Source organism: Pseudomonadota bacterium (assembly GCA_026388315.1).
In the GTDB taxonomy this organism is placed as follows: domain Bacteria; phylum Desulfobacterota; class Syntrophorhabdia; order Syntrophorhabdales; family Syntrophorhabdaceae; genus MWEV01.
Map to the genome: position 1 here is coordinate 1 of JAPLKA010000100.1, position 57,671 is coordinate 57,671.

Genomic DNA, 57,671 nt, shown 5'->3' on the forward strand with positions numbered 1-57,671 from the left:
CCTTGCCTATGCGATATCAGTGCACAAATCGCAGGGCAGTGAATACCCTGTTGTCATCATCCCTGTGCTAACCCAGCATTATATGCTTTTGCAGCGGAACCTTATCTATACGGGCATCACGCGGGGCAAGAAGCTCGTTATTCTCATCGGTACCAAAAAAGCCCTTTCAATCGCGATCAATAACAACAAACCACAGAAAAGATATACCATGCTCAGGGAAAGACTGATGAACAAGTGCAGTGATGAGTTATGAGTTGATAGGCGATCTATATTGTTTTATTCCAATATGCGATCAAGATGATCCTTATATAGAAGGGGAAACTGTTTATTGCAGCGAACATCGAGGACGGGTTGGGTACCCTGCTGATGAGATGAAGTGTGCCTGCGGCCAGGCCGCGGTTAGGCCAATCTGATTTGTCCGAAGCCCAGTGGCAAGTTAGAAGATTGAACGGAATCGAATCACTGCAAGGGTAATCCGCCCGGAGTGGAAGCTGAAGAAATGGTTTCCCATTAAAATCAATTTAATAGCATATTGGAATTAGTATGCCCTGAAGCCCGGCGTGCTGCTGAATTCTGAAACCAAATTTTCCAGTTTATCCCAGCGATGATAGGCCGCATCCAGCTCCTTTTCAAGGGCTTCCAACCGATCATTGATTGTCCTTAATTTAGCCGCATCGTAGCTTGCATAAAATTCAGAGGAATTCAGGGTTGCCATGAGGCGCTGTTTTTCTGCCTCCAGAGCTTCTATTGTCTGCGGCAGTGCTTCCAACTCGCGAGTCTCTTTAAAGGATAATTTTTGTTTCTCCTTCGGGCGTTCCCCCCTCTTTTCCTTTTGTTCCTTTGGCGCAGTTGACTTCGGGGGCTCAACCGGTACCTTCCGCTGTCTGAGCCAGTCGTCATAGCCGCCCACATATTCCTGTAACAGTCCCTCACCCTCAAAGACAATCGTCGAGGTCACCACATTATTGAGAAACTCACGGTCATGACTGACCATCAGGATCGTCCCGCTGTATTCAAGCAACCGGTCTTCAAGCAGTTCCAGCGTTTCGGCATCAAGGTCGTTGGTGGGCTCATCCAGGACAAGAACATTGGATGGGATGATAAAGAGTTTCGCCAAAAGCAGGCGATTGCGTTCACCACCAGAGAGAGAACTCACAGGCGACATTATCCGCTCAGGCGAAAAGAGAAAGCCCTGAAGGTAACCTACAACATGCCGCGAGGCGCCGCCCACTATGATCGTGTCGTTGCCTCCGCCAATATTTTCCCTGAGGGTCTTATTTTCGTCGAGCTGTGCACGGAGCTGATCAAAGTAGGCAATCCCGATCCCGGTACCCAGACGGACCCTTCCCTGCTGGGGCTTGAGATCACCGAGGAGTATCCTGAGAAGGGTGGTCTTGCCGGAACCGTTAGGTCCGATGATGCCCACCTTGTCGCCGCGGATGATAGTGGTGGAGAAGGCTTCAACAATCTTCTTATCGCCCCAGGCAAAACAGACTTTTTCGGCATCCACAACCATCCGGCCGCTCCGCTCTGCCTCCTGAATCACAAGTCGTGAAACGCCCGTCTGTTCTTGCCTGCGTGCCCGCTCCTGACGCATCTGCATCAGTGCCCGAACCCTGCCCTCGTTGCGGGTACGACGGGCCTTGACCCCTTGTCTGATCCAGCTCTCCTCCATGGCCAATTTCTTGTCAAAATCATGCCGCTGTTTCTCTTCATTTTCCAGCAGGGACTGCCGGCGTTCGAGATAAGTCCTGTAATCGCAGGCGAAGGATACAAGGCGGCCCCGGTCGATTTCAACGATACGTGTCGCCAATCGCTGGAGGAACGCCCGGTCATGGGTGACGAACATGAACGTCTTTTCGTACTTCAGCAGGAAATCCTCAAGCCAGAGGATGGTGCTGACATCAAGATGATTGGTGGGCTCATCCAGCAGCAGGAGGTCCGGATCATTCGCCAGTGCCCTGGCCAGAAAGACCCGGCGTTTCAAGCCCGCAGATAAGAAGCCGAACCCGGCATTCTCGTCCAGTTCAGTCCTTGCGATCACGGTTTCTACTCGCTGGCGAAAATGCCAGGCACCGGATGTCTCTATCTGGTGCTGAACCTGTTCGAGTTTTCTAAGGAGGCCGCCATCGCTGCTCCGGCCTATTTGAAGGGTCAGCTCGTGGTATTTTCTGAGCAGCTCCGCATGTTCCTTACCACCGGAAGCCACAATGTCATAAACAGTTCCCGTCAGATCGTCGGGTACATCCTGTGGTAGCATGGCGATTCTCACGTTGCCGCTATGAACAATCCTACCTGCATCCGGGGTGATTTCGCCTGTCAGCAGTTTCATAAGGGTCGATTTGCCGGAACCGTTCCGTCCCAGCAGGCCGATTCTTTCTCCTGCCTCGATCTGAAGCGTAACGCAATCCAGCAGGCGCGGTTCGCCGAAGCTTAGCGAAACATCATTGATCCATATCAGTCCCATATCATCTCATACCAATTCGCCTTCATTCATATAACTTTGTTGCCTTCGTCGTCATCTCCTCGACGTACTAAAATGTACGCCTCCGTCGCCTCCTCCTCGTCGCCTCGTTCTATCTTTGAATCCGAATTGGTATCATGTGTCATAGTATAGCTGACAAAGCCCGGAATTGCCACTCCCGGACTTTGTCAGCTATACAAGTCATGGGGTTTGGACGCCTGAGTGTTCATGGGTGCATTACGCGATATGACGACATTTTTGTCGAATAGCACAATGTGATTCGACGATTCTGCATCAAAACAGGTGTTCCCGTAAAGAAGGTTTGCTGAATTAATCAACTATTACGATTAGATACATATAATTAGCGTTATGGCACGGGTATTGCTCTTATATTTACATGAACAGAGAGAACAATAAGATGAGTCTTGGAGGTGTAAGATGAAGAAAATCATCGTAATGGTTCTGGTTTTGATGATGGGAAGTATGATTGTGAACCCCTCAGTGGGTTATAGCAATTCTTTTGATCGTGACCGCGGCTACCGCTACGCCCGGCAACCGGTACGCCCCTATAATAATGTCCGTTATGCAAGATCCCATGATAATAACAATGGCCTGCTTATCGCAGGGGCAGCCCTGGGCGCCGTTGTACTCGGTGCCGTTATCGTCAGCGCCATGTCGCAGCCGAGATATGCGACGACTCAACAGGTCGTGTACAGTGCTCCTCCTTCCGGATCGATTGCCTATGCACAGCCGTCGGGATATGGAATGGATACACCTCCCGGTCAATGGGTCACAGTACAGGGACAATGGGTAAACGGCCAGTGGGTTCCGGCCCACAATGCATGGGTGCCCGTTAATCCTTAACGTTAATGGCGGGTTTTTCCGGCCTGTGCCCAGTTTTCATCAGTGAATAGTCGTTAGTGAATAGTGAACAGTGGAAATCCGTGAAGCGTTAAAAAACAAGATACGGGGAACGAGATACGGTGTTATAGTGAATGGTGAATGAAATCCGATATCCGCAATCCGTAAGGTTTAATCCTGCCGAAGGCGGGACAATCGCTACCAAATGTGTCATTGCAAGCCCCCTTTTGCTTTTCCAAGAGGAACGTCAAACAATTTACTCCTTTGCGACGGCGGGTTGGGTGAGACGAAGTCCCGTTTTCATCAATACAATACCATATGCTGTTTTCAAGAATGGTAGAATAAATCAGGCAAATCTCCTGCCCGTTTAAAGGAAGGCCGGCACATGACTTGCCGCCAGGCATGACCCTGACCACCCTGCAGGTTATCCGCCGAACAGGCTTTTTAAGTTAAGCAGAAGCGCTATGTTACCCTCCACCCTGTACTTCCCGGACATAAAGGCGCTCTGCCCATCCATCTCTCCCCTTGATATGGCAAGCCACACATCTGCCGGTGACTTAATGACCACATCAGGTCTTTCATGGGGACCTTCCAGGAAGGTGCACTTCCCGTCAGCTATCCTAAGGTGCGCGGTAAATTCTTCAGACCCCGTAATATCAAACTGGTACACCGCGCTAAGATCTTTACCTGCCTGGCCCTTGAATCCCATGGGCATCATCCTCAGAAGCTCAAGGCAGCTTTTTGCAGATGCCGGACCGGCGACGTGGCCAGGGGAGACTTCGTCAGGCGCCTCTCTCTCTTTATCTTTATCAACTTCTTCCGTGATGATATTTTTGAGCCATTCCTTTCTCAATGCCGGATCGAATGGCGGTACAGTAAAACTTTGTCCTGCATAGGCTTCGAAGCCGTCAAGCAAACCCGCCTCCTGCCAGTGCTGATAATCACCGCGCATAAAGTCTTTTTCTCTCGTTACAAGGTCTCTCATGAAAAGATAGAAAGAGAGCTCTTCTCCGGTAGCCGGGTATTGCCTCTGTTCTTTTATGGCCCTTGCAAGGTCACGACCAAGGTCCGCTGCCCTTGCCTCCACCAGTTCTTTCCCGAGGAATCCGCCAGGACTTGTTGCAATGGCCACAATCGCCCCTGCTGAAAATGCACCATAGACCCTGAGAACCCCTTCCAAATATTTGGCCGTTGTACTGTCGCCAAGCCCGGCAGACACGGTAATCGCCAACCCCGGCTTGTAGCTTTTCCGTGGCTTATGACCGAGACTCAGGGAACGGTCAAAAAAGGTCTTCATCTGTGCGGTGACATGCTTGAAGTAGACCGGTGAAGCCAGGATGATCCCCTGCGCCGTTAACAATTTGTCAACTATCTCAGCATGATCATCCTGGCGCCAGCACCTCGTTTTTTCCAGGCAGACACCGCAGCCGATACAATACTCGATTCTTTTACCGGACAGAAAAACCTCTTCCACTGCGATGCCTTCCTGAGACAGGACCGATGCGATCATCTGGATCATCTGGCTTGTATTGCCTATAGCCCCATGGGGTGAACCATTAATGGCCACTACTTTTAAAGAATCTGTCATATGTTCCTCCTTCCTTGTCGTTTCTTCTGCCCCTATATACGGGGCAGGTTTTTTGATGTTCTCCTTCCCGATCTCATGGACCGGTTCGATGCCCATTTTACGCTGATAATACAGAGGGTATCTCCTGTTGAGCGGGAGGCCTATCCCCAGCATTATCAGTGCCGGCAGCATCACCTGAAAGACAAGACCGGCAAGCAGGCTTGCAGGCATCGAAAACAGCCACGGGACAACCGTAATAAAGGCAGATAAAGCGAATATCCCTGCCCATGCCCAGGTCATATTACGGTTAATAGTTTTGAAGATGTTCGTCTGCCAGACCGCCTGCGGCGTTGACTTCTTTGCAAAATGTTCAGTAAAGTACCGCCTCATAAACAGGGCCGGAAAGGCTGTCAGAATAAAGAGAATGGTATAAAGAAGGCCTGTGGGAAAGGCAGCCGCAATATCGGCCAGGTTTTGTGGAAAAACCCAGAAGACAACTGCATTGACAGTAAAATATACAAAGAATCCTTTGTCGATGGCTGAGAGGCCGTTTTTCTTTCTTCGCAGAAACAGAATAAGGGCCATAAAAATGAGTCCCGAAAGGCTTAAGGGGCGCACAAACGAGAGACGGAAACCTGTCATGTTTCCTGCCGTGATATAGACCGTAAGGATAATGGCCGGGAAAATTTCCAAAAGTTTCTTCATGAGAGCAATACCTCATCCTTTAAATGGCTGGCCAAGGCGACACGCTGCTGGAAGAACCGTTCAAAAACATAGTTGCGGATCATTCTTGCCGCCTGGACCAGATGCCCGGTTAATTCAGCATCCTGAGTCTCGGGCAGATTTCCTGTCAGCCGCTGCCTGAGCCGCATCTCTTTATCGACAACCCCTTTTGCCGTTTCAGCATAAAAAGCAAGATCGGACGCCTTGATTCCGAGGGCAAAACCCCGGGCATACAATGTGCCGACAGCCACATCCTGCTCGTTAAAAATACCCTTCTCAACAGGCAGGATAAGGCCGTTGTGCATAAGGTCTTTTACCTGCTCACGGTTCAGGCCTGTAGACGTGCAAAATGCGGCCTCATCAAGAGAAGCGCTACTACCGCTCCCGAAAATAATCTCATTCAATTCGATGAGGCGATTGACATCCTTTCCCTGATCCCGGGAAGCAAGAATCGTTTTAATCTTGCTCAAAGGAAATGAGTATCTGTTCTGTAAATCCTTGATGAATCTGATACGTTCAATGCATACCGGATCATAATAGGCCATGTTCCGGCCCTTTCTTATCGGCTCGGGAAGCAATTCCCGGGCAACATAATGAAGGATGGCAGACTTAGGGAGACCCGTAGCCTCTGCAAGTTCTCTCATGCGAAGGCCCGGGATAGATCGGTCCCCTTTCGTGTATTTTTTCTTACCCTCTACGGTTGTGATTATCTGTTCTGTATTCTTTTCTCTCAACGTTTCCTTCCTCCGCACGCTATTCTACCGTTATACTGATCGTCATACTCATCTTATCCAGGATGAACCTTGCCTTCTCAAAGTCAGGGGGACCGAAAGTGGCCCTTGCGTTATTTGAAAATCCGTATTTTTCTTTAGGAACACCGAACATGTTTGTTTCCAGCTTGCCACTGTCGTTTTCATCATGAAAGACCTTTACTGCATAAACACCGAAGGGAAGATCGCCGATTACCCATTCTGCTTTTTTGTTTTTTATCGGAGCAGCGGTTAACTGCACGGCCTTACCGGTCTTCTTGTTTTTGAAGTCCTCATTTGAGCTGTAAAGGCCGATCCTTGCGGTGCCCCTGTCGTTACTGAATCCGCCAACCCGAATCGTAAGCATACCGGTCCCGGGCTGTTCCTTCGGGACATCCTGAGCGATTACCAGTCCTGCAAACACCACAGAAATTAAAGTGAACCATACCATTATAATTGTCTTCATATAAAACCCCTTATATATTTTTTACACCCTCTTACGCATGGGTTTCCGGACACGACATGCATTGTGCTGCCATTATAATAAATAATGTATTAAGCGTCAAGTGTTACTTTACACAATATAATATTTTTCAGCTTGATTTTTTGCCATTTTTAAAAAGTAGGAAACTGCTTGATGTTCCTCTGTCGAGATCGTCGGGGTCGGACCAAGCTAAGTTTTATAAGCAGTGTTGAGTTGTCCCTCATCAATCGGGATTAAACCGCATGAGTGTTAAGTTTTGAGTTGAAAAAACCCGATAATATTCACTTGGGTCGGCGGGGCAAAAAGGTATTTCCCTGAAACTGATCTGGCACGATACAGGCAGAAGTTATAACCGAAGGCCCGAAGGCCTATCCAAGGAGATTGCAGCAACATTTGCTGCAATTGTTGAAATCCATGAAAAGTGAATACGGACGCTGTCTCGCACGTTATTGCTCTCAAAACTTCCTAAAAGTGGGACAGAGACATCTTGTATTGCTCCCGCCCCCCCGACATATCGATTCTTTCTTGGCAATCCCTTGCGGCCGGTTGTTAGCCTACATCTTGGGAGCAGGGAGCAAAATAGTTTTTCGGCGTATAAACAGCTTGAGCGACAGGCCGTGGAGATGTGACACTGAATAAGTAACTTGAAAAGTGATAGCCGGTAATGCAATACTTTATGGAAATATAATGAAGTGGTAATGTCAAAAAAGACATGAAAAACTTTTTTTATTTAGCCGCAGACGGACGCAGACAAAAGCTGGACAGTATTTTATATCGGCTGCCGACTTGGCACCCGATATACCCCATGCCCTTCGGGCAGAGTGAAAATTTAACATATTCGCCCGTTAGGGCTGAATATTTGATAGGCGGCAATGTCGCCGGCTATCAAAAAGATTATTCATCAGTATTTGTCCGCTCTCGTCCGCATTTGTCGAGCGCAAGCGGGCGGCAAAAGAATTATAGAGGTTTTGATAAAATAAGGAAGGCATGAAGGAGGCTTTAAAATGATACCGGCAATAACATTGAAGAAGGGGAGATTGTCCCATGTGTTGCGGAAGAATCTCCATAACTATTATAACGGTGCAGGCATAGATTCTAACTATGCAACAATGAAATGGCATAGGCGGAAAGACAATTCTGGTATAGTCATATTCATAGCTAAAAAGGACAATACTGTTGTGGGCTGGATTATTTACAATCCCCGAAAGAGTACGGTGGAAGAGATTCTCATTAAGAAAGAATGGAGAGAAAAAGACATTGAGCACGAAATGGCCGATGCGTTGGTCGCAAAAGAGAACCTTGTTTCGGCAGAGATTCATAAAGACGACAAGGAGAAATACCAGTGGATGATTGAATACGGATTCCGGCCTACACGTTCATTTATGGCGGAAGGATTTCCTGTGGTCAGGATGGATTTGAGCACTTCGGTGCTGCTTCAAAAGCTTCACGGAATGAAGCCGGCCAAAGCCTACCGGAAAATGGAGAAAGTGACCATTGAAAAAATTCCTGAAACTCAGGCTTACGAAGAGATAAAAGAAGGGGTTAAACATCTCATCGATACACTCGGTGGACTCAAAAAATTTGTCAAAACAGGCCAGACGGTTGTTATTAAGCCCAATATTGTAAGCGATCACGGGTTAAAGGACGGTGCCTATAAAGGGGGTATTGTCACGGATATCAGAGTTATCAGGGCGCTGGTGGAGCTCCTTTTGCCTGTAGCGGGGAAAATAATTATCGGAGAAGGGTCTTCAATTAACCGCAGCGAGACTGCAAAAATGTTTCAGCATTACGGGTATGACAGTCTTGTTGATCTTGACCCTGTAAAAGTGAGCCTTGTTGACCTGAATACGGATAAGCAGGTTGAGAAGCCTGTCCCTGGGGGCAAGAGGATGCTTTCGCGAAAAATCCCCTTAACCATCGAAGAGGCGGATGTGATTATCAGCGTCCCCGTTCTCAAGATTCATTTTGCCGCTGTGGCATCCTTGAGCATCAAGCACCTCCAGGGGGCAATCCCTCCCCTTGAAAAGTACATGACACACTTCTTTGGCCTTTGGCAGAATCTTGTGAATATCCACCATCTTATAAAACCAAAACTCATTATCATCGATGGACTCACCGGCCAGGAGGATTTTGGACCTATTTCGGGTACCCCGAAGAAGATGGATCTTCTGATCGGGGGAACGAATCCTGTGGCAATAGATGCTGTTGCCATGCGGGTGATGGGCATTGACCCTGCCACATCCCCACCGGTTTTCCTTGCCTATATGCAGGGAATGGGGCCAATTGAGAGCGATAAGATCAATATTATCGGTCCTTCCATCAATGAGGTGACAAGCCCCTTTAAACAGCCGGAGATTAACGTAAAAAGCGGCAGGGATATTACCATTCACGTTGGTTCTGCCTGTTCCGGATGCACGGGATATCTTCACTTTGTTTTGAATAAATTAAGGAAATCTGACCCGAAGGATGAAAGCAGGATGCTGATTGACCGGCCATTTGACCGTAAAGTAAACATATTCCCCGGCCCTGTGAATCAGTACCCAATTAATCCGGACGAGACGAATATCTTTATGGGCATCTGTCAGCAGCATAACGCAGAAATGGGTACCCACCTGCCGGGGTGTCCTCCCCACGCAGAGGCGATTGTAAACGGGATATTCGGTTTATTTCCCGACATAGAAAGGCCTCAGTATGCAGACAAGAGTGAAGAGGCGAAATTGGGCGAGATGCTCCAGGAAATCCTGGCGATGACATAATTTCAAGCTTAATATCATCCCTCTTTGCGAAAACTGTCCCACTCACCTCTCTCTTTAAGGACTTCCCGGTAAACCTCAAGCGCTTTGTTGACTAAAGGCATACCGCCATAGGGGGCCAATTGGAAAAACACCTCTGCCAGTTTTTTTGGGTCGCACCCCACATTGAGCGCTGCATTCACATGAAGCCTCAATTCATCCGCTGCACCGAGTGCGGCGAGCATGGCGCAGGCTGCCATCTGACGTTCCGGAAGCGTTAAAACAGTGCGGGAATACAGGTTGCCAGTAATGAACATGGAAAGGTCATTGGCAAGATCTCTGTCGAATTCCTTCCACATAAGGTAAGGGGGGTCCATCTTGATGCCCTTTCCAAAAAGTTTCTTTGCAGTCTCCTGTGTTCTTTTTTTTATTTCATCATCCATAGCGTATATCCTCCTCTTTTGAAATGGTAAAATCTTTTAACACGCATATTTTATAGACGTCAATAACAACTGTGTGTGAAATGAATAATAACCGGAAGTCTTGTTTTCTGTTTACAATGCATCTCATTTCTTCGTACAATTAGAAACAGGAGCCGAAAGGGACGTATGTTGAATTTCTGTGATTTAATGTGCAAATATGCTGAGCATCCAAAAGAGACAGCAGTGGACGGGGCAGGGAGTTGCAGGACATTCGTGGCGTTATACTGTAACCTCAAAAAATCCCTTGTTCACAAAAATATGTCCTGTAAAGAGAAGGCATTACGTAAAGAAGAAAAGAAATGATGGAATAAAGGAAAATTACAATGACCATAACAAATTACAAACAAAAATCCCGCTTTGTGTATTGTTATTTGGTCATTGGTTATTTAAAATCTCAGGAGGAACAATGAAAAGAGTGTTAATCTATTTAGTATTTATTGCTGTAATGGTGAGCATGACCGGTTGCGGCTATAACATGATGCAGAGAAACGAGGAGGCTGTAAAAGCAGCATGGGGGGATGTAGAGGCTTCTTATCAGAGAAGGAATGACCTCATACCGAATCTCGTAGAGACAGTGAAGGCCTATGCGAAACATGAAAAAGAAACGTTTGAAGCCGTCACGCAGGCACGGTCAAAGGTTGGAACTATTCAGGTATCAAAGGATATGATTGGTGACCCCAAGGCAATGGCCCAGTTTCAACAGGCTCAGGCATCAATGGGCGGGGCGCTCTCAAGACTTTTGCTTGTGGCAGAACGGTATCCTGACCTCAAAGCGAACCAGAATTTCAGAGACCTTCAGAATCAGCTTGAGGGTACAGAAAACAGGATAAACGTAGCCCGGACAAGGTATAACAAGTCAGTGCAGGAATTCAATACTTCCCTGCGTATATTCCCCAATAGCCTTACTAACAGCCTGTTACTTCATCTGACACCGAAAGAACCTTTTAAGGCCGACCCGGGAGCAGAAAAAGCACCGCAGGTGAAGTTTTAATAATGTGAAAGGTAAAAGGGGAAAGAAAGGCTGGCAAGCGGGCAAGCTGGAGGGTTGGAGGTTTAGAGGGTTAGCCAAACTTCCGATCATCTAATCATCCGACCCCTTGAACCCTTTTAAAGAGGTAAAACATTAATTGTAAAATGAAAAATAAACTGTTTTTTTTGTTCTTGTTTTTTTTATTCACTATTCACTATTCACTATTCACTCTTAATTGTGACGCTCTTGATGTTCCCCCTCTTAAGGGTTATGTAAACGACAACGCCAATATGATGTCCGCTTCAGCGAAGGCAAAAATTGAGTCAGAGTTGATGGCCTTCGAAAAGTCTGATTCAACACAGATCGTTATCCTTACCATCCCTTCGCTTCAGGGCGAATCCTTGGAGGACTACTCCATAAAAGTAGTTGAATCGTGGAAGGTTGGCCAGAAAGGAAAGGACAATGGGGTCCTGTTCCTCGTGGCAAACCAGGAAAAGAAGATGCGGATTGAAGTGGGGCGTGGCCTCGAAGGTAAACTTACCGATTTAACGGCCGGGCGGATCGTCGATCTTGTGATAAAACCAAAGTTTAAAAGAGGTGAATTTGATGCAGGTTTTATCGCAGGCATCCACGCCCTCATTGATGCTACACGGGGGGAATTCAAGGCTGAGCCGAAACGTACTTCACGGGGAAGGGGGAGTTTTTTTCCGGTAATGACCCTTTTGATTTTCGGGGGGATAGCGTTACTGTCAATCGGAAAGGCTTCTCGTGTTTTAGGCGGAGCGGCAGGGGCGTTAGGTTTGCCTGCTGTTGCATATTTTATTATAGGACCCGTTATCGTTACCCTTATCCTTGTTGCCGTTGCCGGTTTGCTTATGGGAATTTTTCTGCCCATGTTGTTCTCCGGGCGAGGGTCCGGTGATGGTGGCGGTTTCTGGTTTGGCGGAGGCGGTTGGGGTTCCGGTGGCGGAGGCGGAGATTCCGGTGGCGGTTTCTTCGATGGAGGCGGTGGCGGTGATTTTGGAGGCGGAGGCTCTTCAGGGGACTGGTAATGAAATATCATACAAAGTCAGAAAAGTTTTTCACCAAAGAAGAAAGAGAGAAAATTAAAAAAGCAACTGTGGACGCAGAATTGCATACAACGGGCGAGATAGCCGTTGTGATGGTCAATCATAGCAGTCAGTATATCGAGGCGGAGGTCATAGGCGGCATTTTTCTCGGCAGCCTTATTTCCCTCGTGCTTACTGTTGTGTTTTTCCATTCATCCATATGGGTTTATATCCCGCTATCTTTCGTTTTATACTTTCCCTCTCATGTGCTATTCAGGAAAGCACCTGTCCTTAAAGTGGCATTCGTGGGAAAAAGGAAGATGGAGAGGGCGGTGAAAGAGCGGGCAATCAGGGCTTTCTATGAAAAAGGTTTGTACAGGACGAAAGACCACACAGGGGTAATCTTTTTTCTCTCCCTCCTTGAAAGAAAGGTTTGGGTGCTTGCCGACAAAGGTATCCACAAAAAGATCACGCAACCTACATTAAACAGGTTTGCCCGCACGGTCTCAAAAGGTGTGCGTGAAGGACGTGCTTGTGATGCACTCTGCGAGGCGATTCAGGAAATAGGTGGACTTCTTGCGAAATATTACCCCGGCACTGCAGGGGATATCGATGAACTCACCGATGAAGTCATATACGATTCAGGTGATTAGGGTTTTGTTTAAATCTTCATTTCCAGGTTGATCATATCGCCCTTATTGAATCCCATTCTGTCAAAGAACTGAAGCAGGTCCCAATCCTTCCAGTCGACAAAGACATATATCGTATCAACCCCAACCTTTTTAAACATTGAAAACATTTCTTTAAACAGAAGTCGTGCAATACCCTTTTTCTGATACTCCTTAATAACGCCGAGTGTATCTATCCACGCCACATTTTCAGGTATGCCATATTCCCAGCCACTTGCAGTGCCCAGAATAAACCCGATGACCTTTCCGTTCACCTCTGCGGCCAAAGACGGTACCCCGGAAGTCTCGGTATGTTCGAGTCTGTTTTCCCAGTATTCCCTCCTTTTTTTACCAAGCAGAACATAATCGATTTCTGCGACCGCATCGAGGTCTTTCATTGTTAATATCCTTAATTTTACCGGTTCCATGAGATCCATATCCCCCGCCTCCGTTTTTGTTTTAGTATATTTTTCTTATTTCAAGTATAGCAGAGGGAAATGTCTTGTCAAGGCGTTGGGAATTTTTTCTTAATATTTTTTGTATACAAATTGTGAGGAGGGTTTATCTTCTCAGCTTCTTATATGTGTTTATTAATGCATTTGTGGATGAATCATGTGATGCTGCTTGTGTATCATCAGCCATCCCGGAGAGTATCTTTTTTGCGAGTTGCTTCCCCAACTCAACACCCCACTGGTCAAAGCTGAAGATGTTCCATATTACACCCTGAACAAAAATTTTATGTTCATACATGGCTATGAGACTTCCTAACGTTCTTGGCGTCACTTTTGTGAATAATAGTGTGTTGGAAGGCCTGTTGCCCTTGAATGTTCTGAAAGGGGCCATCCGTTTTATCTCTTCATCACTTGCTCCTGACTGCCTGAGTTCTTCATACACCTCTTTTTCCGGTTTTCCCTTCATGAGGGCTTCCGTCTGGGCAAAAAAATTTGAGAGCAGTATCATATGATGTTCACCAATAGGGTTATGACTTATGGCAGGGGCAAGGAAATCACATGGGATCAGTTTTGTGCCCTGGTGAATAAGCTGAAAAAAGGCATGCTGTCCGTTTGTCCCGGGTTCACCCCAGATGATAGGGCCTGTCTGACAGGTAACTTGATTCCCTGATCTGTCTACGGATTTACCGTTACTTTCCATATTTCCCTGCTGAAAATATGCCGGGAATCTTTCGAGGTACTGGTCATAAGGGAGGATCGCCTCGGTCCCGGCGCCAAAAAAATTATTATACCAGACACCGATCAGCGCCAGGATCACCGGTATATTTTTCTCAAATGGTGTTTCTCTGAAGTGTTTATCCATGGCGTGGGCGCCTTCAAGAAGCTCAACAAAGTGTTTGAAGCCTATGGTGCATGCGATAGACAACCCTATTGCCGACCAGAGTGAATACCTCCCGCCTACCCAGTCCCAGAACCTGAACATGTTTGCCGGATTTATGCCGAATTTTATTACCTCTTTTTCGTTTGTTGAAATGGCAACAAAATGATGCTTTATACATTCATCCTTTTTTGCCGAGTCGAGGAACCATTTTCGTGCAGTATGCGCATTCGTCATGGTTTCCTGGGTGGTAAATGTCTTTGAAGCTATCATAAAGAGTGTCGTTTCCGGTGATACCTTTTTCAGGGTTTCAGCGATATGTGTTCCGTCAATATTAGAAACAAAGTGCGCCTGTATGTTCTTTTTCCAGTAAGGCTTCAATGCTTCAGCAACCATGTGGGGCCCCATATCCGAGCCGCCGATGCCGATATTCACTATATCGGTGATGGTCTTGCCTGTATAGCCTTTCCACTGTCCTGAGATAACATTTTCTGAAAATTGTTCCATCTGGTTTAATACTGCATTGACTTCCGGCATAACATCCTGCGCATCTACATAAATAGGGGTATTTAAACGGTTTCGCAAGGCCACATGGAGGACCGCCCTCTCTTCCGTCTCGTTGATGATATCTCCTGTAAACATCTTTTCGATGGCATCGCTTACTTTGCACTCAACAGCAAGCTCCATGAGAAGGTTCACAGTTTCTTGATTGATGATATTTTTTGAGTAATCCACTGTTATATCTTCGAAACGAAGAGAAAATTTCTGAAATCTTTCCGGGTCATTTTTGAACATATCCACCATGTGTATCCTTTTCATCACATCATAGTGGGCCTCGAGCCCCTTCCATGCGGTTGTTAGGGTCGGATTTATTTTGTTAAGCATGATATGTTTTCCCCCTGAATGAATGATTTTTTTTCAAAAACAACTATACTGTGTGGCGCTGAAGAATAGGCAGGTATAGTAACCTGTAGCTGATATTCGGGTTTTACAATATCTTCAGGCGATGGCAGTGAGGTGTCCATTGCCCTGTACCATGTATACCCCTGAAACTGTGGCAAGGGCATTTCCATGGTATCATCTGACATGTTCAAAACGATGTGGAGGTCTTCTTCGCTATCTTCCGTTGCGCTGAGGGTAAAAGCGAGGATTCTCGCTTCCGGATCGTTCCAGGGAGGCTCATTGAGTGTTGCCCCATGCCAGACAATATCCGGCAGGCGATCGCCCCTCTTCCCCCCCCCGGTGAGAAACCTTTTTCGCATGAGTGATGGATGCCTTTTACGAAATGCTATCAGTTCCGACACAAAACGCATCATGTCCCGATTCTCTTCCACGAGGGCCCAATCAAACCAGCTCAGTTCGTTGTCCTGGCAATAACAGTTATTGTTACCCTGCTGTGTGCGCAAAACCTCATCTCCGGAAAGCATCATGGGAATTCCCTGACTGAGAAAAAGTATTGCCATAAAATTTTTTACCTGCTGTTTACGGAATGAAAGAATAGCAGGATTATTTATCTTTCCTTCAAAACCGCAGTTCCAGCTCAGATTATCGTTCATACCGTCCAGGTTATTTTCGCCGTTCGCATCATTATGTTTTTCATCATAGCTTACAAGGTCGTATAATGTGAACCCGTCATGACAGGTGATAAAATTGATGCTGTTGGTGGGTAAGCGACCTTCATGTTCATAGAAATCGCTGCTCCCTCCTATGCGGGTGGCAACTTCGCCGATAAGCCCTTTTTCTCCGCGAACAAAACGACGGATTACATCACGATATCTCCCGTTCCATTCCTTCCAGCGAAACCCCGGAAATTTGCCGACCTGATAGAGTCCGGCAGCATCCCATGCTTCTGCAATAATATATGCGCGGACCAATACATCTGACAATTCGATATTCCACGCTGCAGGTGCATGTTCGACAGGCATCCCGCCTTCGCCCCGTATGAGCACGCTGGCAAGGTCAAAACGAAAACCATCTACACGCATTTCCCGAACCCAGTATTCAAGGCAGTCGATGAGGAACCTGCACACAAGGGGGTGGTTGCAGTTCAATGTATTTCCGCAACAGGTATAATCACGGTAGATACTCCGATCATCAGGGTCGAGGTGGTACGCAACGTCGTTGCCAAGGCCTTTGAAATTGATAGTAGGTCCGTCGGCGCCACCTTCGGCTGTGTGATTAAAAACCACATCAAGGATTACGCCGATATCTGCACGGTGTAATGCCTTTACCATATCCCGGAACTCCCGGCGGTGAGTCCCATGTTCCGGGGTTATGCAATAACCCGGATGGGGTGAAAAAAAACTGTGTGTATTGTAGCCCCAGTAATTCTTTAATCCGAGGTTTGCAACATCCTCAGGAACAGCCTGCTCATCAAAGGCCATGACAGGCATAAGCTCAATGTGAGTGATGCCTAAGGCCTTGAGGTAGGGGATCTTTTCTGCAATACCGTTAAAAGTTCCCGGATATGTTGCATGTGATGAAGGGTGTTTGGTGAAACCCCCGACATGCATCTCATAGATGACCATTGTTTGAGAAGGATGATTGACCGGCTTATCTCCTTCCCAGTCATAGTCATCGTCAGGAGGAATCACACATCGCATTGAACACTCAGAGTTATCCCCTGGCTCGCTCGCACGTTTCCTGTTCCATAATGTGTGGGTTACAGCGCGTGCATAGGGATCGAGGAGAATCTTTTTTCCGTCAAAACGGAAACCGGTTGTGCGGGTATCGTCAGGTCCGTCAATACGCCACGCATAGTGGATACCGGCAGGCAGTTTTTCCACAAAGACATGCCAGAAGAAAAACGTTCGGTGAATATCCGGATCAAGCTGAATGACCTCGTAGGGCTCAGGGCTATCGGCATGCTCAAAAAGAAGCAGTTCTGCAGAAGTGGCATAGCCGGTAGCGATGGAAAAATTAACCCCGTCAGGGGTTACCGTAGCCCCATGAGGATACCACCAGCCTGGACGGATTGTATGTTTCATGGACACCTGCCTCAAGGCGTCATGATGTACTTGAATGGCGAAGAAAACTGCTGGGATATAAGTTCCTGGGAGATGGAGGAGATGAGCCATTTAAGGAGGGAAAAAGGCCGTTTGCCGTAAACAAGTACCGGTTTTCCTTTTATGTTCAGGGTATTTTTCATATCATCCACTGTATCGTAGAATGTGCCTATCTGGTCTATGAGTTTTAAGTCCTTTGCCTGCTGGCCCAGATAAATCCTTCCGTCGGACAATTTTTTTGCAGTATCCATCGGTATTTTTCTTTGAGTTGCCACGGTATTAATAAATTGTGTATGAATCGTATTGAGTATTTCCTGGAAGTATTTCCTTTCTTCCACCTTCATCTTTCTGAAAGGCGATCCCACGTCTTTAAAATCGCCTGCCTTCATGGTATTCGGTTGCAGGCCAACCTTCTTCATAAGGTCTTCAATAACCACCTGCTCCATAATTACACCGATGCTGCCGGTAATCGTAGAGGGCATCGCATAAATCTTTTCTCCTGCTGTGGCAATGTAATAACCACCGGAGGCACACACTGTACCCATTGAGATGTACACCTTCTTTTTCGCTCTTAGTTTTTTTACCTCTTCAAATATCTCCTGGCTGGGAGGAACTGACCCGCCAGGAGAGTTTATCCTGAGGATCACCCCTTTAATGGTCTCATCTTCTTTGAATCTTACGATGTCTTCCATAATATCCTTAGAATCTGCGATAACCCCTTCTATCTCAACGACACCGATCTTTTCCCCGAACGCCCTGCCTGAAACCCCTATCGCCAGGGATATAAAGAAACTGAGGATAATAATGATGAATATTACTAAAAATGCTGTTTTTATTTTTGAACGTGCCATGGTTCACTCCTTTTCTTCAACACTATCTTCCCGAATGGTTTCCTTTGAGAAATTGTTGCAACCTTTATCTTGGTCAGTTCGAGCATCCCGAGCACTGTTGCGATTTTTTCAGCGTGCTCTGTTTGTTCTTTTATATTCCACACAAAAAGGCCCGCTGAATCGAGTACGGTTTTCAGCATTGCCAATTTTTCTTCCAGTGTGGGTTTAATCTCCCTTATAACTATGAATTTCTCTTCTCTTGTTTTTATCAATTCAAAGAAGATATTACAGAGATGGAGTAAATCAAAATCTGTATCGCCGTCGATGGATTTTTGCTCCCTGCAAAAGGTATCCCTGTAGAGCAGAGGAAGACCATCGATCTTTTCTGCCATACTGCGTATTTTCTCATATTCTATAATTCTTTCAACAAGTTCTTCCCTCGGATCATATTCATTATCTGTCTCATGTGCGGGAAGAAGCATCTTTGACTTTATGTAAATGAGGAGCGATGCCATATCAATAAAATCTTCAGCAATTCTCAAATTCATTTTCTGAACAAAGTCCACATATTCAAGAAACCTTTCAGTGATGAGAGAAAGCGGTATGTCCCAGATGCTTACCTTGTTTTTCTTAATAAGTGTAATTAGGACGGAGAGAGGTCCTTCATAACACTCGATTTTAACTTCCAGCGAGGGAACCAGAAGACTCATTCCGGCCCCCTGTCCGTTTTTTCGCTTTTGTCAAAATCTCTATAATTATTTTGCCGCCCGCTTGCGCTCGACAAGAGCTGACAAGAGCAGACGAATACTGATGAGCAATCTTTTTGATAGCCGGCGACATTGCCGCCTATCAAATATTCAGCCCTAACGGGCGAATATATTAAATTTTCACTCTGCCCGAAGGGCATGGAGTATATCGGGTGCCAGGTCGGCAGCCGATATAAAATACCGTCCGGTTTTTGTCTGCGTCCGTCTGCGGCTAATAAAAAGTTTTTCATATGTTTTCTGACATTACCGTTTTTTCAGGGCTATGACTTTTCTCAATAATAATGCCATGTTTTGTAATGTAATCTTTAATAAAGCCTGCCTCATCATCTTTTGTTTTTAAGTTCAAATCTATTTTTGCCTCTTTCAAATGGTCCAGAATCTCTTTATATACGGGGCCCTCCTTAATATCCATATGCTTGAGATCGATCCCCGTGAGGAGGGGCTTACAGGAATCTTTATAGGTAATATAGTTCGATATGGATTTTTTTATCTCTTCCGATCTTGTTTTTGACATGATGAAAAGTTTTGCCTCTAAGGAAAGGGGTTCAAGCTGTTTGTAAATTTCGCTCTTTTTCATCATCTGCAGACCGATGGCAAATTTGAGCATTGTTTCTCCTATATGTTTTACATTTTCAACGAGCTGTTTTTTGAAAGTCTCCGTCGTTTCTGTTTTTCTGCAAAACTCAAGGACATCCTCTTCTTTCACGTGGTCTACGAGTCCCAGGATATAGAACTGGATACTGTCGCACGGTTTTCCGCTATAGAGCAATTCATACCATTTCAGCACATTGTGCATATTAATGAACAACCTTTCCTTCTCTTTATCGAATGCGAGGGTAGGGTATATGAACCGGAGCAGGTCAAGTTCCTGCAATCTTTTAAGAATTTTTTCAGGGCTGTCTTCCATAAGGGTGAGGGTAAGCTCGGTCCAGATCCTTTTACCCTTTATCTTTGAGAGAAAGTTCATCTTTATCGCATTCTTTATGAGATTAAGCGTATGTTTTCCGATGTGAAAACCGAATCTGTGTTCAAACCTTATCGCCCTGAAAACCCTTGTAGGGTCTTCAACAAAGCTCAGACTGTGCAGTACTCTGATAGCCCTCTCCTTTATGTCTCTCTGAGCACCGAAGAAGTCGATTAACTGTCCGAAGGTATTTTTGTTGAGGGCTATAGCAAGGGTGTTTATGGTAAAGTCCCTCCGGTGCAAATCAAGTTTGAGTGAGCTGTGTTCCACTGTCGGGAGCGCTGCCGGCGCTTTATAATATTCGAGCCGGGCCGTTGCAATATCAATCTTGAAGCCGTCCGGATAGATTACCTTTGCCGTTGCGAACTCTTTGTGCGGTCTCACTTTCACCTTGAATATCTCTGACATCTTTTCGGCAAATATGATTCCATCACCTTCGATGACAATATCGATATCATTATTCTCATTACGTAAAAGGAGGTCTCTTACAAACCCCCCCACAAGGTAGGCATGATACCCCATCTTATCGGCGAGGCTCCCGATTTCAATGAGTTTTTTCAATGTTTCCCTGTCTAACCTTTCTTCCATGAGTTTCTTTACGCTTTTCCGTTTTTTATACATATCGTGAAACTCAAGCTTGCCAACGACTGCCTTGGTGATTTCATCCTCTAATATTCTCAGGAGGTCTGTTCTGGTAATTGCGCCTACCAGCTTCCCTTCTCTTGTAACAGGCAGGAATCTCTGATTATTCCCGATAAGAAATTCCTTTACCTTTTCGATAGAGTCCTCCGGTTTGACCGTTGAAGACTCGGTAGACATGTATTCCCGCACAGGTATGTTTTCCAGTTTGTGGAACGCTGCCTTTTCAACAATCTGTTTTGTAATCACGCCCACAACCTTTTCATTTGACACGACGGGCAGGGCGTTTATGTTGTATTTGACCATAATGCTCTTTGCTTCAGCGATGGGGCATTCGGCATCAATTGATTTCACAGGGAAGAACATGATGTCCCTTGCCTTCCAGGGAGGTGTGATATTGTATTTAAGAAGCCGTATAAGCTTATCCTTAGCTTCGATGATGGTCATGTCCTTCACTGTAGAAGAGGCAGCCTCCTTGTGGCCCCCGCCTCCGAATAAAGAAAGGATATGCCCTACATCAACTTCTGTTATTCTGCTTCTCCCGATCATATATACCCTGTCTTCCATCCTGAAAAGGGCAAAGACGACATTGATGTTTTCCATATCCCTGAATTTATGAACCACCACCGCAAGGTCACCTACATATTCTTCTGTTGAGCCCTCAGTGATCACTATGTCTATGCCGTTTATATTATAGATGGAGGCGTTGCTGATGAGGTCATTCAGAAGGAATACCTGTTCCGGTGTCAATTCTTTTACGAGCATATCTGAAACGATATTTACGTTTGCACCCTTTGAGAGCAGGAAGGATGCGGCTGCGAAATCTTCGATTGTGGTGGAAGGGAAAAGAAAGCTTCCCGTTTCTTCATATATGCCGAGCATAATCACCGTTGCTTCTTCCGGGGATATGGTAAGATTACGCTCCTTAATTATGGATATGAGAATTGATACTGTTGCACCTGCATGTCTTATAAATTCTACATCCCCTTTGATATCGTCACTGGTCGAGGGATGATGGTCATATATGTGGATTTTGGCCTTTCCTGCCTCCACAACCTTTGCGAATTCCCCGATCCTTCTCTTTTGCCTGGTATCGACAAGTATAAGCGTATCAATTGCGTTATAATCTATGCGCTTCGTTTTTTCGATATCAAATATATAGAGGGTGGAGTGAATGAGAAATTCTCTCAGGGTTTTTTCCTGTGAGCCGGGAAATGCAAGGATCGCATCCGGGTATAGTTTCTTCGCAGCAACCATGGAGGAGAGGGAATCGAAGTCAGCGTTGTTGTGGGAGGTGATAACCTTCATGACCAATATTATTAGTTATTGGCGTCGATTATGCAAGAACGAAATTTAATATAACGCATACCGGTCAACCATCAAACCATCATGGTGCCGTGCTACTCTATTTCACTGGGGTTTGGTCCGACCCCAACCGGATACCGGATGTAAGGAAATGTTCCCTTCCACTCATCAGCTCCACATTTTTGACCCGTTCTACCGGCTCAATTCGCTTGATGTGCAAGGGCGGAGGCTACCCGAAGATGTTCATACCTGCACATCACCCCTTTCGGGGACGCTCGTTTTCGCCAAGACGGGTGGCCCCCCAAAAAATGTTCCGATATTCGTTCCAGGGATACATTTCCTTAACAACAACCACCAAGACTGGGGAATTGCGAATATCGGATTGCGTAACCTAAGTTACAAATTGCCCCCAATACAGCACTTTAAGCCCAAAAAGTGGATTAAGTATTGATGGATTAAGGGGTAAGGGTTAGAAGATAATCCATAATCCCTACTCCATAATCCAGTATCCTCAAGAGTGCGGGTTTTTCCTGTCTAATGTCAAGAATAAAGATTTGACCCCAGCCAGTTTCTCTGAAAAAGTGAAATCTCGTAAAATGGTTCCTATATTGACTTTACGAAGATTTTAGAAGTGGTCGCAACTGTTGCGGCAAATCTCTCCGTGGCGGTGACGGAAACCGTTTCCGTCTGAGTAATTCAGGTAAATAAGTGATTGAGTAATTAAGTGATTAAGTGATTAACTGCTTTCGGGTCACCCCGGTTCTCAATCGGACGTCCCACGATCACCCTCTCCGCTATTCGCTCTACGTTGTATATCTTTACTTTCGCAATTGCTTTATTTAGATGTGAGGAAAGAAAATGCTTGCAATATCTCGATTAAATTAGGAAAATAAAGTATTCAATTCATCATGCCAGGTCAGAAAGGCGCATAATGCGCAATGTGTGTAAGGGGGGCAACGATCTATCAAGTTATCAAGCGTATAATTTCCAATCGGAGGCAAAGAGATATTGAAGGACATGCCCGTCCCATGGGCTATTCCCATAAAATTACGTTGACTCTGATCCTTTAAATTCATGTAAATTGGCAATTGTTATTCCTACCCTGCCGGCATTGCCGAATGCGAAATTTGCTACTCTTTGTGTATAATTTTCTTTCTGAGTACACAGAAAATCTATCTGAATATTTTGCTGTTTGTATTTAACCTTTAAAGGTTTCTTAAGATTTAATCTTGCAGAATCAATATGTAAACTGAAAGGCTTGCCTTCCCATTCTATGCACAAAACGCCATCGTTGGGGCCATTAATGAAAGATTGAAAACCGTCTTCACCTGTCAAAAGTCCGCTCTTTAAATTCTTTTCTTTACCAGCAACGAAAAGAAAATGATTTTTGATCTTCTCGGGACGAAAGCAATCACAATGGGAGGTAATACAGAGCAAATAGGGAATATCAAGACACGATGTCTTAAAAATATCTCCAAAACGTAAAGAAGACGGCGGTTTCGGTTCCCAATTGAGAATTGAATATCGTTTGTTTAAACGCGCCAAATCATTCTTAATATTATTACCTTTATCTTCTTTGATTTTATTAAGTTGTTGCTCAAAATTAATTTTTGTTTTATAACTTTCGATAACTTTCAGTGTTTCGGGAGTATGCGCATGCCAATCCCCGACAACCTGAGAATTCCAAATATCTTTCATAAAAAATGAAAATTGCTCACCAGAATCGCCATTCCCTTCCACGCAAGTTTGGTGATAAAAAAAGGCATCCTCATTGATAGCATTAAGTTCGCGACCTAGATTTTTTGCTTTATCTCTAAAATGATTTCTAAACTCAAGCCCCAATAGCGATACGAAATTATTGGGCCTATTATAAATGGCCTTCGATAAGATGGAATATAGTTGGTCAGGTTTAACGGGGGCGGTCCCTGTTTTCTGAAAAATATGGACCAGTGCGTTGTTTATAAGGAAAGAATAAGGACACTCAGAGCTTTGTACGGGTAAAATACGATTATCTTGTTTTTTCTTTCCAGATTTAAGATATTTCTGATTTCCAAGTACAAAGTAAGTCAATATATCTTTCAATTCAGGTCGTTTAAAAAACTCATTGCCAGCACTTTCAATGGCAGACTTTGCATTTTGACCGAATTTTTCGTGGATGCCTCTCTTAATCTCTTTTAATAGTTCCTTTTCCTTGAGCGGCTGTTTGATCAATTCAAGAATTTTCTCGGCTATTTTAACAAAAACATTTTCGTCGAAGTCCTCGATCCTTTCTTCAAGCGTATCAATAAAACTATCGATCGCCTCTTTTATAATGTTTTGTTGAGCCTGAGAATACCAAAAATAAGAGAATACGTTTTGAGCTACTTCATCAAGATTTGGAACATGAGTATAAATACAAATGAATGGCAATCCTGACTCTTGGACTGCCTGATCAAGAATACGAAGGGCGCTTTTAAATTTAATCCCCCCTTTGTTGAGTTCCCAATCGAGGATCAACAGGTCTTTTTTCCCTAAGTTTAGTTTTTGTTCCTTTTCCCATTTTCTTTTGTTTGAAAATCTGGCAAGCTCCAGAGAACAGCCAGCTTTCCTGAAGGAGGAAAAAAGCTCTTTTGAAATTTCTTTGTTCCCTCTTTGCTTTGTATAGGGTTCAACGAATTCGTCATCGATCGCATAAGCTGTCCTAATAGAGTTCCTTACAATTTTTTCCGCAACAAGTTCAAAGCTCATTATCGGTCTCCTCGTATGGTTCGATTATAAAACAGGCCCCCCCAAGTTTATTTAAGGTCCTATCATTTGTTGCATATATTTCATATCCGATCGTATGTAAGTTTGTTTTGGCCAAATACAGTCCGATTCCTCGACCTCCCGGGCGTCTTGAAAAAAACAACGTGAAAATGTCTTCGAGGTATACGTCCTCTATTTTGGCACCCGAATTAAGAATAAGTATTTTTCCATCCTTCATACGTATTTCTATTTTTCTTTCTTTTACAGGAAGAAGCCAATACAGGGCATTATTAATTACATTAATAAATACGGGCTTGATCACCGATTCGAATGTAAAGAATTTGTACTCATTAAATGCGTTATCAGTAGAAAAATTTATTCTATGCCTTCTAAACCGTGCGCTGAAAAACTTTTTTAGATAATCGCTGATTTCGGAACCCATTATTTCGGTTCTCGTTCTTCGTGAGGTTCTATAAAGTGGTGTGAGCAACTGGTGATTGGTTTCAAGATGATCAAATGCTTGCCTTAGCTGATTATAGTTATATTTAACATCTGGATTCCTATCCGAAAATTGCTTGAAGAATTTAATGGCCTGATCCACTTCTGCATATAACACATTGAATTGATGATCAATTATTTCAATTGCCATACCCAATTGAGACAGCTCATGCATGGCTTCGACTTTCTTCTCTATCTTTTCATATTCTTCTTTGTACCAACCGACCAATGCATCATCATCTATTTCAGTGTCCAACCCTTCTAAATGATCCGTTAAGTTCCCGTACTTATTCTGGATATCGTTTAGATACTCGTTGTAAAGGCTATCCAAACGAGATAGCAACGCATTGTAGTCAGTATCCTCATTATCATCACTACTGAATTTTCCTGAATCATATGAAAACGCCCCGGATACGTCGTTGATATCAAACTTTATTTTATCAATAAGCGGTTCAATCGAATTTTCGATGCGCTTTTTATAGCGCAGTAAAGTGCTTGTAAGGTCGGATTGATAGCTTTTCAACCTTCGTGTAAACTCGCTTTCCAAATTATCCTGTGAAAAATTCTTCTGTAATTCAGCTATGAGTTCATCACATTTATCGACCAACCCCATTGCCGAAGCAAACTTTTCCCTATAGTCGGCATATCGTTCCTTGAGCGAATCGGTAAGGGAAATTCTGGCAGGCTTGCTCAATCTTAACTTCCCGATCAACATTTTATTGTTTCTAATTTCGGCAACAAGTCTCGCTGCATCGCTATACGCTATTCTCGGTTGATGCATATCCGTCTTCAAGCGCTCGTACAAGCTTTCCGTCTGTGTCTTCAACTGTACTACATTGGCTGAATATTCCCTAAGTTCCCTTTTAAATTTCGTAATGCTTTGTTTGCTTTTCTTTTTTTCGGCGGCAAGAATTCTTGCATTTATCTTTTTGATCTCTTCAAGTTGCTCCTCGCGAGAAGTGGGAAGCTCACCCGGATTAACGGTGCGAAAGTAACGAACTGACAAATCGGTAAAGAATTCCTTCAGATCCCTTCTAAATTCTCGATCGGCTCTGTTTGCAATGAATCCTTCTCGCCCTGCCTTATCTATGAGGTCAGGATTTCTTTCTCGCGATATTTCGATATAGCCGAATAAACGCCTATGGCTGAATTGATAATAGGTTGCACTACGCGATCTACGTTCTTCGAATTCCAGAAAATCATACTCCGTCCTTCCGTAGGGCAGAACTCTGAATCCGTCACGATAGATATATATACCACCGAATTGCATGCCCTTACGAGTAAGTATGTCAAATTGTTCTCTTGGTAGCTTAGTATTTTTTGCATCTCCTTCTATGAATCCGAACTCGATTGTAAGCGGACCATACGGTGTTTTGCCGGGAGGTCTGTTAGGACGAAAAAATACTTCGAAATTCTGATTAAATACCTGAAGTCTGCCTTTAAATTCTCCTTCCGAATTAAAGTTACCGGAGAGCCAATGATCGGCCGCAAACATATCATCGTGAGTAAAAAACAATGATTTCGAAATTAGATCATATGACCCCGTATCCGAGTGGATATTAAAAGATGCTTGAAAAAGCTGTTGTTCTCCCTTGAAGGCATTTGTGATACCGTTCAGCGAGGAACGCAGGTATTTAACGGTGCCGTCGACATCGCTAGACCAGGCTCCTTCGATGCTCAATTCCAGAAGCTGTGGATGAGGATCGAATATGATGAACATCGTACCGTGAAAATCATCATCAAAAAAACCGAAGAGTCGATCTTCCAGAATAAATTCAGGAAACCGGACTGTTTTTAGAGTCCTTCTGATAGTCAAGGCGAGATCGGTATGTTCTTCCCACGTATCCGAATTCAAATTTTCTTCAAAATCACTTAATAGTGCATTCAAGGAATCCTTTATGGGAGCATTTCGATTGAGGGTTCTTATCGGAATATCCAGATCTTCAAGGTATAAATTATAATTACTCAAAATGCGCCAATCTACGAAGAGCATCATGCAAGGATGGCTTTTCTTTTTTGTCAACATCAGCATCGGTGATCCGAGATAGGCTACTGATAAACGACCAATTCCTTTCTCGCCGAGTGGGATTCTGGGTGGCTTACCGAGCCGGTCGTTTTCAGTTAATTCTTGGGCTCCTCGGGCTTTCGACTCGGTTCCCAGAACAATCCATTTATCAAGGAGATCTTCTTTGGACATACCGGTACCATCATCGGAAAGCGTAAAGATTGGAGACCCCAGTCCTTTGTAACCTTCCCTGTATAAATCGCATGACAGAGTGTCGGCATATGCATCATAGCCGTTTTTCCAAAGTTCCGTTATGGCGGTAGGCAGATCGGCTATTTGACCCTGACCCAAATGATCTACCGCTCGCGCTTTGGTTCTAAATTTTGCCATTTTTGTGCTCCACGGTTTTGACGTGTTTTACGAAATGCTTGCCGAACGCCTTTGCTACCGGCACAGGAACCGCATTACCAATCTGACGAGCCATGGAATTGAGAGAACCAGTAAAAACAAAGCTATTCGGGAAACCCTGGAGCCTTGCAGCTTCTCTAACCGTGATTGCGCGGTCTTGCTCTGGGTGCCCGAACCTCCCGTTTGAATAACTGATGCAGCGAGTTGTAAGCCCTGGTGCGGGCTCATTCCATGCAAGCCGTGTATAGCAATCCGAATGTCCCTCGTACCGTTCTCCGTTCTCTTTCTTCGCATAGCATCTTGGCAAAAGCCTATCAGGCCAGTCTCGTCGCCCCTGAGGACCTGTATGTTCGATGCGCTCTAAATTTAATGCTGATAGCTTTGCCGCACGGTGGTTGGGGTACTTCCGCTTGTCTGGATGCTCAGCGCCATGTGCCACTGGAGGAAAGCTTCCGATGGCATCTCGGACTGTGATATATGCCTTGGAAGTTTTCGGACCGTGTGTAAGCTCAGGCAAAGTTATCTCGCCCAACCTGCTCGCCATCAGCACCAAGCGTCTGCGAACCTGAGCCGCCCCGTAGTCTTGTGCTGTTATGACATCAAAAGCAACCGAGTATTTGTCTTTATTGAGTTGATCTACAAAAGCGGTGAAGGGTCCACCATCCTCAAGGGAAACATTTTGTATACCTGGCACATTCTCAATAAAAATTAATTCGGGTAGACATGAATGAACAACGTCAGCAAAATAATTCAGCAGTCCACGTCTCTCATCCAAAGAAACTGCTTTTTTTGTATTAGTTTTCTGCTTGGTAAATGGTTGACACGGGGCACAACCACAGAAGAGTTTTATCTCTGTCTGGTTGCTGTAGCAAGCCTCTATCTGTTGAATATCTATCACTTCGATGGGTTCATTAATAACAGGGACCCCTGGGAAATTCTTTTGAAAAGTGCGTATGGCATCAGGGCACGAATCAACCGCCAATGCGTGCTGAATACCGGCCTGCCGGAACCCGACGCTCGTCCCACCACAACCGGAGAAGAAGTCGTAAACCCGGATGGGTGGTATTGTCGAATTATGTTGTTTCTTCACAATCCACCTGTCTTTCCGGCTTAACTTTATGCAGCGGACCCGAAATCTCAAGGAAGCTTCTTTCTGATCTCAGGAACTTTCCTACACGTATGCACACACTGTCAAGCGCTTTCTCGCGGTCAAGCCCAGGTCTACGCACGGAGCATTCCCACACAACCAGAACGCGCCAACCGTCATTGCAAAGCTCTATCAAAGCCTTAGCATCCCTGATTTTGTTGTTCTGAAGTTTTTCTTGCCACCACTCCATGCGATTTTCAGGAATGGTGGATCGAGCGCACCCATGATAGTGCCAGAAACATCCGTGAACAAAAATGATGGCTGAGTACTTGGGGAATACCATGTCAGGCTTTCCGGGCAAATGGCGGGCATGAAGACGATAACGGAAGCCCCGGGCAAAGAGGTTTCGACGGATCTCGGTTTCCAGCTTGGTATTTTTTCCCCGAACCGCCGACATCATGTTGCTTCGCGTCTGTTTGTCTACCGTATCAGTCATTTTTTTTGCTCTACCTCGTCCGCTTGATATAACCATGGCGTTTGGCTTCCAGATAACCAAATTGGGATGGATTAAAATCATAAGAAAGTAGTTGCATCAATATTTCTCTCTCGATGATCGAAGGTCTTCTTCCTGATATTACAATAAACCAATACGCCATTGCTACCCCTCCTGCACGATTGATTGCGCCCGACGCATCTTCCTATCCTGAAACGTTGTTGGATAAATCATTTTCCTACTTTTGTAGACTGTTTGTAAATCATTTTTTGACAGAAAATTGAGGGTCATCCATTAGAGGGCATCCTGTCAAGAAATAAATCTTCTTTTGCTGCAAAAACCTGACGGTTTGCAGGAAGTCTGGAAAAATCAAAGAGATGTTCTTCGCTCATTTCACTTGTCATTCTCCTCTCCGAAAGAGATGGGACACCCTTTACTATTTCAATAACTTTTCCCATTTCAGTTTTTTTAAGCATTTCTGGCCGAAGGGATTTTTTGATGCATGGCGGACCACCGTGGGACGTGGGACGTCCGCTCCGCTCGGAAGTAGGACGTTCATTCGCCTTGTTCATCAGGGCATGGAGCGCCAAAAGCAGCAACTCCCCAAACCAACCATGTCATGCAGTAATACCAATTCGGATTCGCTTAGAGAACGCGAAGACGAAGGGTTGCCAACCGGAGGTGTAGCAGCGCTACATTGAGGATTGTGCGGCCCCGATGACGACAAAGTTACACTGAGTGAAAACGAATTGGTTTTGAACCTGAAAGGATATTGCATGTTATAAAACAAAATCCAAATAATTTTCCTGATTTATTATCGAAAATGTCGCATCCTTGTATTCGTTGAGCCAGGATTTTGGCTTTTTATGCTTCTTCAGTTGAGACCACTTGAACTCGTAGCCGAAGAGCTTACCATCCCGTTCTTCCAGGAAGTCCAGCTCCTGGCCATCGTAGGTACGCCAGAAATAAAACGAACCGTATAGGGACTGATAGGCATATTTTTTCATCCGCTCGGCAACGAGAAAGTTTTCCCAGAGCTGCCCTACATCGTTCCGGCTGTCAAGGGGATTAAACATGGCAATAATTGCATTGCGGATCCCATTGTCCAGAAAATAGTATTTTGCTTTTGTAACAACCTCTTTGCGCAGATTCCTGCTAAACCCGCCGATACGCTTGATTACGAAAGCCTTTTCAAATATATCGAGATAGCGGCCTACAGTCTTTACATCGAGCTTCACCTGCGTGGCAATTTCATTGAGAGATACCTGGCTTCCTACCTGAAAAGCAATCAGCTTGAGCATGTCAAGGAGCACCCTGGACGCCTTGACTCTATCAAGGGCAAGTACATCTTTCAGGAGGTACGAGTTTACGAGTTCATCAAGGATATCTATTTTATCTTTCCGGTTTTTTGCCGTAATAACTTCAGGATAGGACCCATATACAAGATACTCTTCGAGCCGTTCTTTTAATTCATGACGGTTGTAGAGCGAGACGAGTTCCTGTTGTGCAATCGGATAAAGAACCACCGTATTTTTTCTTCCGGTTAAGGGTTCACCCACAGCACCGGCAAGATCAAAAGAGGACGAACCTGTGGCAATAATGGAAATGTCGGGAACGTTATCGATAATGATTTTTAAACCCTTACCGACATTAGGGATGTTTTGTGCCTCATCAATCGCAATGAGATTGTAACCGGTGGCATATTCAAGAATCCGATTAAAATCCTGAGAGCCGAGAACCTGCTGCACCCTGATGTTATCACCGGAATCAACTTTAAACTTCAGGTTGGTTGTAGACAAATAAGCATTCAAGAGAGTTGTTTTTCCAACTCGCCGCGGGCCATAAATAATAAGAGCCTTGCCTGGTCTTAACAAGTCGTTTATGCTGTATGAACGAGCTATCATAGAACTCATTATAACTTAAATCCATAAATTAAACAAATTATTTGGAATGACACTCCATAAATTAATATTATTTCTCCACATTTTCCGTTAAAAAATAGCGATTTTTGATGAATGGCGCGAAGATAAGAACGAGGGCAGCGGAGCAGGGAGCGTAAGGTTTAAACCCAAATATGTTGTTAGGAAGGTGTCGGGGTATCCCGGAGCAAACCGTCGAGAGGCGAGGAAGCTTGGTCTTTTGCATAAGCAAAAGTTCCGAAGCCGAACGCGAGCGATTGAAGCCGCTGGAGCGGAATGAGCGTGTTTGAGAGGGATGGTCCGACACCTATATGATTCTAATGATAAATCCGGGTTTAATTGCGAACACGGTGAGCAACAACAGCGTTCCGGCCATACCTTTTCACATTTCGCAATTTCTTGCCTTACCCTCTTGGATGAAATTTTTTATGAACCTCTTTAAGCCGTTTCTTGTCCACATGGGTATATATCTGCGTTGTTGAGATATCTTCATGTCCGAGCAGGATCTGAACTGACCTGAGATCTGCCCCCCCCTCAAGGATGTGTGTTGCAAAAGTATGCCTTATGGTGTGAGGAGAAACATGGAACTTCTCTATCATGAAGCTGTATTTTTTTATGAGCTTCCATATAGCCTGCCTCGTGAGCTTACCGCCTCTTCTGTTGGGGAATAAAAAAAGACCTTTCGGTTTTTCTTTCTCCAGATATGCCATAATTGCCAGTTTCGAATATTCGCCGATGGGTACAACCCTTTCCTTTGACCTCTTGCCTGATGCAATGAGGAAGCCGCCTTCCAAGTTTACATCGCTCTTTTTAAGTTGGTTGAGTTCAGAGACCCTTAATCCTGTAGCATAGAGCAGTTCAAGTATCGTTTTATCTCTCAGGGAGGTTTTTGAACCTTCAGGCTGCTGGATAAGATCGACCATTTCCTGTTCACTCAAAACATCAGGTATGGGCGATTGATATTTCGGAATTTCAATATCCTGGAGGGGATTGTGGGTGATTTTGCCATCGGCAACGAGGAAGTTGAAGAAACTCCTGATTGCCGAGAATGCCCTGACGATGCTCCGTGTTTTCTTGCCGGCTTCTTTTAAATGACCCATATATCTTTCAGCATTTTCTCGCTGGAACACATCAAGAGAGCTATCTTCAAGAAATTTTATAAAGTGGAGAATATCCCTGTTGTATGCTTCTATGGTATGTGGTGAGGCGCCGCGCTCAGCGGTTAGATAGCTTATGAAATTATCAAGGCAGGCATAAAGGTTCATCGCATCCGGTTGACTTCTTGCTTTCTTGCTTTCTTGCTTTCTGTATTATTCACCCCTGTTGACCCGAATCCCCCTTTTCCTCTCTCTGTCTCGGGCAGGGTTTCCACGGCCTCCCATATGCCCCTTACGATATTCTTGAATACCATCTGGGCAATTCTATCACCGTTTTTTACGATAAACTGTTCGTTTCCGAGGTTGATGAGGATTACCTTTACTTCGCCCCTGTAATCACTGTCGATTGTCCCGGGCGTATTGAGGATTGTCACGCCATGTCTGAATGCAAGACCGCTCCTTGGTCTTATTTCCGCCTCAAATCCATCGGGTATGCCAATATAAATACCTGTAGGAATCAGCGCCCTATCGCGGGGGCTCAATACAACGGGTTCATCCAGAAAAGCGACAAGGTCCATGCCGGCCGATGCAATGGTCTCATATGCAGGAAGCTGTGCCCCTTCCTTTTTTGAAATTAAAACCTTCAGTCTTTCCATATTTTTGAGACGTGTTCTTTATCTGTTTTGCCGAGAATCGTAAGCGGGATATCGCCGGGGTTTTTAAAAATTTCATTACTTATTTTATCAACATCGGATTTCTTTATATTATCTATTTCGTGTAATGTTTCTTTCAGGGCTATGTAACCTCCAAAGTAAATCTCATTCTTTGCAAGCCTGCCCATCCTGGCCTCTGAGCTTTCCAGGGATATAAACAGATTTCCCTTAATATGCTCCTTTGAGAAGGCGATCTCGGCATCACTTATACCATGATCCCGTAACCTTACGATCTCTGCTTTGACAAGACCAAGGACTTCTTCGATAAATTTCTCAGAGGTGGAAGTGGAGATTCCGAAGGTGCCTGTGTCATGGTAGCAATTCACATAGGAATATATGTTATATACAAGGCCCCTGTTTTCCCTTATTTCCTGAAAGAGGTGTGAACTCATGCTTCCGCCGATAATGGCATTGAGTGCGTAGAGGCAATACCTCTTTCTATCCATCTGGCTTACACCGTCCGTGCCAAGGCAAAGATAGGTATGTTCAAGGTCTCTTTCGAAGACATCCAGGCTCTTATGGGGAACAGGTTTATCTAACAATTGTTTCTGTGCGCCAGGAGTTTTTAAATCGTGGAATAAGCCAATAATTTTATTAACGAAAGCATCATGATTAATCCTGCCTGTTGCAGTGATAATCATGCAGTCCGGAGAATAATAGGAATAAAAATGTCCCAAAAGCCTGTCTTTTGTAAATTGTTCAATGTTTTCTTCTTTCCCGAGAATCGTCATGCCCAGCGAGTGATCTTTATAATACGATGCATTGAACATATCGTAAATATATTCCTCCGGATTATCCTCTACCATCTTGATTTCCTGGGCAATCACATCTTTTTCCTTCTCTATGTCTTCTTCATTGAAGAGCGAGTATTTATACATGTCAGAGAGAACATCAAGGGCAAGGTCCGTATCCTTTCTCAGTACCCTTGCATATAAACAGGTGTATTCTTTTCCGGTGAAGGCATTTATGGCGCCGCCAACGGCATCGATCTCCTTCGCAATATCAAATGCGGTTCTCTTCCGGGTTCCCTTGAAGAGCATATGCTCTATGAAATGTGATATGCCGTTATTCGAGGGACTCTCGTACCTGCCGCCTGTTTTCCACCACAAGCCCAGTGATACGGTTGAAAAGTACGAGATAGATTCGGTTACAACAGTAATTCCGTTATCAAGAACAGTTTTATTGTACATTAACGATTATCATCCTTTTAAAGTAGCTTGAACTATGACACCGAAGAATACGCTTACGTTTCCTGTCCTTTTTGTTCCATGAGTACCGCTTTTCGCGATAGCTTAATCCTTCCGTTCTGTTCGATGTCGATTACCTTTACCATAAACTCATCGCCTTCTTTCGCAACGTCGGAAGTCTTCTTGATATACCCGTCTGAAAGTTGACTTATGTGGACAAAGCCGTCAGCTCCCGGCAGTATTTCTACAATAACCCCGGCATCGAGTACCTTTTTCACCTTCCCGAGATAGATTGCACCCAGTTCAGCCTCTTTTGTAAGTTTCTGGATAATCTCGATTGCATTATTAGCAGAGTCTACATCGGGTGAGACAATTCTCACGATGCCCGAGTCTTCAATGTCTATCTTGACGCCGGTCTGTTCAATGATGCCCCTTATAATCTTACCGCCCGGGCCTATTACATCGCGTATTTTTTCAGGCCTTATTTTTATCGTGTACATTCTCGGTGCATAAAGGGATAAGGTATCTCTCGGCGTGCTCAGGGTTTCAGTCATAATGTTGAGGATTTTTTCTATTCCCTGCTGCCCCTGGATGACTGCCTTTGACATAGTTTCTTTTGTTATGCCCTTGATCTTTATATCCATCTGGATTGCGGTAATACCATTTTTTGAACCGGCAATCTTGAAATCCATATCACCGAGATGGTCTTCGTCGCCAAGGATATCGGAAAGAACGATTTCCGTGTCATTCTCTTTTACAAGACCCATGGCAATGCCTGCCACCGGCTCCTTGATTGGTACCCCTGCATCCATGAGAGAAAGGCAACCACCGCATACTGTAGCCATTGATGAAGAGCCATTTGATTCAAGTATCTCAGAGACTATCCGTATTGTGTAAGGAAAATCATCTTTAGGGGGGAGAATAGGGGTAAGAGCTCTTTCGGCAAGATTGCCATGACCAATTTCTCTTCTTGATGGTCCACGAAGCATTTTTGCTTCACCAGTCGAAAAAGGAAGGAAGTTATAGTGAAGCATGAATGATTTCGAAGATTCCCCTCCCTGTAGAGGTTCGATCCTCTGTTCATCTTCCGAAGTGCCGAAGGTTGTTACGGCAAGTGCCTGTGTTTCACCTCTCGTAAAGAGAGCCGAACCGTGTGTTCTTGGGAGTATACCCACGTCGCACGTAATTTTGCGTATCTCGTCAGGCGCCCTCCCGTCTATCCTTTTCCCTGTTGTGATTAATTGTTGTCTTGAAAGGTCTTTTGTAATGCCTTCAAAGGCCTCAAGTAAAAGGGAACCCTCGATATGTGTATAATCCGCCGCGAGTTTTTCGAAGATATCATTTTCTCTTTCATTTCTCGTTCTTTTAGCAGGTATGGCAAAGGCTTCAAGAAGTTCTTTTTCGATTTTCCCTTTCAGTTCTTCCTTCAATCCGTCAAGGTTTTCCTCAACCTTTACGAGCCATTTTTCTTTCCCCTGCCTTTCCCTTAGTTGCTCCTGGCATTCAATTAAGGGCAAAATACTCTGGTGACCAAAATGGATTGCCTCAATGAGGTCATTTCTGTTTACGAACTTTGTTGCGCCTTCTACCATGAGTATTGCTTCTTTTTTTGCTGCTATGATTATGTCAATATCGCTTTCTTCCATATCTTCAATGGTGGGGTTTACAATAAACGAACCGTTCTTTCGCCCTACTTTAATACCTGCAAGGGGTCCATCAAAGGGTATCTGTGATATTGTGAGGGCGCATGAGGCTCCCAACATGCCGAGTAACGAAGGGTCGTTTTCCTGATCAGCCGAATACACTGTTGCAATAACTTGCGTTTCATGCCTGAAATTTTTCGGGAATAACGGCCGTATTGACCTATCTATGAGGCGGGACATGAGCACTTCCCTGTCCGATGGCCTGCCTTCCCTTTTGAAGAATCCACCGGGGAATTTTCCCGCTGCGTAAAACATTTCCTGGTAGTTCACTGTGAGGGGCAGAAAGTCTCTGTCAGACTCTTTTTTATCAGACACAACCGTGACGAGGACCACGGTATCGCCGTATTGTACCAGCACGCTGCCATCTGCCTGTTTTGCGAGCCCGCCTGTGCTTATTGTCAGCGGTCTCCCTGAGTAATCAATCGTAATACTGTCTTTCATGAATTTTCCTTTAATTTAGTTAAATTTATTTTCTTAAGCCAAGCCTTTCAATAACCTTTTTATACCTGTCAACATTTTTTGCCTTTAAGTAATTGAGCAGCCTTCTCCTGGTGCCAACAATAATAAGCAGCCCTCTTCTCGAATTGTGATCATTAGAGAACTTTTTGAAATGTTCAGTAAGCGATTTTATCCTTTCAGTAAGAAGTGCGATCTGAACCTCAGGAGAGCCGGTATCCTTTTCGTGAACCCTGAATCCTTCAACAATCGTTTTTTTCTCAGTACTGCGTAAAGACATGTAAATCCTCCTTAATTTTTGATCAATCTTTTTATTTTAATTGTTTTTGAAGCCGTATCAACCATGCCGATCCCGATCAGTTTACCCTTTTTATTCAACATTTTTGCAAATTGCCCATTCTTCCATTCCCTCGCATTGTTAAGCAGAGGTACCGGCATTCCATTTTTTAGAAATCTTTCCAGCGCCTCTTCCACAAAAATTTCCTTGAAAGATTGTAAAACATTTTCTAAGGATATTAAACACTTTAATAAATCTTCTTTATTATTAATGTTTTCTATGTCGACGCCCATCTTGTCGTTAAACTCCCCGTGAAGGGTTCTCTTCAGGGAATAGAGGGTAGCGCCACACCCCAGTTCAGTCCCGAAATCATTAGCAAGTGATCGTATATAGGTACCCTTGGAGCACGTAACATGGATATCCAAATAGGGGTGAGAGTAATCAAGCAGCTCTATGCTGAATATCTCAACTTCCTTTTCAGGCGCCTCTACCTGAATCCCCTGTCTTACCAGCTTGTAGAGGGGTTTTCTGTGAATCTTTTTTGATGAATAGAGGGGCACCTGCTGTGTTATTTTCCCGGTATATTTATTCAATATATTTTCTATAGTAGAGTATTCATATTTTTCCGGATTAACCTCTGTAAGCACTTTCCCTTCAATATCATATGTGTCTGTAGTGACGCCTAAAAGGAATCGTGCCCTGTAGGCCTTTTCTACGTTTTCAAAAAACGGTATCAGTTTTACCCCTTCATTGATGGCCACCGGCAGCACCCCGGTGGCATTCCTGTCAAGTGTCCCTATATAGCCGATCTTTTTAAATGAGGAGATTCGTTTCAGTCTCCTGATCACATCGTAGGATGACATACCTGTTTTTTTATCCACTATGAGAAAACCGTTCATCAATAATCCCAAATCTTAAATTTCAAATTCCAATTTTCAAAATATAACGGGTTTACTTTATATTTCATTTTATTGCAAGCACCTCTTTGATTTTTCCCTTCACTTCTTCGATGTTCCCGTCAATTGTGCAGCCTGCAGCGCTTTTGTGGCCACCGCCACCTAAAATACTGCAGACACGGGCGACATCCACATTTCCTTTTGCCCTCATGCTCGCTTTATATTTATTCCCGTCAACTTCTCTTAAGAGCACTGCTACTTCGATATCTTTAATTTCCCTCAGGGTTTCAACAAATCCGTCCGAATGTTCCCTTGATGTCCCCGTCTTTTTGAACATCTCCTGTGTGACACATGCTATTGCAATCCTGTCCTCGTCGTATGTCTCCAGTGTTGTGAGGATCAGGCCGAATAAGCGGAACCTCTCTTTTGGATGATTTTCATGTACCATCTGCGATACATAAGAAGGACTTACACCGAGTCGCAACATCTCTTCGCAAATGAGAAATGCGCTTGAATTTGTGTTTTCATATCTGAAAGAGCCTGTATCGGTAAAGATTGCAGTATATATATTTATTGCCATTTTGTAACTTAATGGAACATGTAATGAATGAAAAAGCCTGTACATGACTTCAGCCGTTGAACATGTCCCCGCGGTGATTAAATTTATCTCACCAAAGGTTTCATTTGTATCATGGTGGTCAATATTAATGATTGTTCCCAGTTCTCTCAACTTTTCATATCCATCTCCAACCCTGGAGAGGTTTCCGCAATCGAGAACGAAGATGGCGTCAAACCGGTCCTTTGGTAACTCGTGGGTTATCGAGGAGGGCGCAGGGAGAAATTTATAGCGGTACGGTATTTGATCTTTTAAGTATACAACAGACTTTTTGCCAAGTGATTCCAGTACCCAATGCATCGATAATGCAGAGCCAAGCGCATCACCATCAGGGTCCATATGAGTTGTAATTAAGAACTTTTTTCCATTGTCAATAATGTGTTTAATCTTCTGGAACATGCGAAACCCTTTTAAAAATTTCTTCTATCCTTTCCATATGTTCATATGTGTCGTCAATGACAAAATGAATATCCGGCATAAATTTTAATTTTAACCGTTGTCCAAGGAGAAACTTTATATAGCCTCTCGATCTCTTGAGCGCCTCATTCGTTTTTTCTTTTTCTGTTTTATCGCCATATATCGAATATAATATCTTTGCTGTCCGTAAATCTTCTGTTACCCTCACGTCCACAATAGTGATCAACCCGAATCCAGGATCTTTTAAATCCCTCCGGATTATTGAAGAAATTTCCTCCCTGAGAAGGTCCTGTAGTCGGAGCCGTCTATATCTCATTGCCCATTATAATGATTTCTGTCCTTGTATTGATGATCGTACCGATATACAAAGACTCAATATATTCACAAACATTTTCAATTGCAGAGTTTACATGATCCTGTTTTACTCCGACAATCGAAAATCCGATAAGCGCCCTTTGCCAGAGGTTGTTTTGAGATATGTCCGCAATAGATATATAAAATTTTGCCCTTGTCTTTTCTACTATCTTCTTAATGGCCTGCCTTTTATCTTTTAAGGAGTGGCTCTCAGGTAAAAAGATTTCTATGCTTGAAACACCAACTACCATATTTTTTAACCATCAAGGTATTGTTTTTCTTTTTCCTCTATAAAGAATTCAAACGTATCGCCTTCTTTAATATCATTAAAACCGTCTACTGCAATACCGCACTCATAACCGCTTTGAACCTCTTTGACATCATCCTTGAATCGTTTCAGTGATGATAACTTTCCGGTGTACATGATGTTACCATTTCTCACAACCTTAACAAGGGCATTTCTTGTTGCCTTTCCTTCAGTGAGATAAGACCCTGCGATGGTACCTATCTTGGATACGCTGAATACCTTTCTGACTTCTGCCTTGCCAATGACCGTCTCGACAATTTTTGGCGCTAACATGCCCTCCATAGCCTTCTTTATATCATCTATCATATCATATATGACAGAGTATGCTCTGATCTCAACCTTTTCATGCTCTGCCAGTGCTTGAGCCTTGCCAATCGGTTTTGTATTAAAGCCGATAATTATGGCACCCGAAGCCATGGCGAGGTTCACGTCTGTTTCGGTAATAGCGCCTACACCACTGTGGATAATTTGAATCTCTACAAACTGGTTGGACATTTTCTTTAATGTTTCTGTAATAGCATCAATTGTGCCTCTTACATCACCTTTGACTATTACATTCAATACTGTTTTTTCTGATTCCCCGATCTTTGAATAGAGGTCTTCAAGGGTGGTTCGTGAGCTCTTTGCCATCTCTTGCTGCTTCAACTTTTCCTGTCTGAATTTTGAAAGCTCCCTTGCATACCTCTCTTCTGTGGTTACTATAAAACGGTCACCTGCATGGGGGACATCCTGGAAACCTACTACGAGAACAGGTGTGGATGGAGGCGCCTTCTGTATCCTGTGGCCTTTGTCGTCGACCATGGCCCTGACCCTGCCGAACATTGTCCCTGCAATGAAAGGGTCCTGGATTTTCAACGTGCCTTCCTGAATGATTACGGTACCCACAGGTCCCTGTCCTTTGTCGAGCTCTGATTCGATTATAATACCCTTTGCAATTTTGTCAGAGTTTGCCTTAAGCTCGAGCATTTCAGACTGCAGTATAATTAACTCAAGAAGTTCCTTGATACCTACCTTCTTTTTTGCCGAGATCTTTGCATATAATGTGGTGCCGCCCCACTCCTCCGGGACAAGACCTGAATCAGCAAGCTCCTTTGTTACCTTATCGGGGTTTGCGTTTTGTTTATCTATCTTGTTTATTGCTACGATAATCGGGACGTTTGCTGCCTTTGCGTGATTCATTGCTTCTATGGTCTGTGGCATGACCCCGTCATCTGCTGCCACAACAAGAACAACAATGTCTGTGACCCTGGCGCCCCTTGCTCTCATTGCAGTAAATGCTTCGTGGCCCGGGGTGTCGATAAAGACGATTTCTTTCCCGTGTGCATTTACTTTATATGCCCCTATGTGCTGTGTAATTCCACCGGCCTCACGCTCGGCGACTTTTGTATGCCTTATTGTGTCGAGGAGGAGGGTCTTGCCGTGGTCTACATGTCCCATAATGGTTACCACCGGGGATCTTGGTTTGAGATTCTCGAGATGTTCTGTCTGTCCGTCTTCCTGGGCCTGGAATTCCTGCTCTATGGAACGGGACCTTTCAACTTCGTAGCCCAGTTCAGTTGCAACGAGGTAAGCAGTGTCAAAATCTATACTTTTATTGACAGTTGCTACAATTCCGAGAGGCATCAGTTTACGGATTATATCTTGGGCCTTAATGCCCATCCCTTTTGCCAGTGTATCGACCTGGATCTCATCTCCAATCTTGATACTCTTTTTGGCCGGTTTTATTTCTATTTTCTTTTCTTCTTCAATCCTTTTCTCGACGCCCCTTTCTCTTCTGCCTTTTCTGAATTGAGCGCCTTTTGGTTTTTGCCTCTTGTAAGAGTAAAGGTCTTCTTCTTTAATAACAACTTTCTTTTTAACGACACCTTTCTTTTTTAGTTTTTGTTCTTCAAATTCCTGTTCTTCTATCTTTTTAAGAAGTTTTTCTGTCTTCTTTCTTTTACGCTCTTCTTCTTCTTTTTCCTTGTCACCCAGGACTATATTTTTCTCAAGGTCTTGCTTGTACGCCTCTTCAAGAACTTTTGTTATCTCTATCTTCTTTGCCTCTGCAATGAGTTCTATATCACCCTTTGTTTTTTCTTCATGGGGTACTTCTATTTCCTTTTTCATGGAAATTTCCGGTTTTACAGCTTCTGCTTTCGCAGCCCCTGTTTTTTGGACCTCTGCAGTTAAAAACTCTTCTTTGATGGGGGCTTTTTTGACTTCCGGTTCTTTTTTGATTCCTTTTAGCTCTGCTGGGGGTGTTTCTTTGGTCTTCGGGGGTTTTTCTCCCTTTTTTTCCTTAAGTTCTACCTTCTCCTGAACGGGAGGTGGTTGTACTCTTCTCCGTATGATTGTAGATGCAACCCTCTTCTCAACAATGGTCTCGCCCGAAGGCGTGGCCTTTTCTTCACTCTTTTCCTGGGGTGTCGCTTCTTCCCCCACCTCTTTTATCTTAACCCCCATGCTCTTTAATTTTGAGAGAATTTCATCGTCACTTATTTTATCGGTGAGAGTTGTAAGCTTTATCTTTGACATATATTAAACCGTTATTTCCTCGTTTTTGATTTTATTTATCATATCTCTGGCCCTTTCAATAATCCTTGTGCAGTCTTCAATAGAGATACTTGTTATTTTATTCAATTCTTCCGGTGAAAGCTTTGCTATGTCCTGTGCATCTCGCAGATATTCGTCATGGAGAACCCTTGCAAGGATTTCACTTACCTCCAAACCCTCCATAAGGTCGTCGATAATCTTTTTTGAGGTCTTTTCCAGTTCTGACTCGCTGCTGATATCAATCTTCCATCCTGTCAGTTTTGATGCGAGTCTCACATTTTGACCTTTCCTCCCGATTGCGAGGGACAGTTGGTCATCATTCACGATGATTTCCATGGCATGTTCCTCTTCGTTTAAGTAGACTTTTGATACCCTTGCAGGGGCAAGGGCGCTACATACAAACTTGGCCGGATCCTTATTCCATGGAATAATATCTATCTTCTCGCCCCTCAATTCCTGTACGACGGCCTGCACCCTGGAGCCTTTCACGCCAACACAGGCGCCAATAGGATCGACATCGGAATCTTCGCTATATACAGAGATTTTTGCTCTCTCCCCGGGTTCTCTCGCTGCGATAAGAATTTTAATGATACCTTCCTGAATCTCGGGCACCTCCAGTTCGAAAAGCTTCATGAGAAAACCCGGGTGGGTTCTTGATAAGAGGATTGTACATCCCTTTTGATTTTTTTCAACGTCAAGCACATACCCCTTTATCCTGTCTCTCTGACGATAATTTTCGCTTGGTATTGTTTCTTTAAAGGGGAGAATGGCATCTGTTTTGCCAAGGTTAACCACGTAATGGTTCTTTTCTATCCTCTGAATAACACCCGTTACGATATCTCCCAATTTGCTTTTATATTCATTGTATATAACGTCGCTCTCAGCATTTCTGACCTTTTGAAGGATTACCTGTTTTGCAGTCTGAGCCGCGATTCTTCCCAGCGACGAGGTATCCATTTTTATCCCTATACTGTCTCCTATCATACATTCGGGGTCGTGCTGCTTTGCATTTTCGAGAGATATCTCAGAATCTGACTCATTCACCTCTTCTACAACTGTCTTAAATTGGAAAACCTCAATCTCTCCGAGTTCTACGTTATATTTTGCTTCAAGGTCGAGGTGGTTCCCGAATTTCTTCTTTGATGCGGAGAGTATTGCTTCTTCTAAGGCCTCAACGAGCGTTTCCTTGGGGATACCCTTTTCCTTTCCTACCTGTTCGATGACATAGCTCAAGTCAAAATACATTGTTACTCCTCAAAAGTGGAACTGTAAATGCGCCTTTTTTATAGCATATATCGGGATTGTAAATACATCAATTTTTCCTTTTATGTCCACTTTATCTTCATAGGTTTTTATAATTTCTCCTTCAAAATCATTCTTTCCATATAGCTGTTCTTTTGTAATGATTTTGCAGAGTTTTCCTTTATATTTTTCAAAATCTTCCATTTTCTTTAAAGGTCTTGTAATACCCGGCGATGAGACTTCAAGGGTATATGTATATTCAATGAAGTCTTCCACATCAAGTATCCTCCCAAGCTCCCGGCTGACTGTTTCACAATCGGCAATCGTGACCCCGCCTTCCTTATCAATATAGACCCTCAATAGCCATCTTTTCCCTATGGGGTGAAATTCAATATCGATGAGCTCTAAACGGTCTTCAAGCAGGATAGGCATTAAAACATCTTCAATCTTTTTGATTGTTTCCTGCTCCGGCATTCCCGACCCTTAAATTAAAAAAGCGGGCTAAACCCACTTGAAGTGTTTAATTTAACATAATATTGTTTGCTATTGCAATGTAAATCACAATAACCCTCGAACCCTGCATTTATTATTGACTTTCAGAGGTATTGCAGGGTAAAAGATAAAAAAAACAGGAGGTTCCATGCGTATATCTGTTATTGGTGTTGGTTATGTCGGCCTTGTCACAGGCGCCTGTTTTGCAGAAACAGGAAATGATGTGATCTGTATGGATATTGATGAAAAGAAGATAGAGAATCTGAAACAGGGGATCATCCCCATTTATGAGCCGCACCTGGAAGAACTGGTAAAGAACAACCTGAAAGAGGGGAGACTCTGCTTTACCACAGACATTAAAGAGGCTGTTAATCATGGACTCATCGTATTCATCTCTGTTAATACGCCACAGGATGAAGATGGTTCTGCTGATCTTCAGTACGTGAAACGGGTGGCTGGTGATATCGGCAGGATTATTGAGAAGTATCGAATTGTGATAGTCAAATCTACCGTACCCGTAGGAACCTGTGAAATGGTGAAGGATACAATTACAGAAGAACTTACAAGAAGGGGGGTTGACATTCCCTTTGACATTGCCTCGAATCCCGAATTTCTCAAAGAAGGTGTGGCCGTTGATGATTGCATGAAGCCGGAAAGGGTTGTCGTCGGGGTCGAACACGGGAGGGTAGAGGAGATCTTGCGGGAACTGTATGCGCCCTTTACCCGTACGGGTGCACCCTTCCTTGTCATGGATGTTCGCTCCAGTGAGATGACGAAGTATACTGCTAATTCGATGCTTGCAACGAGGATATCCTTTATGAACCAGATTGCAACGATATGTGAGAAGCTTGGTGCTGATGTGATGATGGTCATGCGGGGTATTGGAAGCGACTCACGGATTGGCCCCAAGTTCCTTTTTCCCGGTGTGGGGTTTGGAGGTTCCTGCTTTCCCAAGGATGTCCGTGCCCTGATTAAGACGGCTCAAAACTATGGGTATGATCCTTCAATACTCGAGAAGGTAATGGAAATAAATGAAGAACAACGGATAGCCTTCACCGGGAGAATCGAGGCATACTACGACAATGATGTAAAGGGGAAGACCTTTGCCATATGGGGGCTTGCCTTCAAACCCAATACGGACGATATGCGGGAGGCCCCTTCCGTATACATAGTCGACAAGCTTACCCGGGGCGGTGCATTCTGCAACCTCTTTGACCCCAAGGCTGCGGAGGTTGCATCGAAGATTTTTGAAGGGAACCCGAATATCAAATTCGGGAAAAACCAGTACGAAGTCCTGGAAGACGTCGATGGATTAATTCTTGTCACCGAATGGCTTTCCTTCAGGGAACCGGATTTTGAAAGGATGAAGGGCCTCATGAAAGAGCATGTTATCTTTGACGGGAGAAACCAGTATAACCCGAAGACCATTGCACGACAGGGATTCAAGTATGTATGTATTGGAAGACCGATGGCTGAACTGAGGTGATTGAGAGCCCCCTTGCATACCTTAACCACTATGAGGTTAACACAATTATGAAAAAAAACTACATCTACCATACCTACCATATTCCGAAAAAAATCCTCGTCACCGGTGGCGCGGGGTTCATCGGATCTCACCTCTGTGAGAGGCTTATCCATGATGGACATGAGGTGCTCTGTCTCGATAACTATTTTACCGGTGATAAAGCGAATATCACCCACCTGATGAATCGCCCCGGGTTTGAAGTGATACGGCACGATGTTACAGAGCCGGTTCTCTTGGAGGTAGACTGGGTATTCAACCTTGCATGCCCTGCAAGTCCCATCCATTACCAGTATAACCCTGTGAAGACCATAAAGGTAAATGTCCTTGGCGCCCTTAACATGCTTGGCCTTGCAAAGCGGGTAAAAGCTCGAATCCTGCAGGCATCAACCAGTGAGGTGTATGGTGACCCCGATGTCCATCCCCAGGAGGAGGCATACTGGGGGAACGTAAACCCCATAGGGAAAAGGAGCTGCTATGATGAGGGAAAAAGAGTGGCAGAAACCCTCTTTTTCGACTATCTGAGGCAGAACAAGGTAGACATTAAGGTAGTTCGTATATTCAACACCTATGGCCCCAGGATGAGACCCGACGATGGCCGTGTGGTAAGTAACTTTATCGTTCAGGCACTAAACAATGAACCCATTACAATATACGGTGATGGCTCCCAGACACGTTCGTTCTGCTATATCGATGACATGATAGATGGGATGATACGGATGATGGACTACGAAACAGAGGAGCATACCCGCGAACATGCTTATACGAAACAGTGCCTTTCCGGGTTCCCTGGTCCTGTAAATCTCGGCAACCCATATGAGGTTTCTATTTTGTCCATTGCCCGGAGGGTTGTTGAAATGTCTGATTCCAGGTCTGAAATTGTTTTCCACCCTCTCCCGGAAGATGACCCGAAGAGAAGGTGCCCTGATATCGCCAGGGCAAAGACCTTTTTGGAATGGGAACCCTTTGTGTCACTTGATAAAGGTTTGCAAAAAACAATAGAATATTTCCGCGAGAAGGGCAAAAGCTAAACAATGGAAAAAGACTGAAGGTGTGGGGTGATCGCTTATAACAAAGAGAGAGGATGAATTAATACAGGCCGGATGGGAAAAGCGCTTTGTTGCCTCTGAGCCAAGGCTTACCGAGATGGTTGAAATGTATAAGGAGATTGGTTTTGAAGTTCATCTTGAGCCCTTACCTCCAAAAGAGGAGATGGATGCGCAAAGCTGTGAAGAGAGCGGATGCACAGCCTGTTTTGATGTTGACAGGGAACGGTACAGGATCATATTTACCAAACAAACTTGAAGTCAGTGAACAGTAAGCAGTAAGCAGTGAATAGTAAGCAGTGAATAGTGAATAGTGAATAGCAAGAAACAAGAATCGTATCCTTGCCGAACCGGGGATAAATTAAAGGTCAGAGATGAATATTTTGAAATTATTCAGGAAGAAAAAAAAGAGAGCCGATGATGACCCCAGGATTCGCGTAACAGAGGACATTGCACCGGAAGATTTTGTTCTCGTGAATGATCAGTCTTATATGTACAGGCAAAAGGTGCTCCCGGCAGCTTCAACCGTCGAATTCTGGGAGGAGAGCGGGCTTGTTGCCTTCCTGTCGGACAACCGTTTACTGAAAAGTGAAATTCTGGATGTCGGCTGCGGGAGCGGGGAAATAGACATCATTATCGCCACGAAGGGGTACGCTATTACAGCCGTTGACATATCACCCCTTGCAATCAACATGGCACAGGAGTATATGGGAAAATTTCCCGAATGCAAGGGGAGGATACATTTTTTAGCGGGTGATATTGAAAAAATGACATTCGAGAAAAGATTTTCCACCGCCATCATTTCACATACCCTTGAGCATGTTATCAACCCCGAAAAAATGATGGAAAAGGTTCTTACAATTCTTGAGCCGGGTTCGTATATTTTAGTGGCAGTCCCAAACAGGAAGGCATGGAATGACAGGACGCACCTGAGATACTATAGCGAACGAAGTTTAAAAAAATTTCTTTCTCAATACTCTCTTGAATTGGAAACCAGGATTGATAAGGTTGAAAAAATGATTTACTGTGTACTGAAAAAACCCGTTACGAACAGCACGTCACACATCACGCCTTCTTGAACAGGTCTTTCCATAATCCTTCTGCTGCTTCTTTTTCCGATTTCTTTGCTTCAGCATTATTAAACCTGAAATAATCGCAGTAATTTGCACGGTCTCTATCCTTCACATAATCTGCCTGAGATTCCCTGCATTTATTGGCCTTGCCTTCGTCATAAAACACGCAGTTCAGACACACGTGGAGATCAAATCTGCAGTGAGGACATTCGTCCTTGAAAAATATCGATTCTGCCTCAATGATGTTCTTGCACTTGTGGCACCTTTTCATACTTTATCAAGGAGTTCCTTCAAATTGTATATTACATGGCCATTGTTTTTTACCGGTCCCCGATACCTGACACCGGATCCCTGACTATCCAGGTAATATGCCTCAATTCCCAGACTCAACGGAGCGTCGAAATCAAAGACAGGATGGTCGCCCACATGGACAATCTCCGAAGGCGATATGTTTAATGTCCCGCATAACCTTTTATAAAATTCCGCTCCTTTTTTAACCATTCCATAATCTGTTGTAGCAGAAACAACATGAGTGAAAAAGTGTGTCAGGTCAGCATAGTGAAGTTCTTTTTCCACAAATATCCGTGCAGCATTGGAAGCCACAATTAATGTGTATTTTTTGCTCAGGGTATTGAGCACATCCCTTGCGTGGGGTAATAGTTCGATATGCGATTCGAACCTTTTGAGAAGTTCATGTGTGGATACGGGGAGATCAAATTTTTCCAACCAGTATTGAATTTCATACCAGAGTATATTGCCATCCCCAATTCCCCTGTATTTATTGATGATAAACTCCTTTGCTTCATTGAGGGGCACCGAATATTTTTTAGCATACTCTTCCGGGATGCCCTGGTTCCACACTGCATCACCATATCTTGCATCCACGAGCGTTCCGTCGAGGTCAAAAGAGATTACTTTCTTCATGGCGACTATTATAACACCGATTGAAGCAATTTTCGATTCCCAATTTTCAATTTGCGATTTATAATCCTTTGCGTTAATGTATAAGAATGATTGAGAGGTTAAAGAATTGGAAGAAGAAAAGATAAAGAGCGAATTGAATTCAACCTGCGATGTCTCTGTTGTATGTGCACCGGTGGAAGATGCGTTGAAATCATCGGAAACGCTGTACCAGACCATTTTTGAAAATACCGGTACGGCCACTATTATCGGTGAAGACGATACCACTATTTCTCTGGCAAATACCACCTTTGAGAGGCTTTCCGGATACTCGAAGGAAGAACTGGAAGGCAAGAAAAGCTGGACAGAATTCATAGAGAAACATGACCTTGAAAAAATGCTCAACTATCATCATATTCGGAGGATCAAACCCGATGCTGTACCAAAGAACTACGAGCTGAAGTTTATAAACAGGAGAGGGGAGATACATGACATTTACATAACGGTAGACGTTATTCCCGGAACGTATAAAAGTGTTCTGTCCTTTATGGATATAACAGATCTTAAAAATGCCGGGAGGGAGGTTCGTAGGCTCAACGAAGGACTCGAAAAACGGGTGTTGGAAAGAACGGCCCAGCTTGAGGCTGCAAACAGAGAGCTTGAAGCCTTTTCCTATTCTGTGTCCCACGACTTGAGGACGCCGCTCATCACCATTGAAGGCTTTATCCGCCTGCTCCTTAAAAGATATTCACCGCAGCTTGATGAGAAGGGACAACAGTTTCTCAATGCTATTCAAAAAAGCACGAAGCAGATGGGGCAACTCATTAATGATCTCCTTGCCCTGTCACGCCTCAAGCGTCAGGAATGCAATGTGGCGCCGATAGATATGGGAGAGCTCTCTAAGACAGTATTCTCAGAGCTCAAAATGATTAATCCCGGAAGGAAATTGAAATTTATCGCTGAGGAGTTCCCCCGTACTCATGGAGATGCCTCGCTCATGCATCAGGTATTTATGAATCTTCTCTCAAATGCTATTAAATTCAGCCGGAAACGTGACGTTGCCATCATAAAGGTTGGCGGATTCGAGGGAAAAGACGAAAACACATACTTTGTCAAAGATAATGGTGTTGGATTTGACATGCAGGAAGCCGACAAACTTTTCGGTGTTTTTCAGAGGTTTCACAGTGCCGACGAATACGAGGGGACAGGCATCGGCCTTGCCATTGTTCAGCGGATAATTACCCGCCATGGTGGAAGGGTGTGGGCTGAAGGAAAGGTGGACGAAGGGGCGACCTTTTATTTCACACTGCCAAGGTAAGGGGTCAAGGGGTCGAGGGTTCAAGGGGAAGGGCCGAAACAATGGTGATAAACATGTGAAAACGTTTGGTGTTCGGTGCTGGGCATGGAAACGGTGTCTGGCGACAAAGAGCCGAAAACCCGGTAGCCGCAGGCTTTAGCCTGCGTGTTAGTTATTTTATCGATGATTTTTTTAACTTAATCTGCTAAAATCAAACAAGTACTGACGTAGAATAAATACTCTAAGGGGAGGTATGTATGGCAGGAAAGGAAAAACCAAAAGGTGAAGTTAAAAAGGCTCCTGCAAAATCGCTGAAGGAGAAGAGAAAAGAGAAAAAAGAGAAGGCAAAAAACAAATAGGCAATAATTTTAAGGAAGCCTGAAAACTTTTTAGTGCAGCACCATTCAAAAAGAATTTCTCAAAAGGAGGATATGCGATGAGAATTGTTTTATTGGGCGCCCCTGGTGCCGGAAAAGGCACAGTGGCTAAACAACTGACGGATTATGATGGCTCAGTACAGATTTCGACCGGTGATATTTTACGGAATGCCGTTAAGGCCGGGACAGAACTCGGCAAAACAGCAAAGGGTTTTATGGAACGGGGCGAACTTGTTCCTGATCAACTTATCATGGATATTATGGAGGCAAGGCTGAAAGACCCTGATTGTCAGAAGGGATTCCTGCTTGATGGCTTTCCGAGAACAATTCCGCAGGCAGAGGCTTTGAAGAAATTGCTCGCCAAACTGAACATAAAACTGGACCGGGTCATTAATCTCGATGTTCCGAAAGATGTTATTCTCGACAGGCTTACCACAAGAAGAACCTGTTCAAATGCTGATTGTCAGGAGATATACAATATCAAAAGCAAACCGCCAAAGACAGATGGAACCTGCTTCAAATGCGGTTCACAGGCGATACAGCGTGCAGATGAAACGGAAGAGGCCATTACAAAAAGGCTCGAAACTTACAATGAAAAGACATCCCCTCTCACCAATTTCTATGAGAAAGAGGGACTTCTCAAATCTATCAGCTCATTAAGCAGCGAAGAAATTGTTGCTCAGGTCAAAGCAGCGCTAAGATAAAATCCAGCCCTTAGCTCTCAGCAGTCAGCATTCAGCTTTTTTAAAAAAGGTAGAGAGGCTGATTGCTGAAAGCTAATCCTTAGTACGCCATCCACATCCACTGTAGCCTTTTCTCTATTCTCCACTGTTTGAATCTCAGGAAGATTTTTTAGTATTAAGCCGACTTCCTCTTATTTTTGACCGCACCTCAAAAACTGTACAGGCCACTATGTTAGTCTTCCGGCTTTCAAGGCAAGCCTATACCCTAAGGAACTGTGCGGTCTGATCGTGTTGTATTCCATTCTCCAATTTTCTATCAATACCTTTGCCACAAGAAGTGTGGTAAATATCTCACCATCCAGAAGCTCATCTCTCAGTTTCCCGTTGAATGATTCGACGTAGCCGTCTTGGTCTGTTTTTCTGCTTCCGTAACCCATCCGCCCCCCATTGCCTTATAGATATTCACGAGGGCCACCAGGTTGCCTCCCCGTGTCTGCACTACACTCAATTCAGAGGGGAAGAGCTGCGCCTCTGCATAAAGAACATTAAGGTAGGGCGCATATCCCCCCGTATACTGAAGCCGGGCGAGACGGGCATATTCCTTGTATGAGGCAACCTTCTTCTGCTCTGCCGAAAGCTGTTCCCCCAGTTTCTGACTCGAAATCAGGGCATTCTCAACATCGGCAAAGGCCTTCTGGATCGTCTGTTCATAGGTGATGATCGCTGCCCTCTGGCCTGCCTCCGCCCCTCTCACCTGACCTTCGATATTGCTTGCTGTAAAGATGGGACCAATGAAGGAGCCGCCGTAATTCCAGGTGTTGCTTGGCCCTCTGAAGAGGTCGGAAAGATTGGTGCTTGATCCGCCGTAGGCGCCGGTCAGGGATATGGACGGAAAGTAGAGGGCCTTTGCTGCCCCTATCTGGGCATTGGCAGCAATCAGATTCTGTTCCGCCTGGAGGATATCAGGACGACGTTCGAGCAGTTCCGAGGGAAGCCCCGCAGGGATTGCCGGCATGGCAAGCTCATGAAGCTGCTTACCCCGGGGCATAGGGCCCGGGTTGCGACCGAGAAGAACCGAAAGGGCATTCTCTGTAGTCACGATCTGGCTCTCAATCTGGGGTATTGTCGCTGCAGCGGTTTCATATTGGGTGCGGGCCTGTTCAACTACCATAAGAGAGACCTGGCCGTATTTATATTGCAGTTCGAAAAGTTTTACCGATTCGGAGTAGGTGGCAAGGGTCCGTTTTGCGATTACAAGCTGTTCATCAAGGGCACGGAGATTAATATAGGATGAAGCGACCTCGGCGACAAGGGACAGGACGATGCCCCTCCTTGCCTCCTCGCTTGCCAGCACATTGGCCCGTGCCGCCTCGGTCAATCTCCTGATCTTACCCCAGAGATCAATCTCCCAGGTGGCGCCCCCGAGTATCTGGAGGCTGGCAGAGGGATTATTGTACAGCACAGGTTGCGAGTTGGTCCCTGAAAGGCGTTGGTTGGAACCGGTCCCGTTGTAATTGAGCTGGGGGAAAAGGCTCGACCTGGTGGTCATGAGGATGCCTGCAGCCTGTTCAACCCGGGCAGCGGCAATCTTCACATCCTTGTTGTTGAGAAGGGCCTCGGTGATGAGCTGGTCAAGGACCGGATCGCGAAACTGTTTCCACCACTCTGTATTGGCAGTCCGGGCAGTCTCGGCCGGTTCGTATCTGAAGGCCGTCGGCGTGTCAATGCGGGGCCGAAGATAGTCAGGGCCGATTGCGCAGCCGACGAAAGACAGGGCAATTATAGAAACGATCAGTATTCGGTTCATATTATTTGCCCTCCTCGGTTGTGTATGGTTTAGGAGCCGGAGGTTCCCCTTCGGAAATTGCCTTCTTCTTCTTTTCAGAACCTTCAGCGAGCCGGTCAAAGAGGTAGAAGAAGAGGGGCACATAGAGCATGGCCAGAGTTGCCTCGCCGATCATGCCGCCCATGATGCCGGTGCCTATGGAGTGACGGGCATTCGCGCCGGCCCCCGTTGCCAGGGCCAGAGGCAGCACACCCAGAATAAAGGCCAGGGATGTCATAATAATAGGCCGGAGCCGCTCCTCGCCTGCCTTTATGGTGGCATCCATGATCGAGAGTCCCTGCTTGCGGAGCTCGACCGCAAAGGTTACCCGCAAGACCGCGTTCTTGGCCCCAAGTCCAATCAACACGAGGAGTCCGATCTGAAAATAGACATCGTTTTCAAGACCCCGCAGCCAGTTAAACATGAGAGCGCCGAGAATGCCGAAAGGCACCGCGGTCATGACGGAACCGGGAAGAGTCCACGACTCGAACTGGGCGGCCAGTATAAGAAAAACGATGATGAGACCGAATGCAAAAGCTGCTGTAGAGGTTCCACCCGATTTCTTTTCCTCGTAGGCCATACCTGACCACGCAAAGTCATAGCCTTTGGGAAGCACCTCCTTCGCCACCTCCTCTATTGCCTTGATTGCACTTCCGGAGCTATGCCCCGGCGCAGCGCCGCCCGTGATCTGGGCAGCAGGAAAACCATTGAAATGAGGAAGGAAGTCGGGGCCTGTGATATAACGGGTTGTCACAAGGGCCGACAGGGGTACCATCTGGCCATTACTCGACCTCGTGTAAAGCCTTGTGATATCGGAAGGTTTACGCCGGAAAGGGGCGTCCGATTGTAGGACCACGTTCCATACCCTGCTGTATTGGTTGAACTGACTGACCTGGATCGATCCGAACTGGGCCTGAACGGCATTGTACACATCCTCCACGGGCACGCCAAGGAGTACTGCTTTGGAACGGTCAACTTCGGCTTTCAACTGTTGCGATGCAGCGCGGAAGGTCGTATTGAGGTGAGCGAGTTCCGGCCTCGTCCGGGCTTTGGCGATAAACTGCTGGGTAATATCATCAAGCCGTTTGGGATCTCCCGCACCTTTGTCCTGAATCCAGAACTCGAATCCCCCTGTAGTGCCGATCCCGGGGATACTCGGCGGTTCGATGGGGATAACCACTCCCGTATCTATCGCCCGCGCCTTGGCGGCAATATCCCGCACTACTGCGCCGGCGCTCTCTTTTTGAGCCCGTTCTTTTGTAGAATACCGTTTCTTGAAGTCTTTAAAGGTCACAAAAAAGGTCGCCACGTTCGGTTTGTATTGACCGTCAATGATACTGAAGCCGTTGAGGATGGTTCGATGGGCCACTGCCGGATTCTTTGCAAGCAGCTCATCCACCTTGGCTGTCGTCTGAGACGTTCGTTGCATGCTTGCCGCGTCGGGCATCATCACCTGGATAAACATGTAACCTTGGTCCTCATTAGGCACAAAACTGGTCGGGATGCTCATGAAAAGATGAACCAGCCCCCAGATCATGAATGCGAGAAGCACAAAGGCGATGGTCATCCGTTTGATCATGAGCACCACCGCATCGCCGAACATTACGGTAAAACGGTCGAACCCCCGGTTAAACCATGCGAAGAAACGGCTGAAATATTTAAAAATGCCCCGCTCGGAGGGGACCGTATGTTTCAACATGAATCCGCACATGGCAGGACTCAGGGTAAGGGCCGTAAAACCTGAGAGAGTCACGGAGATTACGATGGTAATAGCGAACTGCTTGTAGAGCTGTCCTGTGGTACCGGGAAGAAAGGCTGCGGGAATAAAGACCGACGCCATGACGAGCACAACCGCGATGAGGGATGACCCGATCTCCCCCATGGCCTTGATGGTAGCTTCCTTGGGAGGAAGCCCCAGCTTGACCATGTTTCGTTCCACGTTCTCCACAACCACGATGGCATCGTCCACAACCATACCGATGGCGAGAATAATACCGAAAAGGGTGAGAAGGTTTATGGAGAATCCGAGGGCCAGCATACCGGCAAAAGTACCGATCAGAGAGACAAAAATTGCAACGATACAGATGATGGTGGAGCGAAAACTCTGAAGAAAGAGGTAGACCACCAGAATCACGAGCAGAATGGCTTCGAACAGGGTGTGAATAACCTCCTCGATAGAGATCTGTACGAAGTCGGTGGTATCCATGGAGACGACATATTCAATGCCGTCAGGCATAGTTGATTTCAGGTCCGCCATCACTTTTCTTACTGCCTTGGAAACCTCGATGCCGTTTGCCCCGGGCTGCTGATAGACAATGATGGGAGTGGAGGGCATTCCGTTCAGCTTATTGTCATCAATATACTGCCTGCGGCCCACCTCGGCACGGGCAACATCCTTGACGCGGACTATGGCGGTTCCGTCAGCATCCGCCCGGAGGATAATGTTTTCGTACTCGGCAGACTGCATAAAGGGAGCCTGGGTCACCACGGGGAAGGTCAACTGCGTCTTGTCATCGCTCGGCTCCTGACCCACCTGGCCTGCCCCGAAAAGGGCATTTTGATTCGCCACAGCCCGCTGGATATCGGAAGTCGTAATGCCCAAGGAGGCCATCTTGTCCGGATTCATCCAGATGCGCATGGCCTGGTCCGGTACGCCGGGGATCGCCGCCTGTCCAGCCCCGTTCACCCTCTTAATTGCGTCGAGGACGTAGACGTTGGTATAGTTCGTCACATACTCTGGACTGTAGCGGCCATCCTTATTGTAGAGAGAGACAACCATCAGAGGGCTGGCAGATTTTTTCTGAACCGAGACCCCGTACTGAGTCACCGTCTGGGGGAGCTGCGGCGTGGCAAGAGCGACTCGGTTCTGCACCAGCACCTGAGCCATATCCGGGTCGGTGTCCAGAGTAAAATAGACCGTAATCGTCATTTGACCGGTATTGGAACTGACAGAGGTCATGTAAATCATGTTGTCCACACCGTTGATCTGGGTCTCGATGGGCGCGGCCACGGAATCGCCGACAGTCTTCGAATCGGCCCCGGGATAGGTGGTCGTCACCTGAATCTGTACCGGAGTGATCGTCGGGTATTGAGCCACCGGCAGGAGCTTCATCGCCACCAATCCGGCAATCACGATAATGAGGGAGATGACCGTTGCAAAGATGGGACGTTCTATAAAAAATTTGGAGAACATAGCCCGTTACCTCCCCTGAATACCGCTTTTGGCGGAAACAGGCTTTTCTGCGGCGGTCTTTGGAGCAACGGCAGCAGAGGCAGGGGTCGGGGTATAAGGCTTCACGACAACAACCGCTCCCGGTGAAAGCGTGAGGGCACCATCGACAATCACCTGCTCACCCGCGCGGAGGCCCTCTTCAACGAACACGTCGTTCCCTATCCAGTCGCCAATCACCACAGGGCGGGCCTCAACCTTGTTCTCTTTCCCTACCACCCAGATAAAATGGCCCTTGGCCCCCTGCTGTACTGCCCTCTGGGGCACTGCAACGGCATTGGGTCTAACCGCTCCGAGGAGATGGACCGTAACGAACTGGCCGGGTCTCAACATGTCTTTCGGGTTCGAGAGGGTACTTCGAACGAGAAACGTCCCTGTCTGCTGGTTATACTCCGCATCGGAGAATGAGATGACGCCCTTTCTCGGATACACGAAACCGTCGGCAAGGATGATTTCCACCTGGTAGTGTTCTCCCTTGGGCACCTTGATCAAGCCGGCCATCGCCTGACGGCGGAATTTGAGTATGTCATTTTCCGATATGCTGAAGTTGACCCAAATGGGATCTGTCTGGGCCACGTACGTGAGAAGGCTATTCTGCTGGTTCACATAGGCTCCTTCCTGGACCCGGGCATAGCTTGAAAGTCCTGCCAAAGGGGCAGTGATGGTGCAATAGCCAAGATTGAGCTTCGCCTGCTCCACCTCGGCTTTAGCCGCCTCCACCGCTGCCGCTGCAGTCTGTTCCTGTCCCGTAGCGTCGTCCAAATCCTTCTGGGAGAGGGCATTCTGTTCGGTCAGGGGTATTACCCGTGCAAGGTTTAATTGGGCAGTCCTCAGACGGGCCTGCTGCTGGACAAGGGCGGCCTGAGCCGCATCAAGCTGTGCCTGGAAAGGTTTGGGGTCCATTTTAAACATCACTTCGCCCGTTTTTACAACAGCCCCTTCGGTATAGATACGTTTATCAAGAAAACCGTTTACCCGTGCCCTGATTTCCACCTGGTGTGAGCTTTTGGTCTGACCCACAAACTCAAAAACCACCGGGGTATCCTTCGGTTCCACCTTGATTACCGTCACCTGAGCAGGGGGAAGGGTACCGGTCTTAGCCTCCTTTTTGCAGCCGCCCGTAAAAACGAGGGTCGAAGTTATGGCGATCAATACAATGAGCGAGAGAGGAAAAGGGTTTGTAAACCGGGACCGGAAAAATTCTGCATGGTTCATGGATTTGCCTCCATACTTAAAAGTAACTCAACGGTGATGCCCTTGCCGTGAGGGAATAAGAAAATCATATCATTCCCTCAAAGGGATTGCCATTACCTTTCAACAAGGTCTTACAGGCAGGGTGTTTATTGTGTGGTTCATATCCAGCCTCTTTTCAAGGGATCGGGCATGGTGCGACATGCCAGATCTCGGAGGCGTATTCGGCGATGGTGCGGTCGCTCGAGAACCTGCCGGAACTGCCTATATTCAGGACGACTTTGCGCGCCCATCCCTGTCGGTCCCCATAGAGCTTGCAGATCCGCCAGTCTGCCTCCAGATAAGACTTCAAATCTGCAAGGTGCATGTAGTGGTCTCCGTTACGGAGGAGTGTATCACAGAGGGGGGCAAAAACACCGGGTTCATAACGGCTGAAGTGGTCCCCAGAAATTAGGTCAAGGGCCGCCCGGGTCTCTGGTTCATTGTTATAGTGCCAGTAAGGATTATACCAGCTTCGGCTGTCCACCACCTGCTCTGCCGTAAGGCCGAAGAGGAAAAAGTTCTCCTCTCCCGCCTCCTCTGCCATCTCAATGGTGGCGCCGTCACGGGTCCCTATGGTCAAGGCGCCGTTCATCATGAATTTCATATTGCTCGTGCCGCTTGCTTCAAATCCGGCGGTTGAAATCTGGTTTGACACATCACTTGCAGGAATAAGCCTCTCTGCGAGGGAGACACAGTAGTCGGGCAGAAACAGCACCTTGAGGCGGTTGCGCATCAAGGGATCACCTTCGATGGTTCCTGCGAGGTTGTTAATGAACTTTATTATCAGCTTGGCCAGGTTGTACGCAGGGGCTGCCTTGCCCGCAAAAAAGAAGGTCCGGGGTGTGATGTCGAGATCGGGGTTTTCCCTAAGGCGGTTGTACAGCACGACAATGCGAAGGGCATTGAGCATCTGCCGCTTGTATTCATGGATACGTTTTATCTGGCAGTCAAAAATCGTATCCGGATCGACTGTCAGTCCCGTTGCCGATTTGAGCCAGTCGGCAAATCGCCTCTTTGCGTTTCCTTTTGCCTCCATGATTTTGTTACAAAAACCCTTGTCATCAGCGAGGGGGACAAGCATTTTTAGTTGACTAAGGTCAGTGATCCAGCTATCACCGATGGCTTCGGTAATCGTTCCGGTGAGCTCAGGGTTTGCGAGCAGCAGCCACCGTCGAGGCGTGACGCCGTTCGTCTTGTTGTTGAAACGCTCCGGGAACATATCCGCCAGATCCTTGACCGTCTGGGTGCGGAGAAGCTCCGAATGGATGGCGGCAACACCATTGGTGCTATGGGTGCCCACAATCGCCAGGTTGGCCATGCGAATTTTCTGTTCCGGTCCTTCCTCAACGATACTGACCCGTTGAATCAGACCATCATTTCCAGGAAAGCGGACCTTGGCCTCATCAAGGAGGCGATGGTTGATTTCATGGATAATCTCCAGAAGGCGAGGCTGCATAATGTCAAACCATTCG

General features: G+C 45.5%; 49 protein-coding genes and 1 pseudogene (1 of these 50 running past the window's edge). 13 read left to right on the top strand and 37 right to left on the bottom strand.

The window, feature by feature from the left end:
* The coding region (locus NTX75_14470; protein ID MCX5817419.1) for an ATP-binding domain-containing protein at positions 1-253 on the top strand (253 nt) is incomplete at its 5' end.
* Positions 254-538: 285 nt separating this feature from the next.
* On the opposite strand, the gene NTX75_14475 is transcribed toward NTX75_14470, so the two are convergent.
* Positions 539-2,467, bottom strand: a complete 1,929-nt coding sequence (locus NTX75_14475) for an ATP-binding cassette domain-containing protein (protein MCX5817420.1) — start codon at positions 2,465-2,467, stop codon at positions 539-541.
* Positions 2,468-2,902: 435 nt separating this feature from the next.
* Here NTX75_14475 and NTX75_14480 point away from each other — a divergent pair, with 435 nt between their 5' ends.
* Positions 2,903-3,328 (top strand): hypothetical protein, encoded by a 426-nt coding sequence (locus tag NTX75_14480; protein ID MCX5817421.1) that lies wholly within the window; start codon positions 2,903-2,905, stop codon positions 3,326-3,328.
* A 421-nt stretch (positions 3,329-3,749) separates the two neighbouring features.
* Here NTX75_14480 and NTX75_14485 read toward each other — a convergent pair whose 3' ends face one another.
* The 3 genes from NTX75_14485 to NTX75_14495 are packed head-to-tail and all read right to left on the bottom strand — an operon-like array spanning position 3,750 to position 6,830.
* Positions 3,750-5,597: an NAD(P)H-dependent oxidoreductase gene (locus NTX75_14485; GenBank protein ID MCX5817422.1), complete on the bottom strand. Its 1,848-nt coding sequence runs from the start codon at positions 5,595-5,597 to the stop codon at positions 3,750-3,752.
* Complete coding sequence (locus NTX75_14490) at positions 5,594-6,349, bottom strand: MerR family transcriptional regulator (protein MCX5817423.1); 756 nt, start codon at positions 6,347-6,349, stop codon at positions 5,594-5,596. The genes NTX75_14485 and NTX75_14490 overlap by 4 nt, the downstream gene beginning before the upstream one ends.
* Before the next feature lie 19 nt (positions 6,350-6,368).
* The gene (locus NTX75_14495) at positions 6,369-6,830 is read right to left on the bottom strand and encodes a DUF2141 domain-containing protein (GenBank protein ID MCX5817424.1); all 462 of its coding nucleotides are present in this window, start codon (positions 6,828-6,830) and stop codon (positions 6,369-6,371) included.
* Between the two features lie 1,022 nt (positions 6,831-7,852).
* On the opposite strand from NTX75_14495, the gene NTX75_14500 reads away from it, so the two are divergent.
* Positions 7,853-9,604 (top strand): DUF362 domain-containing protein, encoded by a 1,752-nt coding sequence (locus tag NTX75_14500; GenBank protein ID MCX5817425.1) that lies wholly within the window; start codon positions 7,853-7,855, stop codon positions 9,602-9,604.
* Between the two features lie 14 nt (positions 9,605-9,618).
* Here NTX75_14500 and NTX75_14505 read toward each other — a convergent pair whose 3' ends face one another.
* Positions 9,619-10,023 carry a carboxymuconolactone decarboxylase family protein gene (locus NTX75_14505; protein ID MCX5817426.1) on the bottom strand — a complete coding sequence of 135 codons (405 nt, stop codon included), beginning with the start codon at positions 10,021-10,023 and terminating at the stop codon, positions 9,619-9,621.
* 165 nt (positions 10,024-10,188) lie between these two features.
* On the opposite strand from NTX75_14505, the gene NTX75_14510 reads away from it, so the two are divergent.
* From NTX75_14510 to NTX75_14525, 4 genes are all read left to right on the top strand, one after another.
* Entirely contained in the window at positions 10,189-10,365 is a 177-nt protein-coding gene (locus NTX75_14510; GenBank protein MCX5817427.1) for a hypothetical protein, read from the top strand.
* A 103-nt stretch (positions 10,366-10,468) separates the two neighbouring features.
* On the top strand, positions 10,469-11,053 hold the full coding sequence (locus NTX75_14515) for a LemA family protein (protein MCX5817428.1): 585 nt from the start codon (positions 10,469-10,471) through the stop codon (positions 11,051-11,053).
* Between the two features lie 170 nt (positions 11,054-11,223).
* The gene (locus tag NTX75_14520; protein ID MCX5817429.1) at positions 11,224-12,084 is read left to right on the top strand and encodes a TPM domain-containing protein; all 861 of its coding nucleotides are present in this window, start codon (positions 11,224-11,226) and stop codon (positions 12,082-12,084) included.
* Positions 12,084-12,734 carry a TPM domain-containing protein gene (locus NTX75_14525; protein ID MCX5817430.1) on the top strand — a complete coding sequence of 217 codons (651 nt, stop codon included), beginning with the start codon at positions 12,084-12,086 and terminating at the stop codon, positions 12,732-12,734. Before NTX75_14520 ends, NTX75_14525 begins: the two co-directional genes overlap by 1 nt.
* A gap of 8 nt (positions 12,735-12,742) precedes the next feature.
* On the opposite strand, the gene NTX75_14530 is transcribed toward NTX75_14525, so the two are convergent.
* From NTX75_14530 to NTX75_14650, 25 genes are all read right to left on the bottom strand, one after another.
* Entirely contained in the window at positions 12,743-13,186 is a 444-nt protein-coding gene (locus tag NTX75_14530) for a GNAT family N-acetyltransferase (GenBank protein MCX5817431.1), read from the bottom strand.
* A gap of 124 nt (positions 13,187-13,310) precedes the next feature.
* Positions 13,311-14,963: a glucose-6-phosphate isomerase gene (pgi, locus tag NTX75_14535; protein MCX5817432.1), complete on the bottom strand. Its 1,653-nt coding sequence runs from the start codon at positions 14,961-14,963 to the stop codon at positions 13,311-13,313.
* Positions 14,948-17,065 carry a glycogen debranching protein GlgX gene (glgX, locus tag NTX75_14540; GenBank protein MCX5817433.1) on the bottom strand — a complete coding sequence of 706 codons (2,118 nt, stop codon included), beginning with the start codon at positions 17,063-17,065 and terminating at the stop codon, positions 14,948-14,950. The genes pgi and glgX overlap by 16 nt, the downstream gene beginning before the upstream one ends.
* An 11-nt stretch (positions 17,066-17,076) precedes the next feature.
* Positions 17,077-17,934 carry a signal peptide peptidase SppA gene (gene sppA, locus NTX75_14545; GenBank protein MCX5817434.1) on the bottom strand — a complete coding sequence of 286 codons (858 nt, stop codon included), beginning with the start codon at positions 17,932-17,934 and terminating at the stop codon, positions 17,077-17,079.
* Positions 17,916-18,623: a segregation/condensation protein A gene (locus NTX75_14550; GenBank protein ID MCX5817435.1), complete on the bottom strand. Its 708-nt coding sequence runs from the start codon at positions 18,621-18,623 to the stop codon at positions 17,916-17,918. Before NTX75_14550 ends, sppA begins: the two co-directional genes overlap by 19 nt.
* A 283-nt stretch (positions 18,624-18,906) precedes the next feature.
* The gene (locus NTX75_14555) at positions 18,907-21,591 is read right to left on the bottom strand and encodes a CBS domain-containing protein (protein ID MCX5817436.1); all 2,685 of its coding nucleotides are present in this window, start codon (positions 21,589-21,591) and stop codon (positions 18,907-18,909) included.
* A 1,044-nt stretch (positions 21,592-22,635) separates the two neighbouring features.
* Positions 22,636-24,315 carry a response regulator receiver domain gene (locus tag NTX75_14560; GenBank protein MCX5817437.1) on the bottom strand — a complete coding sequence of 560 codons (1,680 nt, stop codon included), beginning with the start codon at positions 24,313-24,315 and terminating at the stop codon, positions 22,636-22,638.
* A complete protein-coding gene (locus tag NTX75_14565; protein ID MCX5817438.1) occupies positions 24,305-27,205 on the bottom strand; it encodes an ATP-binding protein in 2,901 nt (966 codons plus the stop codon). The genes NTX75_14560 and NTX75_14565 overlap by 11 nt, the downstream gene beginning before the upstream one ends.
* Complete coding sequence (locus NTX75_14570) at positions 27,192-28,313, bottom strand: DNA cytosine methyltransferase (protein ID MCX5817439.1); 1,122 nt, start codon at positions 28,311-28,313, stop codon at positions 27,192-27,194. Before NTX75_14570 ends, NTX75_14565 begins: the two co-directional genes overlap by 14 nt.
* Positions 28,297-28,806 carry a very short patch repair endonuclease gene (locus NTX75_14575; protein MCX5817440.1) on the bottom strand — a complete coding sequence of 170 codons (510 nt, stop codon included), beginning with the start codon at positions 28,804-28,806 and terminating at the stop codon, positions 28,297-28,299. The genes NTX75_14570 and NTX75_14575 overlap by 17 nt, the downstream gene beginning before the upstream one ends.
* A gap of 10 nt (positions 28,807-28,816) precedes the next feature.
* The gene (locus NTX75_14580) at positions 28,817-28,966 is read right to left on the bottom strand and encodes a hypothetical protein (GenBank protein ID MCX5817441.1); all 150 of its coding nucleotides are present in this window, start codon (positions 28,964-28,966) and stop codon (positions 28,817-28,819) included.
* A 124-nt stretch (positions 28,967-29,090) separates the two neighbouring features.
* Positions 29,091-29,279: a hypothetical protein gene (locus NTX75_14585; GenBank protein ID MCX5817442.1), complete on the bottom strand. Its 189-nt coding sequence runs from the start codon at positions 29,277-29,279 to the stop codon at positions 29,091-29,093.
* A gap of 303 nt (positions 29,280-29,582) precedes the next feature.
* Positions 29,583-30,707, bottom strand: coding sequence for an ATP-binding protein (locus NTX75_14590; protein MCX5817443.1), 1,125 nt, complete (start codon positions 30,705-30,707; stop codon positions 29,583-29,585).
* A gap of 419 nt (positions 30,708-31,126) precedes the next feature.
* Entirely contained in the window at positions 31,127-31,987 is an 861-nt protein-coding gene (gene xerD, locus NTX75_14595) for a site-specific tyrosine recombinase XerD (GenBank protein ID MCX5817444.1), read from the bottom strand.
* On the bottom strand, positions 31,984-32,475 hold the full coding sequence (dut, locus tag NTX75_14600) for a dUTP diphosphatase (GenBank protein MCX5817445.1): 492 nt from the start codon (positions 32,473-32,475) through the stop codon (positions 31,984-31,986). Before dut ends, xerD begins: the two co-directional genes overlap by 4 nt.
* Positions 32,463-33,722 carry a pitrilysin family protein gene (locus tag NTX75_14605; GenBank protein ID MCX5817446.1) on the bottom strand — a complete coding sequence of 420 codons (1,260 nt, stop codon included), beginning with the start codon at positions 33,720-33,722 and terminating at the stop codon, positions 32,463-32,465. Before NTX75_14605 ends, dut begins: the two co-directional genes overlap by 13 nt.
* Before the next feature lie 53 nt (positions 33,723-33,775).
* Positions 33,776-35,863 carry a polyribonucleotide nucleotidyltransferase gene (gene pnp / locus NTX75_14610; GenBank protein ID MCX5817447.1) on the bottom strand — a complete coding sequence of 696 codons (2,088 nt, stop codon included), beginning with the start codon at positions 35,861-35,863 and terminating at the stop codon, positions 33,776-33,778.
* A 25-nt stretch (positions 35,864-35,888) separates the two neighbouring features.
* Positions 35,889-36,158: a 30S ribosomal protein S15 gene (gene rpsO / locus NTX75_14615; protein ID MCX5817448.1), complete on the bottom strand. Its 270-nt coding sequence runs from the start codon at positions 36,156-36,158 to the stop codon at positions 35,889-35,891.
* Between the two features lie 11 nt (positions 36,159-36,169).
* A complete protein-coding gene (gene truB / locus NTX75_14620; GenBank protein MCX5817449.1) occupies positions 36,170-37,054 on the bottom strand; it encodes a tRNA pseudouridine(55) synthase TruB in 885 nt (294 codons plus the stop codon).
* Positions 37,055-37,118: 64 nt separating this feature from the next.
* Positions 37,119-38,066, bottom strand: a complete 948-nt coding sequence (locus NTX75_14625) for a bifunctional oligoribonuclease/PAP phosphatase NrnA (protein ID MCX5817450.1) — start codon at positions 38,064-38,066, stop codon at positions 37,119-37,121.
* Complete coding sequence (rbfA, locus tag NTX75_14630) at positions 38,050-38,400, bottom strand: 30S ribosome-binding factor RbfA (GenBank protein ID MCX5817451.1); 351 nt, start codon at positions 38,398-38,400, stop codon at positions 38,050-38,052. The genes NTX75_14625 and rbfA overlap by 17 nt, the downstream gene beginning before the upstream one ends.
* Positions 38,390-38,689 (bottom strand): DUF503 domain-containing protein, encoded by a 300-nt coding sequence (locus NTX75_14635; protein MCX5817452.1) that lies wholly within the window; start codon positions 38,687-38,689, stop codon positions 38,390-38,392. Before NTX75_14635 ends, rbfA begins: the two co-directional genes overlap by 11 nt.
* Positions 38,690-38,694: 5 nt before the next feature.
* On the bottom strand, positions 38,695-41,262 hold the full coding sequence (gene infB / locus NTX75_14640; protein MCX5817453.1) for a translation initiation factor IF-2: 2,568 nt from the start codon (positions 41,260-41,262) through the stop codon (positions 38,695-38,697).
* Positions 41,263-41,265: 3 nt separating this feature from the next.
* A complete protein-coding gene (gene nusA, locus NTX75_14645) occupies positions 41,266-42,525 on the bottom strand; it encodes a transcription termination factor NusA (protein ID MCX5817454.1) in 1,260 nt (419 codons plus the stop codon).
* 9 nt (positions 42,526-42,534) lie between these two features.
* Entirely contained in the window at positions 42,535-42,996 is a 462-nt protein-coding gene (locus tag NTX75_14650; protein ID MCX5817455.1) for a ribosome maturation factor RimP, read from the bottom strand.
* 166 nt (positions 42,997-43,162) lie between these two features.
* On the opposite strand from NTX75_14650, the gene NTX75_14655 reads away from it, so the two are divergent.
* From NTX75_14655 to NTX75_14670, 4 genes are all read left to right on the top strand, one after another.
* Entirely contained in the window at positions 43,163-44,500 is a 1,338-nt protein-coding gene (locus NTX75_14655; GenBank protein ID MCX5817456.1) for a UDP-glucose/GDP-mannose dehydrogenase family protein, read from the top strand.
* Between the two features lie 47 nt (positions 44,501-44,547).
* Positions 44,548-45,567, top strand: coding sequence for an SDR family oxidoreductase (locus NTX75_14660; protein MCX5817457.1), 1,020 nt, complete (start codon positions 44,548-44,550; stop codon positions 45,565-45,567).
* A gap of 124 nt (positions 45,568-45,691) precedes the next feature.
* Positions 45,692-45,841 carry a hypothetical protein gene (locus tag NTX75_14665; GenBank protein MCX5817458.1) on the top strand — a complete coding sequence of 50 codons (150 nt, stop codon included), beginning with the start codon at positions 45,692-45,694 and terminating at the stop codon, positions 45,839-45,841.
* A 115-nt stretch (positions 45,842-45,956) separates the two neighbouring features.
* Complete coding sequence (locus NTX75_14670) at positions 45,957-46,661, top strand: class I SAM-dependent methyltransferase (GenBank protein ID MCX5817459.1); 705 nt, start codon at positions 45,957-45,959, stop codon at positions 46,659-46,661.
* On the opposite strand, the gene NTX75_14675 is transcribed toward NTX75_14670, so the two are convergent.
* Positions 46,648-46,926: a hypothetical protein gene (locus NTX75_14675; protein MCX5817460.1), complete on the bottom strand. Its 279-nt coding sequence runs from the start codon at positions 46,924-46,926 to the stop codon at positions 46,648-46,650. The two genes, NTX75_14670 and NTX75_14675, sit on opposite strands and share 14 nt — an antisense overlap.
* Positions 46,923-47,579 (bottom strand): HAD family hydrolase, encoded by a 657-nt coding sequence (locus NTX75_14680; GenBank protein ID MCX5817461.1) that lies wholly within the window; start codon positions 47,577-47,579, stop codon positions 46,923-46,925. The genes NTX75_14675 and NTX75_14680 overlap by 4 nt, the downstream gene beginning before the upstream one ends.
* Before the next feature lie 106 nt (positions 47,580-47,685).
* Here NTX75_14680 and NTX75_14685 point away from each other — a divergent pair, with 106 nt between their 5' ends.
* Together NTX75_14685 and NTX75_14690 are read left to right on the top strand one after the other, a co-directional pair.
* On the top strand, positions 47,686-48,873 hold the full coding sequence (locus NTX75_14685) for an ATP-binding protein (GenBank protein ID MCX5817462.1): 1,188 nt from the start codon (positions 47,686-47,688) through the stop codon (positions 48,871-48,873).
* A 415-nt stretch (positions 48,874-49,288) separates the two neighbouring features.
* Positions 49,289-49,933 carry an adenylate kinase gene (locus NTX75_14690; GenBank protein MCX5817463.1) on the top strand — a complete coding sequence of 215 codons (645 nt, stop codon included), beginning with the start codon at positions 49,289-49,291 and terminating at the stop codon, positions 49,931-49,933.
* Positions 49,934-50,139: 206 nt separating this feature from the next.
* Here NTX75_14690 and NTX75_14695 read toward each other — a convergent pair.
* From NTX75_14695 to NTX75_14715, 5 genes and pseudogenes are all read right to left on the bottom strand, one after another.
* Positions 50,140-50,322 (bottom strand): annotated as a pseudogene (locus tag NTX75_14695) (transposase).
* Entirely contained in the window at positions 50,286-51,719 is a 1,434-nt protein-coding gene (locus NTX75_14700; GenBank protein MCX5817464.1) for an efflux transporter outer membrane subunit, read from the bottom strand. The pseudogene NTX75_14695 and the gene NTX75_14700 overlap by 37 nt, the downstream one beginning before the upstream one ends.
* Position 51,720: 1 nt before the next feature.
* Positions 51,721-54,930 carry a multidrug efflux RND transporter permease subunit gene (locus tag NTX75_14705; protein ID MCX5817465.1) on the bottom strand — a complete coding sequence of 1,070 codons (3,210 nt, stop codon included), beginning with the start codon at positions 54,928-54,930 and terminating at the stop codon, positions 51,721-51,723.
* Between the two features lie 6 nt (positions 54,931-54,936).
* Positions 54,937-56,181, bottom strand: a complete 1,245-nt coding sequence (locus NTX75_14710; protein MCX5817466.1) for an efflux RND transporter periplasmic adaptor subunit — start codon at positions 56,179-56,181, stop codon at positions 54,937-54,939.
* 154 nt (positions 56,182-56,335) lie between these two features.
* Positions 56,336-57,671, bottom strand: partial view of a glycogen/starch/alpha-glucan phosphorylase gene (locus NTX75_14715; GenBank protein ID MCX5817467.1) — the 3' portion only. 1,121 nt of this gene lie beyond the right edge of the window; the window shows 1,336 of its 2,457 coding nt (coding positions 1,122-2,457); its start codon lies off the right edge, out of view — the gene reads right to left on this strand; it ends in the stop codon at positions 56,336-56,338.

Coding starts and splice junctions, on each gene's coding strand:
- NTX75_14475 (MCX5817420.1), bottom strand. CDS start 2,467: ATGGGACTGATATGGATCAATGATGTTTCGCTAAGCTTCGGCGAACCG.
- NTX75_14480 (MCX5817421.1), top strand. CDS start 2,903: ATGAAGAAAATCATCGTAATGGTTCTGGTTTTGATGATGGGAAGTATG.
- NTX75_14485 (MCX5817422.1), bottom strand. CDS start 5,597: ATGAAGAAACTTTTGGAAATTTTCCCGGCCATTATCCTTACGGTCTAT.
- NTX75_14495 (MCX5817424.1), bottom strand. CDS start 6,830: ATGAAGACAATTATAATGGTATGGTTCACTTTAATTTCTGTGGTGTTT.
- NTX75_14500 (MCX5817425.1), top strand. CDS start 7,853: ATGATACCGGCAATAACATTGAAGAAGGGGAGATTGTCCCATGTGTTG.
- NTX75_14505 (MCX5817426.1), bottom strand. CDS start 10,023: ATGGATGATGAAATAAAAAAAAGAACACAGGAGACTGCAAAGAAACTT.
- NTX75_14510 (MCX5817427.1), top strand. CDS start 10,189: ATGTTGAATTTCTGTGATTTAATGTGCAAATATGCTGAGCATCCAAAA.
- NTX75_14515 (MCX5817428.1), top strand. CDS start 10,469: ATGAAAAGAGTGTTAATCTATTTAGTATTTATTGCTGTAATGGTGAGC.
- NTX75_14525 (MCX5817430.1), top strand. CDS start 12,084: ATGAAATATCATACAAAGTCAGAAAAGTTTTTCACCAAAGAAGAAAGA.
- NTX75_14530 (MCX5817431.1), bottom strand. CDS start 13,186: ATGGATCTCATGGAACCGGTAAAATTAAGGATATTAACAATGAAAGAC.
- pgi (MCX5817432.1), bottom strand. CDS start 14,963: ATGCTTAACAAAATAAATCCGACCCTAACAACCGCATGGAAGGGGCTC.
- glgX (MCX5817433.1), bottom strand. CDS start 17,065: ATGAAACATACAATCCGTCCAGGCTGGTGGTATCCTCATGGGGCTACG.
- sppA (MCX5817434.1), bottom strand. CDS start 17,934: ATGGCACGTTCAAAAATAAAAACAGCATTTTTAGTAATATTCATCATT.
- NTX75_14550 (MCX5817435.1), bottom strand. CDS start 18,623: ATGAGTCTTCTGGTTCCCTCGCTGGAAGTTAAAATCGAGTGTTATGAA.
- NTX75_14555 (MCX5817436.1), bottom strand. CDS start 21,591: ATGAAGGTTATCACCTCCCACAACAACGCTGACTTCGATTCCCTCTCC.
- NTX75_14560 (MCX5817437.1), bottom strand. CDS start 24,315: ATGAGCTTTGAACTTGTTGCGGAAAAAATTGTAAGGAACTCTATTAGG.
- NTX75_14565 (MCX5817438.1), bottom strand. CDS start 27,205: ATGGCAAAATTTAGAACCAAAGCGCGAGCGGTAGATCATTTGGGTCAG.
- NTX75_14575 (MCX5817440.1), bottom strand. CDS start 28,806: ATGACTGATACGGTAGACAAACAGACGCGAAGCAACATGATGTCGGCG.
- NTX75_14580 (MCX5817441.1), bottom strand. CDS start 28,966: ATGGCGTATTGGTTTATTGTAATATCAGGAAGAAGACCTTCGATCATC.
- NTX75_14585 (MCX5817442.1), bottom strand. CDS start 29,279: ATGCTTAAAAAAACTGAAATGGGAAAAGTTATTGAAATAGTAAAGGGT.
- NTX75_14590 (MCX5817443.1), bottom strand. CDS start 30,707: ATGATAGCTCGTTCATACAGCATAAACGACTTGTTAAGACCAGGCAAG.
- xerD (MCX5817444.1), bottom strand. CDS start 31,987: ATGAACCTTTATGCCTGCCTTGATAATTTCATAAGCTATCTAACCGCT.
- dut (MCX5817445.1), bottom strand. CDS start 32,475: ATGGAAAGACTGAAGGTTTTAATTTCAAAAAAGGAAGGGGCACAGCTT.
- NTX75_14605 (MCX5817446.1), bottom strand. CDS start 33,722: ATGTACAATAAAACTGTTCTTGATAACGGAATTACTGTTGTAACCGAA.
- pnp (MCX5817447.1), bottom strand. CDS start 35,863: ATGAAAGACAGTATTACGATTGATTACTCAGGGAGACCGCTGACAATA.
- rpsO (MCX5817448.1), bottom strand. CDS start 36,158: ATGTCTTTACGCAGTACTGAGAAAAAAACGATTGTTGAAGGATTCAGG.
- truB (MCX5817449.1), bottom strand. CDS start 37,054: ATGAACGGTTTTCTCATAGTGGATAAAAAAACAGGTATGTCATCCTAC.
- NTX75_14625 (MCX5817450.1), bottom strand. CDS start 38,066: ATGTTCCAGAAGATTAAACACATTATTGACAATGGAAAAAAGTTCTTA.
- rbfA (MCX5817451.1), bottom strand. CDS start 38,400: ATGAGATATAGACGGCTCCGACTACAGGACCTTCTCAGGGAGGAAATT.
- NTX75_14635 (MCX5817452.1), bottom strand. CDS start 38,689: ATGGTAGTTGGTGTTTCAAGCATAGAAATCTTTTTACCTGAGAGCCAC.
- infB (MCX5817453.1), bottom strand. CDS start 41,262: ATGTCAAAGATAAAGCTTACAACTCTCACCGATAAAATAAGTGACGAT.
- nusA (MCX5817454.1), bottom strand. CDS start 42,525: ATGTATTTTGACTTGAGCTATGTCATCGAACAGGTAGGAAAGGAAAAG.
- NTX75_14650 (MCX5817455.1), bottom strand. CDS start 42,996: ATGCCGGAGCAGGAAACAATCAAAAAGATTGAAGATGTTTTAATGCCT.
- NTX75_14655 (MCX5817456.1), top strand. CDS start 43,163: ATGCGTATATCTGTTATTGGTGTTGGTTATGTCGGCCTTGTCACAGGC.
- NTX75_14660 (MCX5817457.1), top strand. CDS start 44,548: ATGAAAAAAAACTACATCTACCATACCTACCATATTCCGAAAAAAATC.
- NTX75_14665 (MCX5817458.1), top strand. CDS start 45,692: ATGTATAAGGAGATTGGTTTTGAAGTTCATCTTGAGCCCTTACCTCCA.
- NTX75_14670 (MCX5817459.1), top strand. CDS start 45,957: ATGAATATTTTGAAATTATTCAGGAAGAAAAAAAAGAGAGCCGATGAT.
- NTX75_14675 (MCX5817460.1), bottom strand. CDS start 46,926: ATGAAAAGGTGCCACAAGTGCAAGAACATCATTGAGGCAGAATCGATA.
- NTX75_14680 (MCX5817461.1), bottom strand. CDS start 47,579: ATGAAGAAAGTAATCTCTTTTGACCTCGACGGAACGCTCGTGGATGCA.
- NTX75_14690 (MCX5817463.1), top strand. CDS start 49,289: ATGAGAATTGTTTTATTGGGCGCCCCTGGTGCCGGAAAAGGCACAGTG.
- NTX75_14700 (MCX5817464.1), bottom strand. CDS start 51,719: ATGAACCGAATACTGATCGTTTCTATAATTGCCCTGTCTTTCGTCGGC.
- NTX75_14705 (MCX5817465.1), bottom strand. CDS start 54,930: ATGTTCTCCAAATTTTTTATAGAACGTCCCATCTTTGCAACGGTCATC.
- NTX75_14710 (MCX5817466.1), bottom strand. CDS start 56,181: ATGAACCATGCAGAATTTTTCCGGTCCCGGTTTACAAACCCTTTTCCT.